Source organism: Pantoea sp. FN0305, from assembly GCF_050113845.1.
Classification (GTDB): Bacteria; Pseudomonadota; Gammaproteobacteria; order Enterobacterales; family Enterobacteriaceae; genus Mixta; species Mixta alhagi.
Genome location: NZ_JBNJSN010000001.1, coordinates 807402 through 859663 on the forward strand (window position 1 = coordinate 807402; position 52262 = coordinate 859663).

Annotated in this window: 53 protein-coding genes; 24 read left to right on the top strand and 29 right to left on the bottom strand. The window is 54.0% G+C overall.

What is annotated here, in order from left to right; translation table 11 throughout:
• The first annotated feature begins 6 nt into the window (after positions 1-6).
• From ACQE3Y_RS03710 to ACQE3Y_RS03725, 4 genes are all read left to right on the top strand, one after another.
• Positions 7-1698 carry a hypothetical protein gene (locus ACQE3Y_RS03710; RefSeq protein ID WP_426980889.1) on the top strand — a complete coding sequence of 564 codons (1692 nt, stop codon included), beginning with the start codon at positions 7-9 and terminating at the stop codon, positions 1696-1698.
• Positions 1699-2098: 400 nt separating this feature from the next.
• A complete protein-coding gene (locus ACQE3Y_RS03715) occupies positions 2099-2590 on the top strand; it encodes a hypothetical protein (RefSeq protein WP_426980890.1) in 492 nt (163 codons plus the stop codon).
• Positions 2591-2623: 33 nt separating this feature from the next.
• Positions 2624-3445 carry a hypothetical protein gene (locus ACQE3Y_RS03720; protein WP_426980891.1) on the top strand — a complete coding sequence of 274 codons (822 nt, stop codon included), beginning with the start codon at positions 2624-2626 and terminating at the stop codon, positions 3443-3445.
• 72 nt (positions 3446-3517) lie between these two features.
• Complete coding sequence (locus tag ACQE3Y_RS03725) at positions 3518-4384, top strand: hypothetical protein (protein WP_426980893.1); 867 nt, start codon at positions 3518-3520, stop codon at positions 4382-4384.
• 73 nt (positions 4385-4457) lie between these two features.
• Here ACQE3Y_RS03725 and ACQE3Y_RS03730 read toward each other — a convergent pair whose 3' ends face one another.
• The 4 genes from ACQE3Y_RS03730 to cmoA all read right to left on the bottom strand — a co-directional run bounded on the left by ACQE3Y_RS03730 (position 4458) and on the right by cmoA (position 7958).
• Positions 4458-5555 (bottom strand): glycerol dehydrogenase, encoded by a 1098-nt coding sequence (locus tag ACQE3Y_RS03730; RefSeq protein ID WP_426980895.1) that lies wholly within the window; start codon positions 5553-5555, stop codon positions 4458-4460.
• Between the two features lie 92 nt (positions 5556-5647).
• Positions 5648-6097: a DUF4385 domain-containing protein gene (locus tag ACQE3Y_RS03735; RefSeq protein ID WP_250650156.1), complete on the bottom strand. Its 450-nt coding sequence runs from the start codon at positions 6095-6097 to the stop codon at positions 5648-5650.
• Positions 6098-6252: 155 nt separating this feature from the next.
• Positions 6253-7221, bottom strand: coding sequence for a tRNA 5-methoxyuridine(34)/uridine 5-oxyacetic acid(34) synthase CmoB (gene cmoB / locus ACQE3Y_RS03740; protein WP_426980896.1), 969 nt, complete (start codon positions 7219-7221; stop codon positions 6253-6255).
• Positions 7218-7958: a carboxy-S-adenosyl-L-methionine synthase CmoA gene (cmoA, locus tag ACQE3Y_RS03745; protein ID WP_426980897.1), complete on the bottom strand. Its 741-nt coding sequence runs from the start codon at positions 7956-7958 to the stop codon at positions 7218-7220. Before cmoA ends, cmoB begins: the two co-directional genes overlap by 4 nt.
• Positions 7959-8266: 308 nt before the next feature.
• Between cmoA and ACQE3Y_RS03750 the strand changes: the two genes are divergently transcribed.
• Positions 8267-8815, top strand: coding sequence for a type IV secretion protein Rhs (locus ACQE3Y_RS03750; protein WP_426972239.1), 549 nt, complete (start codon positions 8267-8269; stop codon positions 8813-8815).
• A 2-nt stretch (positions 8816-8817) separates the two neighbouring features.
• A complete protein-coding gene (locus tag ACQE3Y_RS03755; RefSeq protein WP_426972240.1) occupies positions 8818-9222 on the top strand; it encodes a putative T6SS immunity periplasmic lipoprotein in 405 nt (134 codons plus the stop codon).
• Between the two features lie 2 nt (positions 9223-9224).
• On the opposite strand, the gene ACQE3Y_RS03760 is transcribed toward ACQE3Y_RS03755, so the two are convergent.
• On the bottom strand, positions 9225-10046 hold the full coding sequence (locus ACQE3Y_RS03760) for a DUF72 domain-containing protein (protein ID WP_426980898.1): 822 nt from the start codon (positions 10044-10046) through the stop codon (positions 9225-9227).
• Between the two features lie 108 nt (positions 10047-10154).
• The gene (locus ACQE3Y_RS03765) at positions 10155-10721 is read right to left on the bottom strand and encodes a hydrolase (RefSeq protein ID WP_250652735.1); all 567 of its coding nucleotides are present in this window, start codon (positions 10719-10721) and stop codon (positions 10155-10157) included.
• Between the two features lie 311 nt (positions 10722-11032).
• Between ACQE3Y_RS03765 and aspS the strand changes: the two genes are divergently transcribed.
• From aspS to ruvB, 6 genes are all read left to right on the top strand, one after another.
• Positions 11033-12811: an aspartate--tRNA ligase gene (aspS, locus tag ACQE3Y_RS03770; RefSeq protein WP_426972243.1), complete on the top strand. Its 1779-nt coding sequence runs from the start codon at positions 11033-11035 to the stop codon at positions 12809-12811.
• Position 12812: 1 nt separating this feature from the next.
• Positions 12813-13247, top strand: a complete 435-nt coding sequence (gene nudB / locus ACQE3Y_RS03775) for a dihydroneopterin triphosphate diphosphatase (RefSeq protein WP_426980899.1) — start codon at positions 12813-12815, stop codon at positions 13245-13247.
• Between the two features lie 186 nt (positions 13248-13433).
• Positions 13434-14177, top strand: coding sequence for a YebC/PmpR family DNA-binding transcriptional regulator (locus ACQE3Y_RS03780; protein WP_426972246.1), 744 nt, complete (start codon positions 13434-13436; stop codon positions 14175-14177).
• A gap of 37 nt (positions 14178-14214) precedes the next feature.
• Complete coding sequence (gene ruvC / locus ACQE3Y_RS03785) at positions 14215-14739, top strand: crossover junction endodeoxyribonuclease RuvC (protein WP_085071454.1); 525 nt, start codon at positions 14215-14217, stop codon at positions 14737-14739.
• A gap of 85 nt (positions 14740-14824) precedes the next feature.
• Positions 14825-15439: a Holliday junction branch migration protein RuvA gene (ruvA, locus tag ACQE3Y_RS03790; protein WP_250650150.1), complete on the top strand. Its 615-nt coding sequence runs from the start codon at positions 14825-14827 to the stop codon at positions 15437-15439.
• Positions 15440-15447: 8 nt separating this feature from the next.
• Positions 15448-16452, top strand: coding sequence for a Holliday junction branch migration DNA helicase RuvB (gene ruvB, locus ACQE3Y_RS03795; protein WP_085071456.1), 1005 nt, complete (start codon positions 15448-15450; stop codon positions 16450-16452).
• 44 nt (positions 16453-16496) lie between these two features.
• On the opposite strand, the gene znuB is transcribed toward ruvB, so the two are convergent.
• Positions 16497-17282 (bottom strand): zinc ABC transporter permease subunit ZnuB, encoded by a 786-nt coding sequence (gene znuB / locus ACQE3Y_RS03800; RefSeq protein WP_426980900.1) that lies wholly within the window; start codon positions 17280-17282, stop codon positions 16497-16499.
• On the bottom strand, positions 17282-18034 hold the full coding sequence (znuC, locus tag ACQE3Y_RS03805) for a zinc ABC transporter ATP-binding protein ZnuC (protein ID WP_426980901.1): 753 nt from the start codon (positions 18032-18034) through the stop codon (positions 17282-17284). Before znuC ends, znuB begins: the two co-directional genes overlap by 1 nt.
• 77 nt (positions 18035-18111) lie before the next feature.
• Here znuC and znuA point away from each other — a divergent pair, with 77 nt between their 5' ends.
• The 3 genes from znuA to lpxM all read left to right on the top strand — a co-directional run bounded on the left by znuA (position 18112) and on the right by lpxM (position 21548).
• Complete coding sequence (gene znuA, locus ACQE3Y_RS03810) at positions 18112-19059, top strand: zinc ABC transporter substrate-binding protein ZnuA (protein WP_426980902.1); 948 nt, start codon at positions 18112-18114, stop codon at positions 19057-19059.
• A 13-nt stretch (positions 19060-19072) separates the two neighbouring features.
• Positions 19073-20392 (top strand): murein DD-endopeptidase MepM, encoded by a 1320-nt coding sequence (gene mepM, locus ACQE3Y_RS03815; RefSeq protein ID WP_426972254.1) that lies wholly within the window; start codon positions 19073-19075, stop codon positions 20390-20392.
• 181 nt (positions 20393-20573) lie between these two features.
• A complete protein-coding gene (gene lpxM, locus ACQE3Y_RS03820) occupies positions 20574-21548 on the top strand; it encodes a lauroyl-Kdo(2)-lipid IV(A) myristoyltransferase (protein WP_426980903.1) in 975 nt (324 codons plus the stop codon).
• Positions 21549-21687: 139 nt separating this feature from the next.
• Here the strand turns inward: lpxM and ACQE3Y_RS03825 are convergent, their stop codons facing one another.
• The 6 genes from ACQE3Y_RS03825 to ACQE3Y_RS03850 all read right to left on the bottom strand — a co-directional run bounded on the left by ACQE3Y_RS03825 (position 21688) and on the right by ACQE3Y_RS03850 (position 31391).
• Positions 21688-22920 (bottom strand): MFS transporter, encoded by a 1233-nt coding sequence (locus tag ACQE3Y_RS03825; RefSeq protein WP_426972257.1) that lies wholly within the window; start codon positions 22918-22920, stop codon positions 21688-21690.
• An 82-nt stretch (positions 22921-23002) separates the two neighbouring features.
• Positions 23003-25360, bottom strand: coding sequence for a GNAT family N-acetyltransferase (locus ACQE3Y_RS03830; RefSeq protein WP_426980905.1), 2358 nt, complete (start codon positions 25358-25360; stop codon positions 23003-23005).
• 1 nt (position 25361) lies between these two features.
• Entirely contained in the window at positions 25362-26654 is a 1293-nt protein-coding gene (locus ACQE3Y_RS03835) for a lysine N(6)-hydroxylase/L-ornithine N(5)-oxygenase family protein (RefSeq protein WP_426980906.1), read from the bottom strand.
• Positions 26655-26664: 10 nt separating this feature from the next.
• Positions 26665-28221 (bottom strand): pyridoxal phosphate-dependent decarboxylase family protein, encoded by a 1557-nt coding sequence (locus ACQE3Y_RS03840; RefSeq protein WP_426980908.1) that lies wholly within the window; start codon positions 28219-28221, stop codon positions 26665-26667.
• Between the two features lie 536 nt (positions 28222-28757).
• Positions 28758-30200 carry a pyruvate kinase gene (gene pyk, locus ACQE3Y_RS03845; RefSeq protein WP_085071466.1) on the bottom strand — a complete coding sequence of 481 codons (1443 nt, stop codon included), beginning with the start codon at positions 30198-30200 and terminating at the stop codon, positions 28758-28760.
• A 318-nt stretch (positions 30201-30518) separates the two neighbouring features.
• Positions 30519-31391, bottom strand: a complete 873-nt coding sequence (locus ACQE3Y_RS03850) for a MurR/RpiR family transcriptional regulator (protein ID WP_426972262.1) — start codon at positions 31389-31391, stop codon at positions 30519-30521.
• A gap of 358 nt (positions 31392-31749) precedes the next feature.
• Between ACQE3Y_RS03850 and zwf the strand changes: the two genes are divergently transcribed.
• Positions 31750-33225, top strand: a complete 1476-nt coding sequence (gene zwf / locus ACQE3Y_RS03855) for a glucose-6-phosphate dehydrogenase (RefSeq protein WP_085071467.1) — start codon at positions 31750-31752, stop codon at positions 33223-33225.
• A gap of 210 nt (positions 33226-33435) precedes the next feature.
• A complete protein-coding gene (locus ACQE3Y_RS03860; RefSeq protein WP_426972264.1) occupies positions 33436-34074 on the top strand; it encodes a bifunctional 4-hydroxy-2-oxoglutarate aldolase/2-dehydro-3-deoxy-phosphogluconate aldolase in 639 nt (212 codons plus the stop codon).
• Positions 34075-34110: 36 nt separating this feature from the next.
• On the opposite strand, the gene purT is transcribed toward ACQE3Y_RS03860, so the two are convergent.
• Positions 34111-35289 (bottom strand): formate-dependent phosphoribosylglycinamide formyltransferase, encoded by a 1179-nt coding sequence (gene purT, locus ACQE3Y_RS03865; RefSeq protein WP_426980909.1) that lies wholly within the window; start codon positions 35287-35289, stop codon positions 34111-34113.
• Positions 35290-35429: 140 nt separating this feature from the next.
• On the opposite strand from purT, the gene ACQE3Y_RS03870 reads away from it, so the two are divergent.
• The 3 genes from ACQE3Y_RS03870 to ACQE3Y_RS03880 all read left to right on the top strand — a co-directional run bounded on the left by ACQE3Y_RS03870 (position 35430) and on the right by ACQE3Y_RS03880 (position 38969).
• A complete protein-coding gene (locus ACQE3Y_RS03870) occupies positions 35430-35771 on the top strand; it encodes a YebG family protein (protein ID WP_426972268.1) in 342 nt (113 codons plus the stop codon).
• Positions 35772-36097: 326 nt separating this feature from the next.
• Positions 36098-36769 (top strand): tellurite resistance TerB family protein, encoded by a 672-nt coding sequence (locus ACQE3Y_RS03875; RefSeq protein WP_426972269.1) that lies wholly within the window; start codon positions 36098-36100, stop codon positions 36767-36769.
• Between the two features lie 136 nt (positions 36770-36905).
• On the top strand, positions 36906-38969 hold the full coding sequence (locus ACQE3Y_RS03880; protein ID WP_426980911.1) for a prolyl oligopeptidase family serine peptidase: 2064 nt from the start codon (positions 36906-36908) through the stop codon (positions 38967-38969).
• Here the strand turns inward: ACQE3Y_RS03880 and exoX are convergent.
• Together exoX and ACQE3Y_RS03890 are read right to left on the bottom strand one after the other, a co-directional pair.
• Entirely contained in the window at positions 38966-39634 is a 669-nt protein-coding gene (exoX, locus tag ACQE3Y_RS03885) for an exodeoxyribonuclease X (protein WP_426980912.1), read from the bottom strand. The two genes, ACQE3Y_RS03880 and exoX, sit on opposite strands and share 4 nt — an antisense overlap.
• 27 nt (positions 39635-39661) lie before the next feature.
• Positions 39662-39889, bottom strand: coding sequence for a DNA polymerase III subunit theta (locus ACQE3Y_RS03890; RefSeq protein ID WP_085071474.1), 228 nt, complete (start codon positions 39887-39889; stop codon positions 39662-39664).
• A 128-nt stretch (positions 39890-40017) separates the two neighbouring features.
• On the opposite strand from ACQE3Y_RS03890, the gene yobA reads away from it, so the two are divergent.
• The 3 genes from yobA to ACQE3Y_RS03905 are packed head-to-tail and all read left to right on the top strand — an operon-like array spanning position 40018 to position 41648.
• Complete coding sequence (yobA, locus tag ACQE3Y_RS03895) at positions 40018-40395, top strand: CopC domain-containing protein YobA (protein WP_426980914.1); 378 nt, start codon at positions 40018-40020, stop codon at positions 40393-40395.
• A 2-nt stretch (positions 40396-40397) separates the two neighbouring features.
• Entirely contained in the window at positions 40398-41273 is an 876-nt protein-coding gene (copD, locus tag ACQE3Y_RS03900; RefSeq protein ID WP_426980915.1) for a copper homeostasis membrane protein CopD, read from the top strand.
• Positions 41274-41306: 33 nt separating this feature from the next.
• Positions 41307-41648, top strand: coding sequence for a YebY family protein (locus tag ACQE3Y_RS03905; RefSeq protein WP_250650134.1), 342 nt, complete (start codon positions 41307-41309; stop codon positions 41646-41648).
• Between the two features lie 358 nt (positions 41649-42006).
• On the opposite strand, the gene ACQE3Y_RS03910 is transcribed toward ACQE3Y_RS03905, so the two are convergent.
• From ACQE3Y_RS03910 to ACQE3Y_RS03960, 11 genes are all read right to left on the bottom strand, one after another.
• On the bottom strand, positions 42007-43044 hold the full coding sequence (locus ACQE3Y_RS03910; protein WP_426973050.1) for a phage integrase: 1038 nt from the start codon (positions 43042-43044) through the stop codon (positions 42007-42009).
• Between the two features lie 143 nt (positions 43045-43187).
• On the bottom strand, positions 43188-43406 hold the full coding sequence (locus ACQE3Y_RS03915; RefSeq protein ID WP_426972277.1) for an ogr/Delta-like zinc finger family protein: 219 nt from the start codon (positions 43404-43406) through the stop codon (positions 43188-43190).
• Between the two features lie 71 nt (positions 43407-43477).
• On the bottom strand, positions 43478-44671 hold the full coding sequence (locus tag ACQE3Y_RS03920) for a phage late control D family protein (protein WP_426972279.1): 1194 nt from the start codon (positions 44669-44671) through the stop codon (positions 43478-43480).
• Positions 44668-45195, bottom strand: a complete 528-nt coding sequence (locus tag ACQE3Y_RS03925; protein ID WP_426980916.1) for a phage tail protein — start codon at positions 45193-45195, stop codon at positions 44668-44670. Before ACQE3Y_RS03925 ends, ACQE3Y_RS03920 begins: the two co-directional genes overlap by 4 nt.
• A gap of 2 nt (positions 45196-45197) precedes the next feature.
• A complete protein-coding gene (locus tag ACQE3Y_RS03930; protein WP_426980918.1) occupies positions 45198-47675 on the bottom strand; it encodes a phage tail tape measure protein in 2478 nt (825 codons plus the stop codon).
• Positions 47668-47790: a GpE family phage tail protein gene (locus ACQE3Y_RS03935; protein WP_052134003.1), complete on the bottom strand. Its 123-nt coding sequence runs from the start codon at positions 47788-47790 to the stop codon at positions 47668-47670. Before ACQE3Y_RS03935 ends, ACQE3Y_RS03930 begins: the two co-directional genes overlap by 8 nt.
• Positions 47791-47804: 14 nt before the next feature.
• The gene (locus ACQE3Y_RS03940; protein ID WP_426972284.1) at positions 47805-48101 is read right to left on the bottom strand and encodes a phage tail assembly protein; all 297 of its coding nucleotides are present in this window, start codon (positions 48099-48101) and stop codon (positions 47805-47807) included.
• A gap of 59 nt (positions 48102-48160) precedes the next feature.
• Complete coding sequence (locus ACQE3Y_RS03945) at positions 48161-48673, bottom strand: phage major tail tube protein (RefSeq protein ID WP_426972286.1); 513 nt, start codon at positions 48671-48673, stop codon at positions 48161-48163.
• A gap of 12 nt (positions 48674-48685) precedes the next feature.
• The gene (locus ACQE3Y_RS03950; protein ID WP_426980919.1) at positions 48686-49855 is read right to left on the bottom strand and encodes a phage tail sheath protein; all 1170 of its coding nucleotides are present in this window, start codon (positions 49853-49855) and stop codon (positions 48686-48688) included.
• Between the two features lie 62 nt (positions 49856-49917).
• Positions 49918-50514, bottom strand: coding sequence for a recombinase family protein (locus ACQE3Y_RS03955; RefSeq protein ID WP_426973052.1), 597 nt, complete (start codon positions 50512-50514; stop codon positions 49918-49920).
• A 218-nt stretch (positions 50515-50732) separates the two neighbouring features.
• Positions 50733-51473 carry an SDR family oxidoreductase gene (locus ACQE3Y_RS03960; RefSeq protein ID WP_426972288.1) on the bottom strand — a complete coding sequence of 247 codons (741 nt, stop codon included), beginning with the start codon at positions 51471-51473 and terminating at the stop codon, positions 50733-50735.
• A gap of 201 nt (positions 51474-51674) precedes the next feature.
• Here ACQE3Y_RS03960 and ACQE3Y_RS03965 point away from each other — a divergent pair, with 201 nt between their 5' ends.
• Complete coding sequence (locus tag ACQE3Y_RS03965; protein WP_426972290.1) at positions 51675-51986, top strand: cupin; 312 nt, start codon at positions 51675-51677, stop codon at positions 51984-51986.
• On the opposite strand, the gene ACQE3Y_RS03970 is transcribed toward ACQE3Y_RS03965, so the two are convergent.
• Positions 51978-52262 (bottom strand): hypothetical protein (locus tag ACQE3Y_RS03970; RefSeq protein WP_426980921.1); only part of this gene is annotated, 285 nt, incomplete at its 5' end. The genes ACQE3Y_RS03965 and ACQE3Y_RS03970 overlap by 9 nt on opposite strands.

The following is a 52262-nucleotide window of genomic DNA, read 5'->3' on the forward strand; positions in this document are numbered from 1 at the left end:
TTCATCATGGCTTTAACTACATCTTCTCAAAAAATTGCTGCAACAAGTGCAACTGATTATACAACCGATAATACCGTCGCTTTTCAGGCGCTGCTTAATAAGGAAAGACATGTCATCGTCGATACCATTATTAATCTTTCTGCACAAGTTAAAACTGCCTTTGAAGGGCAGATTATCGAAGGAAAGGAGACGGGTGAAATCAGGCCGATAGGCACCGCTATGAGTATCCATTCGATGATTGCGTTGAAACATAAGCGTTGTCAGCTGCGTAGTCTGAAATCGACCAATCCATTATTGCTGCAAAGTAACGTTCCCGGCGATCAAGGCGGAGGTCGTCAGGGGACGGTAGATATTCAGGCGGACTTCTGCGTGATTGAAGGTTGTACCATGATTAACCAGGTTAACGCCGTTATTGCCGGTTCAATCTTTCGTGCGCATGGTTCACGTATTATCAATAATAACTTCCTGGACTGCCTGGGCGTTGGTCTGGAAGAGCGTGGTGATGCCGTCAGTATCTGGGGTTCCGGTACGGTGATTGCTCATAACTACGCCTCCTGTAAAGAAGGCACCGATGGACGCATTGCGTTTCATGCCGAAGCGCCGGTTACTTCCAACAGCGGACGCGCCCATTTTGATGCTCAGCATACTATTATGGCGAATAACCTGGCCTACGGCCCGTTCCGCCGTCACTTTGTGATGGAAGGGATTACCAACGGGACGGCGATCGGTAACATCTCTCTCGGCGGCGCGACCTGGTGGGGCGAAGCTTATATTATGTGTACCAATGTGCTGGCGGAAAATACGATTAAATATACCCGTACATCTGCCGATACGCAGGGTGCCAACTGGGCGCCGAAACGCGGGGCGATTTGCGTACAGAACTGGTCATATAACGTAAGTATCCGTTCAAATGTGGTCATGGACGAAGGCTCCGTCGGCGACGGTTTTATTCTTGATCGCTCATCAACGGTGAAAGCTGAACATCGTCTGACGCTGCAACTCTCCATGCTGAATAAAGGAGACGAAAGAAATAACGCCTTTAATTTAGTGCCGGCAGAAGATCTGCATTTGAATAACTGTTATGCCGCAGGTTTCGCCAGTGTTATTAAAGGAACCACTAGTGATTATAATACCGTCCTGTTAACGGGTTGCCGTTTAAGAACCAACGGTACCGCTACCGGTGTATTAATTCAGGGCGGTTCAGGCGGCACACTGTCAATTAACCATAGCATTATAGACGTAGGCAGTAATAATTTTGCTATGAACCTGTTCAATTTGGCGAAAATTCATATTACCAGTACCGGTTATGCCGCAGCAAAATTCGCCCTTGGTCTGCAAAACATCGGTGAAAAATTCGTTATGAGTAACTGTTATAACCTTAATTCTGATGTACCGCTCAGCCTGCGTTATACCAGAACCAGTACTACAGGCGGAGCGCCGATTGTTACGTCAGAAGGTGATGTACCGGAAATTGAATGGCTGTTTAATCAGAATGATGGCATTACCTGTGGATTCGTCTATTCTCAGGCGCAGCTTAAATCGTTGACTTCTACAGTTAATACTTTCGGCAAAGCAATGGGTAAAATCGTACTGGGTTACACCGCTGATAAGAAACTACGTTACTACTATGCTATGGGGCCTGCGGCCAACTCGCCCTGGGTCTCTTTCGATAATGCTGAGACAGTAACGCCAGCCTGATCGTCCGAGCCTTCTGCGCAATGCAGAAGGCTCTTTTAATAAGGAATGTTTAACTGTGAGCAGCGCCTGCCTGGCATCATTCACGCTGCTCTTTTTAGTTAATTGAAGACCGTTACAGACTACAGAAAATGAAATCCTCAGCTAAATGCTGACCTGCTTCTCTCTAAAAATCCTCAGAGAATTCTGCTTCTTGTGTTGATGAATTGCCTTTCTGATAAAACAACGCCTAATTAAATCAGCTCAGCATTAAGTAAAGTCTGGTCCTTAATATTATTCGGATACATAAAATTAACGTGTTTATAATTTACGGGAGATATTATTACCCTATTCTCAGCGAGCAAGTCGGAGTGCATCAGCTAAAATTCAGTTCCATTTATTTAATCAAATAGAGAGGATTGCTATGCCAGTCTCCACATCGTCGCTGAATATCAGAACCAATAGTGCCACAGATTACACCACGGATAATACGGCTGGTTTGCAGAAACTGGTTAATCAAAGGACACATATTATTATCGACACCGTTATTAATCTTTCCGGGAAAATTAAAACCGCCTTTGATGGGCAAATTATAGAGGGCACCGAAACTGGCGAAATCAGACCGATTGGCAATAGTATGGTCATTCTGTCAATGATTGTTCTGAATCATCCGCGCTGCAAGCTATTAAATTTAACCTCAACAAATCCTCTATTATTACAGAGCGACGCTGAGCCGAAAGAAGGCGGCGGACGCCAGGGTACCGTGGATATTCAGGCCGATTTTTGCGTTATTCAGGGATGTACCATGACCAATCAGGTCAATGCGGTAATTGCCGGATCTATTTATCGAGCCCATGGTTCGCGCATTCTGGAAAATAATTTTTTCGATTGTCTGGGCGTGGGACGAGAGGACTGAGGGGATGCGGTCAGTATCTGGGGTTCGGGCACGGTGATTGACGGTAATTATGCGTCCTGTAAAGAGGGCACAGATGGTCGTCTTGCTTTTCACGCCGAAGCGCCGGTAACAGCAGGCACTGACCGACCTGAGTTTGATGCGCAGCACACTATTATGACAAATAATCTGGCCTGGGGACCGTTTCGTCGGCATTTTGCTTTTGAACTTCAGCCTGCGAAAGATTTACATTTAAACAACTGCTATGCAGAAGGGTTCGCCAATAAAATTAAAGCGGTCACTGCGCCTTATAATAATATATTACTGACCGGGTGTCGGTTGGTGGGGAACGGTACCGCTACGGGAATTCTATTCCAGGGCGGTAATGGTGGATCATTATCAATTAACCACAGTATTATTGATGTTGATGGTAATGATTATGCAATGAGCCTGTTTGATCTGGCGAGGGTAAATATTACCAGCACCGGCTATGCCTCAGATAAGTATGCTGTCAGTATGCGTAATATCAGCGAAAAGTTTATTTGGAGTAATTGTTATAATCTTAAATCCTCTGAACCCTTATCTTTACGCTATGCCAAAACCAACGCATCCGGCGGCTCAACCGTGACAACTAAAGGGGATGTGCCGAAAATCGAATGGCTGTTTAACAATAACCAAGGCATTAACAGCGGCTTTGTCTATTCGCAGGCACAGCTTGCGTCCTCCGCCTCCGCCGTAAATGTTATTGGTAAATCCTCAGGCAAGATTGTACTGAGCTATGATGTAAGTAAGCAGCTACGTTACTACTATGCCACGGGTGAAGAGGCAAAAGCGCCATGGGCCATGCAGGAAAGCACGCGTTCAGTTACGCCTGCCTGACCTGATGCTACCGCCGTCTACGGCGGAGGCCTTGATGCTGGTATCCCCATGGCATTACCACAGGAATTAATAATGAAGTCTGGATACCTGGCACTGACTACCGGCATTTGCAGCCTGAGTTTTTGCACCCTGAGCCTGGCGGCAGAAACCTGCCGCGCCATTCCTGAAGCGATAAAACAGAGCAACAGCGTCATTCTGCTGGGCGGCACGGCAAAAGGGCCGGTTAAACAGGTGGTGATGGGCGAGTTCGGCAAAAATGTCAATTCGCAAAAGCGCGTATTGGGCCAGTTCGACCGTTGCGGTCAGCTTGTCGTCGCGGATATCAGCTACGATAAAAACGATCAAAATATTGTTCTGGCTATGGAGCAGCATATTTTTCGCGTTAATCACGGCTGGCTGGCGGAATACCAAATCTCAGTGAAAGTGCAAAAAGAGAATGCCCTGGTTGAGGTAAATAACAAGCAGGGCAATATCAGTTATATGGTGGGAACCAAAGGCAATATCATCAGCGCCAGCGATAGTTTTATGCTGATGGGGAAGAAAGGTTTCACCGAGACAACGTACAGCTATGATCCTCAAATGCGTTTAAGCACCAGCACATCACGTGGCTCGGATAGGCTCACCAACGGTGAATATCGCTATCGCTGGAACAAAGCGGGATTGCTGCTGGGCAGCAGATCGGCGCAAAGCCAGGAGAGTTACACTTACGATGCGCAACAGCGTGAACTGGGAATGCGGATGATTAATACCACCAGCAACGGCACCATTACCACGCTGGATGAGTGCCAGAGCTGGGATAAAACCGGTAACTGCACGCTGAGCTATTCCCATGAAACCGAAATTGCCGGGCAGGAAACCCTGCAGCGTCAGCTGGGGACGGCGTATCGCTTTGAGTACTGGGATAGTGAGGCAGAGAAGGGTGGAGAGGAAAAGCGCTAAACGCTTTTTCGCACGGTGAGAGCCTGAACAGAGGCGTCCGTTGACGCCTCTGTTATTTAACGCCGTAACGTCACTATTTCACGCTTTGACTGAACGCATCTACCGCCAGAATAGCATTGGCGACCGCTTCCGGCGTCAGTGCCGGATTAAGGTTTTTCAACGTGTCGCCTTCGCTGTTTGCCAGCGCGCCAATTCTAACCATATTTTCCCAGCTTTCATTTTCCAGGTGCATCTCTGCCAGCGTAGTCGGCATGTTTATGGCGCGGTAAAAGCGGATATATCGGGCGATCTCCTCATCGGGCCGCTGTTCCAGTACCATCTGCGTGAGCGTGCCATACGCCACTTTTTCACCATGCGTCAGATGATGAATATCGCCTTCGATAGCGGTAAAGCCGTTATGAATCGCATGCGCGCCCGCCAGTCCGGCATTTTCAAAGCCCAGCCCCGAAAGCAGCGTATTGGCTTCCACCACTGCTTCAACCGCAGGCGTTACGCGCTTTTGCGCCACGGCGGTCCAGGCGCTGTAGCCCCAGGTCAGCAGCGTCTCTTCACAGGCGCGGGCGATCGCCATTCCGGCAATGGTGGGATCGCCATTCACCATCGATTTACCGTGTGAGCGCAGCACCGCCTGCGCTTCAACGTAGGTCGCCAGGCCATCAGCAATGCCGGAAGCAAACAGCCGCACCGGCGCCTGAGCGCAGACCCAGGTATCCACCAGCACCAGGTCGGGGTTTTTACTGTAAAAGCGATAACTTTCGAAGACGCCGCTATCGGAATAGATAACGGAGAGCGCGCTACAGGGCGCATCGGTCGAGGCGGCGGTCGGCACAATCGCCACCGGCGATTGCAGCTCATCCGCCACCGCTTTGGCCGTGTCCAGGGTTTTGCCGCCGCCCAGACCAACCACGACCACAGAGCCCTGTTGGCGTGCGGCATTTGCCAGGCGGGTAATCTCACTGCCGGAAGCCTCACCATTGAACTTTTCATAGTGCTGCTGGATATCGCTCTGTTTCAGCGTATTTTGCACCTGTTCGCCAACCAGTCCCCAGACAATATCGTCAGCGATCAGAAATGCGCTGTCACCTAATTCTTTCAGCCAGGTTCCCAGTTCAGTCAGTACGCCAGCGCCCTGAACATATTTGCGTGGGGAGGAAAAAACAAACTTACTCATTCCCGTTCTCCTTTTAGCTATTGATTTAACGTGTTAGCTAAAGCCTGGCAGGTTTCCGGGAATGGGTTTGTTAAAGAGTGGGAAAAGGGAAATTATCCATAGCGCTGCTGGTGGGCTTTTTTGCGTCGCAGGTAATCTTCATCCGCACGAATTTTATCCCAGTATCCTTTGAAAATGGTGGCCGATTCGACTTTCTCTGCGTCCAGCTGTTGCGGCAGCACCTGCCGCTGCGCATCATATTTTTTACCGCCGGGATGATTGGCATAGCGTCGCGCGCGGGTAAAACCCATCTGAATAAATTTACGCGCCATATCCATACCAACAAAATCGTCCTGCTGTCGATAGGCTTCAAACAGCGCCATAATTTTTTCTGCTGACTCGCGCGCAATGGCTGGGGTACGAAAGCGCCAGTGCGGTAAAATTTCCGATTTGTAAGGCTCGACAAGCAGTACGCCCTGTTCGCCCCGGCCTACCTGATACAGTTCCGGGTGCTGGCGAAAATCGATGGCTTTAAAATCCTGCTGATAATCAAACTCTCTCATTGGCCCTCCTGTAATCGCTGCGTTAAGTTTAGTGTTCAACGCGCAAATCTGCTTTTCTGCGGCGGAGCCGTTGGGTAGGAGGGGAGTGAATAAAGCATTGGGAAGGGCGCTGGGGCGTTAAAAAAGGGCATCCCGGGATGCCCCTGACTTTCCTGTTACGGCTTGCGTGCTACCAGCACGGCACGCAAAGGAGCGGGGTAACCCTCCACGGTTTTGCTGCTGTCCTGGGGATCGAGAAAGTCCGTCAGCGATTCGGTAATCATCCAGTCGGTGCGTCGCTGTTCGTCGGTGGTGGTGCGGGAATAGTCCACGATGCGCACATCAACAAAACCGCATTTTTCCAGCCAGCGCGCCAGTGCCTCCGCCGACGGAATAAACCAGACGTTGCGCATTTGCGCATAGCGTTCGCCCGGCACCAGCACATCATGCTCGTCGCCTTCAATTACCAGGGTTTCCAGCACCAGTTCGCCGCCGCTTACCAGCTGATTTTTCAACTGGTAGAGATGATCCAGCGGGGAGCGCCGATGATAGAGCACTCCCATGGAAAAAACGGTATCAAAAGCCTTCAGTTCCGGCAGCTGTTCAATACCGACCGGCAGCAGATGCGCGCGCTGATCGTTGCCAAGCAGCTTACGTACCGCTTCAAACTGGCAGAGAAACAGCTGAGTGGGATCGATGCCCACCACCAGATTTGCGCCCGCGCCAATCATGCGCCACATGTGATAACCGCTGCCGCAGCCGACATCCAGCACGGTGCGATCGGTGAGCGGGGAGATGTGCGGTAGCACGCGATCCCATTTCCAGTCGGAGCGCCACTCGGTATCAATATGGGTGCCGTAAAGTGAATAAGGACCTTTGCGCCACGGCATCAGGGTGCGCAGCAGTTTTTCGATGCCCTGACGCTGGCGCTCGCTAAGCGCATCGCTGTCGGCGGTAACGCTGTGCTGTAAATCGAGATGCTGCGGCGTGAGCTGCGGCAGGTTATCTACCGCTTTGGTCCAGTTGCGGAAATGGCCGTGCAGATTTTCACGCTGCCAGGCTGCCAGCTGCGCCGGCAGCACTTCAAGCCAGCTGGCCAGCGGGCCCTGCGCGATGCGCTGATAAAAGTTGCCGAAGTCGATCATGCCGTACCTGCTTTTAACGCCACCAGAGAGCCAAAGTTAAAGCACTGGAACCAGAGTTCGCTGTGTTGAAAACCGGCCTGGCGCAGGCGCGCCTTATGTGTTTCAACCGAGTCGGTCAGCATCACGTTTTCCAGCATGCTGCGCTTCTGGCTGATTTCCAGTTCACTGTAGCCATTGGCACGCTTGAAGTCGTGATGCATGTTAAATAACAGTTCGCCCACTTCCGCATTTTCAAAGCTGAATTTTTCTGACAGCACCAGCGCGCCGCCAGGATTCAGGCCCTGGAAGATGCGTGCCAGTAGCGCCAGACGATCGTCAGGTGCCAGGAACTGCAGGGTAAAGTTCAGCACCACCATTGAGGCGTTTTCAATATTGATACCGCGAATGTCAGCTTCGATAACCTCAACCGGCGTGCTGGCGCGGAAGGCATCGATATGACGACGGCAGCGTTCAACCATTGCCGGAGAGTTATCAACCGCAATAATTTTGCAGCCTTCCGCCTGTACCGAACGGCGCACGGAAAGCGTGGCGGCGCCAAGCGAACAGCCCAAATCGTAAACCCGGGTATGGGGCTTAACGAAGCGTTCGGCCAGCATGCCGATCATAGAGATGATATTGGAATAACCCGGCACCGAGCGCTGGATCATATCCGGGAAAACTTCAGCTACGCGCTCATCAAACGTCCAGTCGCCCAGTTTATCAATAGGCGCGGAGAACAGCGTATCTCGATTAGACATAGGGGTAAATCCGGTCAACTACGGAAAGGGCGTTATTTTGGCAGAAAGCGCGGCGCGCTGCATCTTTTGTCGCGCGAACCGCAGCGGCTGCGACAACCGTTGAGTCGTGAAGGCGCCGCGCGCTTAGCAAGAACGGTCTCAAAAAACGGTGAATATGGCGTTGGGCACAGATTGTTTTTTGTTCGCTGTTATGTTCTGTCGCTGCTGGCGCGTTTACACCTTCTGCTTATACCCTGACGTATGGCGGGTAGCTTAAGGAAACGCAGAACGGCCAGAACGGATATTTCAGGCTAAAGGAAACGGCAACGATGGACAGGGTTAAAGAAGGAACGCTGCGTTTATTAACGCTGGAAGAGATCGCGCTGGCACATTCCATTTTTGGCGGATCGATAGATTACGCACGCGTATGGATTCATTGCGACAGCTATTTGCCTTTTGGTTTGCAGAGAAGGGATACAGCAATGTCGCCTAATGGGGAAATTTGGTTCAGAGAAGAACTCTATGAACCCAACTTTGGCTCAATCTATACGCCTGCATCATCAAAGCATCTTTTTATTCATGAAATGATGCATGTTTGGCAATACCAACAGAGAATGTGGGTTCGGGCAAGAGGATTATTTAGCTGGGCTGCTGACTATACGTATCAGCTTGATGGTAAACCACTGTTACAATATTCACTTGAGCAGCAGGCTCAAATCGTTGCCGATTATTTTGTACTTTATACTTTTGGTTATAGGGTATGGAATATGTTCAGGCAACAAACTTATCCCGTTGTTACTCATCAAGGCAGTATTGATCGCTTAAGGTTACTTTCGCAATATCAAAAAACCATTTATTCAGCTGTGAAAAAAGGCTAACTATGCGCGCTATAAAAGCATTATTAATCATTACAGCAGTCACGATGTTAACTGCTTGCGAAGGAAAAACGCTTTACCTTTATCGGGCAAAGGTAACAACAATAAATGATAAAGTTTGTGTGTTAATTGATGCGAAAGATAATGAGAATTTAAACCTCATTGAAATCAATTCTTCTGATAGCGCGCAAAATACTTTCAGAAAATTTTATTCAATGGATGATAAAGCGATACCGCTTTCTCGTAACCAGTGCGTTCCCTTGTTTGATTATCCCTTTAAAGAGGGTCTGGCTTACGGCGTTTCGATCGCTACCTTTATTAAACCCGTAGCAAAAATGGACGGTAGAAAGTTTATCGCCACTTTCACACTCTACCGCGTCGATGGCAAACTGATGGCGACCCGGATATAAAATCAGAACAGCGCCGCCTGCTGCGGCCAGTCCGGGGATTCACCCACCTGCGGTAACGCCTGCTGCAGGCGCGGCCACAGCGTTTGCACCAGATCCAGCACCTCGCCGATATCGGGCGTATGAATAAACAGCCACGGCGTTCCCTTTTCCTGCCAGCCAGGCAGCTTGTTTAGCCAGTCCTCGAACCATATCTGATTTTCCTGCGGGGATTCGCTGCCGATAAAGCGCACCATCGGGTCGCTGGCGGTCATGATAGCGTGTGGCGGCACCTTTGGTTTTTTCGCTTTGGCATCCAGCGTGGCGGGCGTAACGGCACCAGAAGCGTGAACCGGGCGGCTGTCAAGGATCACGCGATTCACGCTGCGCTGATGCAGGCCGCGATTCAGTGCACGCTCCGCTTCGCCTTTGGCGAAAAAAGCCGGGTGACGCACTTCAACGCCATAGCGGAACCCGGCAGGCAAACCATCAAGAAATGCCCACAGCGCCGCCAGCGAATCGGGACCAAAGGTGGCAGGCAGCTGCAGCCAGTACTGACCAATGCGGGCGCTAAGCGGATCCAGCGTGCGGAAAAAAGTATCCAGCAGATCGTCGCAGTCGCGCAGGGCAGCCTGATGGCTGATAGTGGCGGGAAATTTAAAACAGAAACGAAAATCATCGCTGGTCATATCATGCCAGCGCAACACCACCTCTGCTTTTGGCAGCGCATAGAGCGTGGTATTGCCTTCAACGCAGTTAAAATAGCGGGCATAGTCAGCCAGCGTTTCCAGCCCATAGCGTTTCCAGTGCGGATGTTGCCACTGCGGCAAACCCAGACGAAGTGTCATAATGCTCCCGTATCAAAGTGTCCCCGGCAAACTGGCTCGCTCTGCAAACGCGAAAAGCGGATCACCCGCCGGGGCTTCACGGGCGGACAGGGGAGTGTCCACCACAGGTTACAGCGCGGCGATAATCTCATCGCTACGACGTATTTTTGCGATACGCGGGAAAATCCATTCCAGACTGCTGTTATGCTGCTCTACGCTGCCAGCGCTGCAAATATCCTCGGCAATGACCAGGTTAAAGCCCAGCTCCCAGGCGTTGCGCGCGGTAGATTCTACGCCAATATTGGTGGAAATGCCGCCCAGGACGATAGTATCGATGCCGCGACGACGCAGCTGCAACTCCAGATCGGTGCCGTAAAAGGCACCCCACTGGCGCTTAACCACTTCAATATCACCAGACGCAACGCCCAGCGCCGTAGGGTAGTTCCACCAGTTTTCCGGCAGCGCGCCGTGCATCAGCGCAGAATCGACTTCCTGCTTCGGCGCATCGGCAAAATCAGGCGACCAGCCAACACGCACCAGCACCACCGGCGCGTTTACGGCGCGGAATTTTTCCGCCAGCCTGGCCGCACCTGCCACCACCTGCTGCGCGCTGTGCGGGCCGCCGGCAAAAGGCAGGATACCTTCCTGCAAATCGATTAAAACCAGCGCGGTTGATTCAGGATTGAGTTTCATAATGTTCTCCGCGAACAGACAAAAGCGTAAGCCTACGTGACTTGCTGGCGTGCGGGCGAGCAGAAAAATGTCGTTAATTCATGAATTTTGTGAATTTCTGTGTGCGCGGCGCTAACATGAGCCGGCAGGGGATAACAAATGCACACACATTCTGCGCTGCGCGCCGTTCCCCCTTATCGTGCCTCGCTTTTTACATTATAATGCCTGCCTTTTTGCGGCAGCGTCTGCCTGAGGGTTATCCGCCGGATAACCAACTCCAGAACGATACATCAGCGCTGCCCATGCTGCAGCGGCGAAGTTAAAAGGATAGCGTTATGCGTACAGAATATTGCGGACAGATCAATCCGTCTCATGTTGGCCAGCAAGTGACTCTCTGCGGTTGGGTTAACCGTCGCCGCGATCTCGGGAGCCTGATCTTTATTGATATGCGCGACCGTGAAGGCATCGTCCAGGTCTTTTTCGACCCGGATCGTCAGGAGGCGTTCAATCTGGCGTCTGAGCTGCGTAACGAGTTCTGCATTCAGGTGACCGGCGTGGTCCGCGCCCGTGACGAACGCAATAAAAACCCCGATATGGCCACCGGCGAAGTAGAAGTTTTCGCCACCGACCTCACCATCATCAACCGCGCCGAGCCGCTGCCGCTGGATTTTAACCAGGTCAATACAGAAGAAGCGCGTCTGAAATATCGCTATCTCGACCTGCGTCGCCCTGAAATGGCGCAGCGCCTGAAGGCGCGTGCCAAAATCACCAGCCTGGTGCGTCGCTTTATGGACGATAACGGCTTCCTTGATATTGAAACGCCGATGCTGACCAAGGCCACGCCGGAAGGCGCGCGTGACTATCTGGTGCCGAGCCGCGTACATAAAGGCAAATTCTACGCGCTGCCGCAGTCTCCCCAGCTGTTCAAACAGCTGCTGATGATGTCCGGCTTCGATCGTTACTATCAGATTGTTAAATGCTTCCGTGACGAAGATCTGCGTGCTGACCGTCAGCCTGAATTTACGCAAATCGACGTGGAAACTTCCTTTATGACCGCGCCGCAAGTGCGTGAAGTGATGGAGCGTCTGGCGCGCCAGCTATGGCTGGAAGTGAAGGGCGTCGATCTGGGCGAGTTCCCGCAGATGACTTTTGCTGAAGCGATGCGTCGTTACGGTTCCGACAAGCCGGACCTGCGTAACCCGATGGAGCTGGTGGATGTCGCCGATCTGGTTAAAGAGGTTGAGTTCAAGGTCTTCTCTGGTCCGGCCAACGACGCCAAAGGCCGCGTAGCGGCGCTGCGTGTACCGGGCGGTGCGCAGCTTAGCCGTAAGCAGATTGATGAGTACGGCAAGTTTATTGAAATTTACGGCGCGAAAGGGCTGGCTTATATCAAAGTTAACCAGCGCGCGCAGGGCCTGGAAGGCATTCAAAGCCCGGTAGCGAAATTCCTTAACGCTGAAATCGTGGAAGCGATCCTGGAACGTACCGGCGCGCAGGATGGCGATATGGTGTTCTTTGGTGCTGATAAAGCGGGCGTGGTGGCTGATGCGATGGGTGCGCTGCGCCTGAAACTGGGTCGCGATCTGAACATCACCGACCTCAGCGCCTGGAAACCGTTGTGGGTTATTGACTTCCCGATGTTTGAAGACAACGGCGAAGGCGGCCTGACGGCAATGCATCACCCGTTTACCGCGCCGCGCGATATGACGCCGGAGCAGCTGAAAGCCGCACCGGAAACCGCCATCGCCAACGCTTACGATATGGTGATTAACGGTTACGAAGTGGGCGGCGGATCGGTACGTATCCACAACGGTCAGATGCAGCAAACCGTATTTGGCATTCTGGGTATTACCGAAACCGAGCAGCGCGAGAAGTTCGGCTTCCTGCTGGATGCGCTGAAGTTCGGTACGCCGCCGCACGCAGGCCTGGCATTTGGTCTTGACCGCCTGGTGATGCTGCTGACCGGCACCGATAATATTCGTGACGTTATCGCTTTCCCGAAAACCACCGCTGCAGCCTGTCTGATGACCGAGGCGCCAAGCTTCGCTAACCCAGCGTCGCTGGAGGAGCTGAGCATTCAGGTGGTGAAAAAGGAAAAGCCAGAGAGCCTGTAAGATGACGTTTAAGCATCCTGTCTCGGTACTGGTGGTGATTTTCGCGCAGGATACCGGGCGGGTGCTGATGCTACAGCGGCGCGACGATCCTGCGTTCTGGCAGTCGGTCACCGGCAGCCTGGAGGCGGGAGAAGCGCCTGTCGAGGCGGCGCGGCGCGAGGTGTGGGAAGAGCTGGGCATTGACGTGGTGGCTGAAGGGCTGACGCTTGAAGATTGCCAGCGGCAAATTGAATTCGAAATTTTTCCGCACTTTCGTCATCGCTATGCGCCGCACGTTACGCATAATATTGAGCACTGGTTTCGGCTGGCCTTGCCGGGCGAACGCAGCATTATGTTAAGCGAACATCTGGCCTTGCAGTGGCTGGATACAGCCACTGCCGCCCGTCTAACCAAGTCCTGGAGTAATCGCCAGGCGATAGAAGAATTCGTCGGCTAACCGCTGCCGACAGCCGCGCAGCGCACCGCAATGTGCGTGCTGTTTATCAGCAATAGCGCGCTGAAGCTGTCAGTCAGTCTGGACTGATGCAAAATCAACAGCGTCAGACATAAGGTGCGTTGTTTCCCTGCAGAGGGAACCGGCCTTGAGGCGTCTGACCGGTGTCAAACTGGAGAGAGCAGAGTTATGGCAGGTCATAGTAAATGGGCCAACACCAAACACCGCAAAGCGGCACAGGATGCCAAGCGCGGTAAAATTTTTACCAAAATCATTCGCGAGCTGGTGACGGCGGCGAAGCTGGGCGGCGGCGATCCCGCTTCCAACCCGCGCCTGCGTGCGGCCATGGATAAAGCGCTGTCTAATAATATGACGCGTGACACCATGGATCGCGCTATCGCTCGCGGCGTAGGCGGCGACGATAACAGCAACATGGAAACCATTATTTATGAAGGCTATGGCCCGGGCGGCACGGCGGTTATGGTTGAATGCCTGAGCGATAACCGTAACCGTACCGTATCTGAAGTGCGTCACGCCTTTACCAAATGCGGCGGCAACCTCGGTACCGATGGTTCCGTTGCCTATCTGTTCACCAAAAAAGGCGTGATCTCTTATGCGCCGGGCCTGGATGAAGATACGGTAATGGATGCGGCGCTGGAAGCGGGTGCGGATGACGTAGTGACCTATGAAGATGGCGCGATTGACGTCTTCACGCCGTGGGAAACCTTCGGAGAAGTGAAGGATGCGCTGGATGCGGCGGGTCTGAAAGCGGAAAACGCAGAAGTGACGATGATCCCTTCTACCAAAGCGGATATGGATATTGAAACGGCTCCGAAACTGATGCGTCTGATCGATATGCTGGAAGACTGTGACGACGTGCAGGAAGTTTATCACAACGGTGAAATGACCGACGAGGTGGCGGCAACCCTGTAATGGTTGTTGCCCTTCACCAACCTGACGGAGCAGCCTGATGGCGATTATTCTGGGCATTGACCCGGGTTCACGTATTACCGGCTACGGCGTGATCCGGCAGGTTGGGCGACAGTTGACCTACCTTGGCAGCGGCTGTATTCGCACCGGCGTTGACGATCTGCCCTCCCGTTTGAAGCTGATTTACGCGGGCGTGACGGAGATCATCACGCAGTTTCAACCTGACTTTTTTGCCATTGAACAGGTGTTTATGGCGAAAAACGCTGATTCAGCCCTTAAGCTGGGTCAGGCGCGCGGCGCGGCTATCGTGGCGGCGGTCAATCAGGATCTGCCGGTATTTGAATACGCGGCACGTCAGGTGAAACAAACGGTGGTCGGCATCGGCAGCGCAGAAAAAAGCCAGGTGCAGCATATGGTGCGCACCTTGCTGAAGCTGGCGGCTAACCCGCAGGCGGATGCCGCCGATGCGTTGGCGATTGCGATCACTCACTGTCACGTTAGTCAGAATGCCAACAGGCTAAGCGATACGCGTCTGACCCTGACGCGCGGCAGATTGCGTTCGTAACCCATTATCAGGCTGGATATTCATCCAGCCTTTTTTATGTTATAACTCTGACACTTTCTCTCTCCCTGAATCAAAGGAAGCTACTGTGATAGGTCGTCTGCGAGGCATCATTCTGGAAAAACAACCGCCGCTGGTATTAATTGAAGCGAACGGAGTGGGATATGAGGTCCACATGCCAATGACCTGCTTCTATGAGCTACCGGAGCTGAATCAGGAAGCCACTATTTTTACGCAGTTTATTGTGCGTGAAGATGCCCAGCTGCTGTATGGCTTTACCAGCAAGCAGGAGCGCGCGCTGTTTCGTGAGCTGATTAAAGTCAATGGCGTAGGGCCGAAGCTGGCGCTGGCGATCCTTTCCGGGATGTCGGCACAGCAGTTTGTGACCGCAGTAGAGCGTGAAGAAGTCGCGACGCTGGTTAAGCTGCCCGGCGTCGGTAAGAAAACCGCCGAGCGGCTGGTAGTGGAAATGAAAGATCGCTTTAAAGGCATGCACGGCGATCTGTTTGGCGGCGACGCAACCTTTACGCTTACCAGCGAGAATGCCGCCATCGACAGCAACGATGCCGAGGCCGAAGCGGTTGCCGCGCTGGTGGCGTTGGGGTATAAACCGCAGGAAGCCAGCCGGATGGTTAGCAAAGTGGGCCGCCCGGACGCTGACTGTGAAACCCTGATTCGTGAAGCGCTGCGTGCTGCGCTCTGAGGTAAACCATGATTGAAGCCGATCGCCTGGTCTCACCTGGCAATGTGAGCGAAGAAGAAATTATCGATCGCGCGATCCGTCCGCGCCTGCTGGATGAATATGTGGGTCAGCCGCAGGTGCGCGAACAGATGGAGATCTTTATCAAGGCGGCCAAAATGCGCGGCGACGCGCTGGATCACCTGCTGATTTTTGGCCCGCCAGGCCTGGGTAAAACCACGCTGGCGAACATTGTTGCCAATGAGATGGGCGTGAACCTGCGCACCACCTCTGGTCCGGTACTGGAAAAAGCGGGCGACCTGGCGGCGATGCTGACCAACCTTGAACCGCACGATGTGCTTTTCATCGATGAAATTCATCGTCTGTCGCCGGTGGTGGAAGAGGTGCTTTATCCGGCGATGGAAGATTATCAGCTGGATATTATGATCGGGGAAGGCCCGGCGGCGCGCTCAATCAAGCTTGATCTGCCGCCGTTCACCCTGATCGGCGCCACCACGCGCGCAGGTTCGTTAACCTCGCCGCTGCGCGATCGTTTCGGCATTGTGCAGCGCCTGGAGTTCTATCAGGTAAAAGATTTGCAGCACATCGTGGCTCGCAGCGCCGCCTGTCTGGGGCTGGATCTGAGCCCGGAAGGCGCGCTGGAAGTGGCGCGACGTGCACGCGGCACGCCGCGTATCGCTAACCGGTTGCTGCGCCGCGTACGCGATTTTGCCGAAGTGCGCGCCGAAGGCGTGATGGATGGCGATGTCGCGGCGAAGGCGCTGGATATGTTGAATGTCGACCACGAAGGCTTCGACTATATGGACCGCAAGCTGTTATTAGCCATTATCGATAAGTTTACCGGCGGGCCGGTAGGGCTGGATAACCTGGCGGCGGCCATTGGCGAGGAGCGTGAAACCATTGAGGATGTGCTGGAGCCTTACCTGATTCAGCAGGGCTTTATTCAGCGTACGCCGCGTGGACGCATCGCCACACAGCACGCCTTTAAGCATTTCGGCATGACCCGCGAAGTATAAAAAACGCCAGCGCTAAGCTGGCGTTTTCGTCTGGTTAATCGCTATCAGGCCGGCACTTTTTTCATCTGGCTGATAATAAACAGCACTGCGGCACAAAGCACCACCGAAGGGCCGGCGGGCGTATCGTAAAAGGCCGAGAAGGTAAGGCCGCCGGTCACGGCAACAATGCCTGTACCGATAGCAATAAATGCCATCTGCTCCGGCGAGCGGGCAAAGCGGCGAGCGGTGGCGGCGGGGATCACCAGCAGCGAAGTGATAATCAGCGCCCCGACAAATTTCATCGCCACGCCGATGGTTAAAGCGGTAACCAGCATCAGCAGCATGCGCGTGCGCGCGATATTGACACCATCCACCTGCGCCAGCTCCGGGCTAATAGTCATGGAGAGCAAAGGTCGCCATTGCCAGGCGAGCGCCGCCAGCACCAGCGCCACGCCGCCGCCGATTATCCATAAATCCTCCGGCGTCACTGCCAGCAGATCGCCAAACAGATAAGCCATCAGATCCACGCGTACATTCGACATCAGGCTCACCACCACCAGCCCCAGCGACAGAGCGCTGTGCGCCATAATGCCCAGCAGTGTATCAATAGCCAGATGGGGACGACGCTCCAGCCAGACCAGACCCAGCGCCAGCAATAGCGTGACCGTAATTACCGCGTAAAAAGGATTAACGTTCAGCAACAGGCCAAAGGCCACGCCCAGTAACGAGGCGTGCGCCAGCGTATCGCCAAAATAGGACATTCGACGCCAGACCACAAATGACCCCAGTGGACCGGCCGCCAGCGCCAGCATTACGCCGCCCAACCAGCCGGGAAGTAACAGTTCAAGCATTATTTTTCCTGTCCTTTACGCAAAACTATCCGTCCCTGTAAATCGTGACGATGATTATGATGATGCCGGTAGATCGCCAGCTGCTCTGCGCCGCGTGGGCCAAACATAGCGATAAATTCAGGATGGCGCGACACCACTTCCGGCGTGCCGGAACAGCAAATATGGTGATTCAGGCAGAGCACTTCATCTGTTTTTGCCATAACCAGATGCAGATCGTGCGAGACCATCAGCACGGCGCAGTTCAGTTCAAGGCGCAGCTGGTTAATAAGATCGTACAGCGCAACCTGACCGTTAACGTCAACGCCCTGGGTGGGTTCGTCCAGCACCAGCAGATGTGGTTGATTAAGCAGGGCGCGCGCCAGCAGTACGCGCTGGGTTTCACCACCCGACAGCTTTTGCAGCGCGGCATGCTGCAGGTGACCGGCCTGCACGCGCTTGAGCGCAGGCAGAATATCCGCTTTGCGCGTGTCCGGACGCAGCCGCAGAAAACGCTCTACGGTCAGCGGCAGCGTTGGGTCAAGATGCAATTTTTGCGGAACATAGCCAATACGTAGCGGATTATTGCGTTTCAGCGTGCCGCTATCCGGCGCGATCAATCCAAGCACGACGCGAACTAAGGTGGACTTACCGGCGCCGTTAGGGCCAAGGAGCGTCAGGATCCGTCCTGGTTCCAGCGCTAAAGAGATATTGGACAATACCTGACGCTGGCCAAAACTGACTGAGATATTTTCCAGACTAATCAGTGAGGTCATAGTTATTAATGCTTGCAGAAGTTATCGGATGTTATAATATCACAATCCATCACTCAGTCACGATGGATTGACGCATTATGTTACAGAATAAAAAAGCCCTTTTTCCTCTGCTATTTTCCCTTGGTTTTGCCGCTGCGTTTAGCGCACCTGCCAGCGCAGCGGTTATCGCTTCGATTAAACCGCTGGGCTTTATCGCCTCCGCGATCGCCGATGGCGTAACCCCGGTAGAAGTTTTACTGCCCGATGGCGCTTCCGAACATGATTACGCTTTGCGTCCTTCTGACGTTAAACGCTTGCAGAGCGCGGATCTGGTGGTGTGGATTGGTCCTGATATGGAAGCCTTTATCAGTAAAACCGCCAGCGCATTTCCTGCGGAAAAGAATCTGGAAATTGCCCAGTTGCCCACAGTAAAACCGTTGCTGATTACCGGCGCGGAAGAGGATGATGAGCATCATGAACATGATGAAGCACATCATGACGCAGCGCATGAACATCATGATCATGGACAATATAATATGCATCTGTGGATGTCGCCGGAAATAGCGCGCCAATCTGCGGTTGCAATCCATGAAAAATTATTGGAACTTATGCCGCAGCGCAAAGACAAACTTGACGCTAACCTGCAGCAATTTGAGGCAGATTTAGCGAAAAGCGATACGCAAATTGCGCATCAGCTGGCGCCGCTTAAAGGAAAAGGATATTTCGTTTTTCATGATGCTTATAGCTACTTTGAAAAGCACTACGGTCTCACGCCACTTGGCCATTTTACCGTTAATCCTGAAATCCAGCCGGGCGCGCAGCGTTTACATCAAATTCGAACACAGTTGGTTGAGCAAAAAGCGACCTGCGTTTTTGCTGAGCCACAATTCAGGCCGGCCGTAATCGATGCCGTTGCCAGAGGAACTCAGGTGCGTAAAGGTACGCTCGATCCGCTGGGAATGGGCATCAGCTTAGCAAAAGACAGTTATGTGAAATTCCTCTCACAGCTGTCGAGCCAGTATGAAAGCTGCCTGAAAGGAGCATGAGGAATCCCTAAAAGTGCAACAGATAGCCCGCTCTGTCGCTCTGGCATTTAATAATCTGCCGCGTCCCCACCGCGTTATGCTTGGGTCGCTGACCGTTGTTACTCTGGCCGTCGCTGTCTGGCGGCCTTTTGTTTATCACCCGGGTGAAACATCGCCCATCGTAAAAACCATTGAAATTGACAAAAACCAGCTGCGTACGCTGCTGCCTGAAGCCAGCGAGCCGCTCGATCAGCCTGCGCCGGAAGATGACCTGCCGCAGGATGAGATCGATCAGGACGTAACGGCGGAAAGCGGCACTCATGACTATGTGGTTTCCAGCGGCGACACCCTGAGCAGCGTGCTGAACCAGTACGGTATCGATATGGGTGAAATCAACCAGCTGGTTAAAACCGATAGCGATCTGCGTAATCTTCAGGTGGGGCAGCAAATCTCCTGGACGCTAACCGATGAAGGCCAGCTGCAACGCCTGACGTGGGAGATGTCGCGGCGCGAAACCCGCACCTACGATCGCATCGGTAACGGTTTTAAGATGTCCAGCGAGCTGCAAAAAGGCGAATGGAAAAACAGCGTGCTGACCGGCGAAGTCAAAGGCAGCTTTGTCAGCAGCGCTCAGCGCGCCGGGCTGACCAGCGCGGAGATCAGCGGCGTGATCAAAGCGCTGCAATGGCAAATGGATTTCCGCAAACTGCGCGCGGGCGATAAATTCAGCGTACTGATGTCGCGCGAAGTAATGGATGGCAAAAATGAACAGAGCCAGCTGCTGGGCGTGCGTTTACGCACCGGCGGCAAGGATTACTACGCCATCCGTGCCGAAGATGGCAAATTCTATGACCGCAGCGGCTCTGGCCTGGCGCGCGGCTTTATGCGTTTCCCAACGGTAAAACAGTACCGTGTCTCCTCTAACTTTAACCCGCGCCGTCTGAATCCGGTGACAGGCCGTGTCGCACCGCATAAAGGGGTGGATTTTGCCGTGCCGGTCGGCACGCCGGTACTGGCCGTGGGTGACGGTGAAGTGGTACAGGCGAAACGCAGTTCCGGCGCGGGCAACTATGTTGCTATCCGCCACGGCCGTCAGTATATGACGCGCTATATGCATATGAAAAAGCTGCTGGTGAAGCCAGGCGATAAGGTCAAACGTGGCGATCGCATCGGTCTCTCCGGCAACACGGGTCGTTCAACCGGTCCGCACCTGCACTATGAAATCTGGATCAATAACCAGGCCGTAAACCCGCTGACGGCGAAGCTGCCGCGCACCGAAGGGCTTACCGGCAAGGATCGTTCCGCATTTCTGGCGCAGGCAAGAGAAGTACTGCCGCAGCTCAAACTCAATTAAGCGTCAGCACTCTCTTATCAGCGGAGCGCACGGTAAAACGTGCGTCTCCGCTTGCTCTCTTTTCCCCCACGGGTGCGTTGGTTTCGTATTATTTAGGGTTGGTTTAACGACAACCTGCGGTAAGCGTTGCAAATTTACCTGCCGACACTATCATTAGCCGGTTATTGATAGAGGCGAGTGCATGGAAACCAGCAAGAAAAAAAATACAGAATTTATTCCCGTCTTCGATAAATCCTTCCTGTTACCCAAATACTGGGGAGCCTGGTTAGGTATCGGTGCGTTTGGCGTAATGGCAATGCTGCCTGCAGCGCTACGCGATCCTATCCTTGGCGCGGCGGGCCGCCTTGCTGGACGTTTTGCAAAAAGCGCGCGCCGTCGTGCGCAAATCAACCTGCTGTATTGCATGCCAGAGCGGTCGGAAGCGGAGCGTGAAGCGATCATTGATGACATGTTTGCCACCGCTCCGCAGTCAATGGCGATGATGGCCGAACTGGCGCTGCGTAATCCGGATCGCGTCCGTCAGCGTGTTCACTGGCACGGCCGGGAAATTATCGATGAGATGCTGGCAGAGAAGCAAAATGTTATTTTTCTGGTGCCGCACGGCTGGGCAATTGATATTCCTGCCATGCTGCTGGCTTCAGAAGGTCAGATGATAGCGGCGATGTTTCACAATCAAAGCAATCCGCTGAACGACTATATCTGGAACCGGGTGCGGCGTCGTTTTGGCGGCCGTATGCACGCCAGGAACGATGGTATAAAGCCCTTTATTAACTCGGTGCGTCAGGGGTATTGGGGATATTATCTGCCCGATCAGGATCATGGCGCAGAGCAAAGTGAATTCGTTGATTTCTTTGCCACTTATAAAGCGACGTTGCCTGCGGTGGGGCGGCTGATGAAAGTATGCCGCGCGCGCGTGGTGCCGCTGTTCCCGGTCTATAATGCCAAAAATCATCAGCTGGATATCTATATCCGCGCGCCAATGGACGATCTGCTTGATGCAGACAACCCAACGCTGGCGCGCCGCATGAATGAAGAAGTTGAGTATTTTGTGCGTCCGCATCCGGAGCAGTACACCTGGATATTAAAACTGCTTAAAACGCGGCGTGAAGGGGAGATCGAACCCTATAAGCGCAAAGAGCTGTTTCCGCGTAAATAGCAAAACGATAAGCACCCGCCGGTTGCATAAAGCAAAGGCAGGGCAGAAGTGACCACCGTCCCGCGCCTTCATGGCGCGGGATTTGCGTTCAGGCAGCCGGTAAGAGCCGTCTGAAGCGCATGGAGATGCATACCTCTGCTCAGAGCGGATTTACCGTACTGCGTCGCTTGCGCTCGCGCAGAAAAGCGGTTACCAGCACCAGCCACAGCAGGCCGCTCGCCAGATTGATTAGACTAAACCAGGCGCTGCCGCCATGAAAATAGCCGAATTTTGTCAGCTCAATACCCAACGCAAAAGCAATAATACTTACCATCCCTAACATGGCGGCCACGCTGCCTTTGCCTGCAGTGCTGGAAAAAAGCGTTAAACGATACAGCCCGGCGTTTACCATGCCTGCGCCGTAGGCGTACAGGCTCAGTCCGGCGGTCAGCCACAGATAGCTGTGGTTATCGATCAGGCTGGCTAACGCGGCGATAGTCAGTCCGGCCAGAATCGGCCATGCGCCAAAGCGTAACGGGCTCTCAATTGGCAGGCGGCTGGAAAGGCGGCTCAAGGTCAGGTTACCGGCGATCATCGCCAGAAAAACCGGCAGCTGCAGCAGGGCGTAATCCATGCGCGACAGCCCCTCATCCTGAATCAGAATGACCGGCGACAGCGCTACCCAGGCGAGGATAGGAATAAACACCAGCCCGATCGCCAGCGAGCCGCTCATGATTTGTCGATCGCGTGCCAGCGCCAGATAGCTGCGCGCCAGATTTTTCAGGCTAATGGAAACGGTACGATCGCCTGCCGTTTCCGGCATGGCGCGCCAAAGGCCAATCAGCGCCAGCGCCGCGATAACAGCAAACAGCCAGAACATGGTGCGCCAGTCACCTACGGTTAAAAAGGCTGCACCCGCCAGCGGACCAGCCAGCGGCGCCAGCAGCGCGACATTGGCCATCAGCGCCATAATCCGCACGCTGCGCGCCTCGTCAAACGCTTCCTGAATCGCCGCATAGCCTACCGCGCCGATAAAGCAGAGGCTGATGCCCTGCAAGAAACGCAGCACGATAAATTGCTCAATGGATGAAATCCAGTGCATCAGCGCGCAGCAGATAATAAAAAACAGTACGCCAGCCAGCATCACCGGACGCCGGCCATATTTATCTGATAACGGGCCAAGCAGCCATTGCAGAACAATGCCGCCGATCAGATAAGCCGTCAGGGAAGCGGAAACCCATTCGGCTCCAACATTGAATTCGTTGGTGACCAGCAGCATGCCGGGCTGGATCATGTCGTGCGCAATATAGGTAGCAAACTCAAACAGCACCAGCGAAAGCGGAAAAAGTAAATGCCTGAAGGTCAGGTTGAAAACCGGGGTGTATGCGGCCATGCAGGTATGCTCCAGAAAGATAAAAACGCGACCGCAAATGCGGCCGCGTCAGTATAACGATCAAAATTATATTAAAAATGAATTATTCCTGATGCGCGAACGCGGCAATCGGGTTAATCAGCTCCCCGGCAAACTTCAGGTTCTCTGCCGGATCGGCCAGATTAATCATCTGCTGATTATTCGCCAGCTGCAGGCGATTCAGACAGGAAAGCGCGAAGGTGGGCGCAAACAGATTATAGCGGGCAAATTTAGGTGCCAGCTGCGGATGCGCCTGCTGATAATCATGAACGCACTGCGCCACGCGCTGCCAGAAACGTGCTTCGGGCAGCGTCCCGCTGTCATCCAGAATAGCAGAGACGAAGCGGAAAATGCAGTCAAACACATCGGTAAAGATCGAAAGTATTTTCAGGTTTTCCGGTACCTCCACCGCCAGGCGTTGTGCCTTCTCCGGCAGCACCGCATCCGGGTTCAGCACCGCGATCTCCTCGCCAATATCCTTCATATAGGCGGCGATCGGCACATTATCTTCCAGCAGCAGGATCAGGTTTTCGCCGTGCGGCATAAAGACGATGTCATGTTGGTAGAAACAGTGCAGCAGCGGGCTTAGGTAGCAGGTCAGATAGCGATCGATCCAGGCTTCCGCCGCCAGGCCGGAATCAGCAATCAATGCAGGCAGCAACGGCTGCTGATGCTGATCGATATGCAGCAGTGAAGCCATGGTCATCAGACGCTGGTCAGGCTTCAGGTTCGCCACCGGATTATCGCGCCACAGCGCGGCAAACATCTTTTTCCAGGCGGAGTCGCCCTGAATGGCGCGCTCATAGTAACGGTTATGATAGCCAATCGCCGCTACCTCGCGCAGCAGACGGAAGTCGCACTGCTGTAGCCAGCGATCCTGGCCCACTACGCTTTCCAGCCACTGATTTACCGCTGGCGTGGTGGCCATATAGTAAGGCGACAGTCCGCGCATAAAGCCCATATTTAATACTGAGAGCGCGGTTTTGACATAACGTTTGTTGGGCTGGCTGCGGTTGAAGAAAGTGCGGATCGACTGCTGCGCCTGATAGTGATCTTCGCTTTCTCCCAGCCAGATAATATCGCGTGCGGCGATATCGGGTGCAAAAACCGTCAGCAGCTTATTCTGCCACTGCCAGGGATGGACCGGCATAAACAGATAATCCTGCGCATCCACGCCCAGCGCTCGCAGACGAGTATTAAACCCGGCGATGGTGGTTTCTCCGAGCTCCTCCTGCATTAACTGCTGATAGCTCAGCGAATCCAGGCTGGAGAAGTGCGCATTGCGGGTATGCACCGCAACCCAGACCAGGCGCACTGGCGTGGCCGCTTCCGGCGCGTAGGCGAGATAGTCACGCGCATCAAAACCGATGCGGCCATTATTGGCAACAAAGCAGGGGTGGCCTTCGGTCATTGACGCTTCCACCGTCTGGAAATCTGCTTTTACCAGCGCCGCGCTGTCCGGGTTGCCCTTTTGTAACTTATAGACGCTGCTACACAGCGTACTGGTGATCTCTTCCATATAGATCGCCAGCATGGCGGCAGGGATAGCAATCTGCTGCTTAAACTCAATAATAAACTGCAGCGCATCCAGCGGCCGCGGCTCGCCATTTTCACGCTTTTCCAGTGAGTCTGCATCAATTTGCCAGTGATCGAGCGCCAGACGGCGGGCGTGGAAAGTGTATACCGCTTCGCCGCCCGGCACCGCCAGCTGATAGCTACCGTTGGCGTCAGGCTGGGGTGAAATCAGTTTTTCATGGGCAAACTCAGCAATCGCCTTGCGCAGCAGCAGGCGGTTAGCCAGCGCCCAGTTGTCGCCGCTCAGGTGGTGTCCGTTGATCAAGGTTGGGTGTGTTGTCATCTGTAATTGTTCCTGCAGTTGCGCTTGCTGATAATCTTCGCGCTGGCAAAAGGCGAGCCAGGCGGTTTTATGGCCCATTTCGATGGTGTGCTGATAGCGGAAGCCGGCCCGTTTGTTCAGACGATGAATTTTCTCGTTACGCACGTCTGGCTCGACCACCACCCGCCGCACCTGCGGCAGGCTGAAAAGGTAATCCATTACCGTGCTGAATACCTGCCAGCTAAACTGCGGCAGCGGTTTTTCCGCAGGTGCAATCAGAATATGCATTCCATAATCGTCAGGGCGAGCCGGATAATATTTGCCCACCTCATCCTGTTCGGCGCGGTAAAACTCCATCAGGAAAACTGGCCGGTCATTGCAAAGGCCGATCATTGCCGCCTGCGGATCGTGGGCGGTCAGCTGCTGGTAAAAGTTAGCGACCTGTTCCAGCGTGTGGTTTTGCATACCCCAGAAGCGCGCGTAGCTTTGCGTCACCCAGCGATGGATAAGCGGCGCGTCTTCTGCGTTCATTGGGCGCAGGGCAAATTCACCGGCGGGTCGTTTGCAGCGATATAAAAAACTCATCTTAACGCTCCGTCTCTGCCGGAAAGGTCTGGAAGGCGATCCGTTTTTCAACCGGGTAGATCTCCCGTCCGGCGATTTCACGGATCAGCACCGAGTTGCGATAGCAGGCCATGCCGAGGTCGGGCGTGACAAATCCATGGGTATGCAACTCGGCATTTTGTACAAACACCGCGTTATGGCGATCGATGCTGTAATTGCGCTGCACATCGTAGCGTCCCTGCTCATCCCAGCGCAGCCGGTGAGAGATGCCTTCAATAAACTGCGGCGGCCGGTAGTGATAGCCGGTCGCCATCACCAGACCCTCGGTACGGCGCGTATAGTGCTCATCCTGCTCGCGCTGATGCAGCGACAGCTCCAGCTGGTTATCCGGCAGGCGACGCAGTCCGGTTAGCGCTGAATTGGTAAACAGCCGCACCTTCAGGTCGCCATCCAACTGCTTGATATACATCAGATCGTAAATGTCATTTATCAGGCTGCTGTTGATACCTTTGAACAGGTTTTTATGACCGGCATTCAGCTGGTCACGTTTAGCCGGGGGCAGGGCGTGAAAATAGTCGATCCATTCTGGCGAGGTCATTTCCAGCGTCAGTTTGGTATATTCCAGCGGATAGAAGCGCGGCGCGCGCGTTATCCAGTTGAGCTGATAGTCGTGGCTGTCGATATCGCTTAACAGATCGTAAAAAATCTCTGCCGCGCTCTGACCGCTGCCGAGCACGGTTATTGAGCGCTGCGCCTGCAGCTGCTGCTTATTCACCAGATAGTCGCTGGAGTGCACAATCCGATCGCGCAGCGGACGGCTGCATTCCGGCAGCCAGGCGACCGGGCCGGTACCCAACACCAGTTTACGCGTGAGCCAGCTATGACGTTCGCCGCTGCGGGTATCAAGGGTCTGAAGCTGATAGCATTCGCGGCCCTCATCGTAGCTGACATAGTCAACGCGCGTATTCCAGCGCAGGTTATTCAGCTGTGAGCAGGCCCACTGACAGTACTGGTTGTACTCCTTACGCATCAGAAAGAAGCTTTCCCGGATATAGAAGCTGTAAAGCTTGCCCTTTTGCTTCATATAGTTCAGCAGGCTAAACGGGCTGGTGGGATCGGCCAGCGTCACCAGATCGGCCATAAACGGGGTTTGCAGGTGGGCGCTTTCCAGCATCATGCCGGTGTGCCAGTCAAAGCCAGGATTCTGGTCGAGAAACAGACCGTTAATCTCCTCCAGCGGCGATGTCAGACAGGCGAGGCTCAGATTAAACGGACCGATGCCAATGCCGATAAAGTTATAAACGGTGTCGTTCATCATTATGTCCTTACTGATTTGCAGCGTTTAACGGCGTATTGCGTGACAGTTCGCGTCCGTAATGGCTAATTAACGCAATAACGTCTTCCATATCGGCGACGCGGGTCGTGGGGTTAAGCAGGGTAAATTTCAGATACTGGCGTCCGTTGACTTTAGTGCCGGCCACCACCGCATTGCCGGAGCGGAACAGCGCTTTGCGGATCTGCGCGTTGATCTCATCTGTTGTGTCATCGCTCAGGCCGGGACGGGGAATATAGCGGAATACCTGAGTGGTCAGCTCCGGCGCATGCAGCACTTCGATGGCGGGATGCGCCTGCAGCAGGCGATGCGTTTGCTGTGCGAGGGCCAGTATGCTGTCAAAGGCAGCACCCAACTGCTGCGCGCCCATAATACGCAGCGTCATCCACATCTTTAGCGCATCAAAGCGGCGCGTGGTCTGAATACTTTTATTTACCAGGTTGGGCGTACCTTCCTGCTGCGCGCTCAGCGGATTGAGATAGTCGGCATGTACCGTAACGTGGCTGAGGTGTTGGCTTTCACGGACAAAGAAAGCGCCGCAGCTCACCGTCTGGAAGAAAGATTTATGATAATCCACGGTAACCGAATCAGCGTGCTCAATGCCAGCCAGGCGCGAGCGATGCTGTGACGACACCAGCAGGCCACAGCCGTAGGCAGCATCCACATGCATCCAGAGCTGGTAGTGACGGCAGATATCGCTAATCGCCTGTAGCGGATCGATGCTGCCGAAATCGGTGGTGCCTGCTGTGGCCACCACGGCAATCGGGATCAGCCCATCCTGCCGACATTGCTGGATAGCCTGTTCAAGTTTGACGGCATCCATACGGTAATGCTCATCGTGGTCAATGGCGATCACCGCATCATAGCCAAGGCCCAGAATGGCAGTTGATTTCTGAATACTGAAATGGCTCATTTTCGAGGTAAAAATACGCCATTTACCTGCCTCAGGCGGCAAACCGCGCTGTTTGATCAGATGTTCCGGGCGTTGACGCACGCACCAGCTGTCGCGCGCCAGTAGCATGGCCATCAGGTTAGACTGCGTACCGCCGCTGGTGAAAATACCGTCCGAACCGGCTGGCAGACCGATGCGCTGCAGCGTCCAGTCAATAACCTTCTGCTCAATCAGCGTACCGCCAGCGCTTTGATCCCAGGTATCTACCGAGCTGTTAACCGCGCTCATAACCTGTTCGGCCAACAGAGAAGGCAGAACGATTGGGCAGTTCAGGTGGGCTACATATTTAGGATGATGAAACCAAACCGCATCACGCAGATAGACTTCCGCCAGTTCGGCAAGCGCCGCCTGTGAATCGCCCAGCGGCTGCTCCAAATCGATATTACGTAAGGCTGGTGCCAGCTCGTGCGGCAGGATGCCGCTGAACGGCTTCTCAGTCTGCTGGATCTGATGCCGAATTAAAGTCAGCGCGCTTAAAGTCTGCTGCGCATATTGCTCCAGCTGAGCCTCGTTAAAGAAAAATTCGCTACCGCTAATGCCTGAATAGTCGCAATGGTCTGCGGCGGTCTGTTGTGTTATTGCGGAAACTAAAGCCATTTCCTGACCCTTTTTCTGGACGTAGGAACCCGTACCGCCAGTAAAAAAACTGACGGCCCTGTACGCCTGATGTTTTACGACATCAGTTAAAATTTTTTAATGTTTTTCGGGTGGGAATAATTTACCCGCAATAAAATAAAAACAGAGGAGCTACCGTCTGAAGCAGATAAACCTCCTTTTTATGCGGTTATCGCGCTATTTTGTTAATGTAATGCTGCGCATGAGAATGAAAATGTGATTATAAATAGCAATCATTATCATTCAATATAATTTTGATGACAGTGAAGCTATAAGTAGCATTAATGTTTAAAGTGTGATGTAGATCACGTTTATTCGGGTTTAACGTGCTGGGTACGTGTGAGGATATTCAGATAACCGGGCGTAAACAGACGGATATCCACGGCGCGGTGAGCAGGAAAACAGGAGCATACAAATCAGGGAGATGGCGAGCGGGGCGCTGCGTAGCAGGTGCTGTCGTGGTCGGTGAGAACAGGGAGCTGAGGGAAAAGCTGCCGCTTCTGCGGCAGCTTACGGAATTACTCGACGCGCAGGATACGGCTGGTATTGGTGGTGCCGGTAGTGGCCATTACGTCGCCCTGGGTCACGATAACCAGGTCGCCAGAAACCAGGAACCCTTTGTCGCGCAGCAGATTAATCGCATCATGCGCTGCCGCCACGCCATCATTATTACTGTCAAAGTAAACAGGCGTGACGCCGCGATAGAGCGCCGTCAGGTTGAGCGTGCGTTCATGACGCGACATAGCGAAAATAGGCAGGCCGGAGGTGATGCGCGAGGTCATCAGGGCGGTGCGTCCCGATTCCGTCATGGTGATAATCGCCGTTACGCCCTGCAGATGGTTGGCAGCGTACATCGCCGACATAGCGATCGCTTCCTCCACGTTATCGAACTGCACTTCCAGACGATGTTTCGACACGTTGATGCTGGGAACTTTTTCCGCGCCCAGGCAGACTTTCGCCATCGCGCTCACGGTTTCAGCCGGATACTGACCCGCCGCGGTTTCAGCCGAGAGCATTACCGCATCCGTCCCGTCCAGCACCGCATTGGCGACATCCATTACTTCGGCACGCGTCGGCATTGGATTGGTGATCATTGACTCCATCATCTGCGTGGCGGTAATCACCGCCCGATTCAGCTGACGGGCACGCCGGATAAGCGCTTTCTGAATACCGACCAGTTCCGGATCGCCAATTTCCACGCCCAGGTCGCCACGGGCCACCATCACCACGTCGGAGGCAAGAATGATATCGTCCATCGCTTCCTGGCTGGAAACGGCTTCGGCGCGTTCAACCTTGGCGACAATTTTTGCATCGCTGCCCGCGTCCTGCGCCAGACGACGTGCAATATTAAGATCTTCACCGCAGCGCGGGAAAGAGACCGCCAGATAATCAACGCCGATCTTCGCGGCGGTAAGAATGTCCGCTTTATCTTTTTCAGTAAGTGCCTCAGCAGAGAGACCGCCGCCCAGTTTGTTAATCCCTTTATTATTGGAGAGCGGGCCGCCGACGGTAACTTCGGTAAAGACTTTGTTCTCGCGCACTTCCAGCACTTTCAGCTGTACGCGGCCATCATCCAGCAGCAGCACATCACCCGGCACCACATCTTCCGGCAAGCCTTTATAATCAATGCCGACTTTTTCCTTGTCGCCTTCACCTTTTCCCAAACTGGCGTCAAGCAGAAACCGGTCGCCTACGCTGAGAAAAATTTTCCCTTCTTTAAAAGTCGAAACGCGAATTTTCGGCCCCTGCAGATCGCCGAGAATGGCGACGTGGCGTCCCAGTTTGGCAGCAATTTCACGCACTTTATCTGCGCGCAGCTGATGATCCTCTGGTGTGCCGTGGGAGAAGTTCAAGCGGACTACGTTAGCGCCGGCGGCAATGATCTTCTCCAGATTATTATCGCGGTCAGTAGCGGGGCCTAAAGTAGTAACGATCTTGGTTCTTCTGAGACGTCGAGTCATGGGTTTTCCTTAAGGTGTAAAAACCTGAGTGATGCGTAGAGTAAGTATGCGTGTTCTTTTTATGATTATTGATATAACGGCGAATTCATATTCCTTCCTGTTACGCCCGAGTGCATTGCAGGCGCTGTGCTAAAGAGCTTTTACTTTCTCGTCAAATACAATACTGACACCGGATGCTAAAGTCACTCTTCACGCGCAGTGAAGGAAAAGTTCGTTGATAACAGACAAGATTTATCGCTTCGTGGCAGCAGACAAGGACATGAAAAGCAGACGCCGACGGCGGTAAAAAAACGCATCGGTCAGCGTAACAGCGCCTGCTTAACGTTGAATGGGGAAAGGGTCGATCTCTTTATCCAGCCGTGACGGCTTTAACGCTTCTTTCACGCGTTTGAGATTATCGCGGAAGCTGGCACCATGATGTAGCGTAAAGCCGGTCGCCAGCACGTCAATCAGCATGAGCTGGGCCATACGCGACACCATCGGCATATAAATATCGGTATCTTCTGCCACATCCAGCGCCAGCAGCAGCGAGGCCTCCTGCGCCAGCGGGGAACCGGAAGCGGTAATGGCCAGCACCACCGCGCCGTTTTCGCGCGCCAGCTGAGCCAGCTCCGGCAGCGATTTCGTGCGCCCGGTGTGGGAAATCAGCACCACCACATCGCCCACGCCACTGTTAATACAGCTCATACGCTGCATAACCACATCGTCTGAATAGAACACCGGTACGTTAAAGCGGAAAAACTTATTCATGGCGTCGTGCGCTACCACGGCTGACGCGCCCAGCCCGAAAAAGCCGATCTTTTTCGCCGTGGTCAGCACCTCGACGGCGCGCTGGATCGCCCGCATATCCAGGCGTTGACGCACCTGCTCCAGACCCGCCAGCGCTGACTGAAAAATCTTGTCGCTGTAAATTTCTACCGCATCATGCTCATCAATGTTACGGCTGACCCACGGCGTGCCGGTCGCCAGGCTTTGCGCCAGCTGCAGTTTAAAATCGGGAAAGCCTTTGGTTTGCAGGCGATGGCAAAAACGGTTTACCGTAGGATCGCTGACTTCGGCGGCGGCGGCCAGCAGCGCGATACTGGAGTGGATAGCCATTTCAGGCGCGGCGAGCACCACTGCCGCAACTTTGCGTTCGGATTTACTGAGAAAGGGAAGCTGCGACTGAATTCTCTCCAACATATTATTCATGCGGTAACGCTCATCACTTTTGTCAATTTCATATACAGGTGCATCCGATAGCTGTTTATTGCGAATATACCGCGCTATAGCCGCAGCATGGCAGCGCAGGTAAAACCTGACCTGATGTTTTTTGCCAGAATATGAGCTGTGTCTGATTTCATTGCACAAAAGCCATAGTATTTACAGGGAAACACGCCGCGTAAAAGCCGTCAGGCGTTGTTAAAATAAGCGTTTATGGCAAAAGAAGCGGGTGCTGGTTTACCCGCATCGCGCAAACACAGTACATTGTGCTGGAATAAAATTACAATAAGAGCTGGGTCACTGAGGATTATCCGGGCCCGACTCATCCTGCAACGAGGAGATAAGAATGGCGGTAACACAAACAGCCCAGGCATGCGATCTGGTTATTTTCGGTGCTAAAGGCGACCTGGCGCGCCGTAAACTGCTGCCTTCCCTGTACCAGCTGGAAAAGGCAGGGCAGATTCATGAGCAGAGCCGTATTATCGGCGTTGGACGCGCGGAATGGGATAAAGCGGAATACACCAAAGTTGTACGCGAAGCGCTGGAAACGTTCATGAAAGAAAAAATCGACGAAGCGCTGTGGGATCGCCTCAGCAGCCGCCTCGATTTCTGTAATCTGGATGTTAACGATACCTCGCATTTCCCGCGCCTGGGCAAAATGTTGGATCAACAGAACCGCGTAACCATTAACTACTTTGCCATGCCGCCCAGCACCTTCGGCGCTATCTGTAAAGGGCTGGGGATGGCGAAGCTGAATGCCAAACCCGCGCGCGTTGTCATGGAAAAACCGCTCGGCACCTCGCTGGAAACCTCGCAGGAAATCAACGATCAGGTTGGTGAGTATTTTGAAGAGTGCCAGGTATTCCGTATCGACCACTATCTGGGTAAAGAAACGGTGCTTAACCTGCTGGCGCTGCGCTTCGCTAACTCCCTGTTTGCCAATAACTGGGATAACCGCACCATTGATCATGTACAGATCACTGTAGCGGAAGAGGTGGGGATTGAAGGCCGCTGGGGCTATTTTGATAAAGCGGGTCAGATGCGCGATATGATCCAAAACCATCTGCTGCAGATCCTCACCATGATTGCCATGTCGCCACCATCCGATCTCAGCGCTGACAGCATCCGTGACGAAAAAGTCAAAGTGCTGCGCTCGCTGCGCCGTATCGATCACAGCAACGTGCGCGACAAAACGGTACGTGGTCAGTACACCGCCGGGTTTGTGCAGGGCAAAAAAGTGCCGGGCTATCTGGAAGAAGAGGGCGCTAACAAAACCAGCAATACGGAAACCTTCGTATCGATTCGCGTTGATATCGACAACTGGCGCTGGGCTGGCGTGCCGTTCTATCTGCGCACCGGTAAACGTCTGCCAACCAAATGTTCGGAAGTGGTGGTCTATTTCAAAAATCCGGAAATGAACCTGTTCAAGGATTCCTGGCAAGAGCTGCCGCAGAACAAACTGACAATTCGCCTGCAGCCGGATGAAGGGGTGGATATCGAAATCCTGAATAAGGTTCCAGGTCTCGATCATAAACATAACCTGCAAACCACCAAACTGGATCTGAGCTATTCAGAAACCTTTAACCAGTCCCATCTGGCGGATGCCTATGAACGTTTGCTGCTGGAAACCATGCGTGGCATTCAGGCGCTGTTTGTGCGCCGTGATGAGGTAGAGGCCGCGTGGAAATGGGTCGATTCCATTATTGATGCCTGGGCAGCGGATAACGATGCGCCTAAGCCTTATCAGGCTGGCACCTGGGGGCCGGTTGCTTCTGTCGCAATGATTACGCGCGATGGTCGTTCGTGGAACGAATTCGAATAAGCCGCTTCCTGCTAAGCCCGCGTAATGCGGGCTTTTTTTTTGCGTTAAGAATTGTCAGGTAAAAATGAACCGCAGTTTCAAAAATTGATTAAGCGCGTGGACGTCAGCGGTAAAAATCAGGTATGGTAGTTGCCGTTTCCTTTGCTGCGCGGATACGCGCCATTATTGCCAGTGGTCGGAGAGTTCGCTGGCCTCACAGGAGAAAGTGCGATGAAAAACTGGAAAACGAGTGCCGAAGCGATCCTGACCACGGGACCGGTGGTGCCGGTTATCGTAGTGAATAAACTGGAACATGCGGTGCCGATGGCGAAAGCGCTGGTGGCGGGTGGCGTTCGCGTACTGGAAGTCACGTTGCGCACGCCGGTGGCGATGGATGCCATTAAAGCCATTATTCAGGAAGTGCCGGACGCTATCGTCGGCGCCGGAACGGTGATTAATCCCCAGCAGCTGGCGGAAGTCACAGCGGCAGGCGTCCAGTTTGTTATCAGCCCGGGCATTACCGAACCGCTGCTGCAGGCAGCCACAGAAGGCACCGTTCCGTTAATTCCGGGTATCAGCACCGTTTCTGAATTGATGACCGGGATGCAGTATGGGCTGCGCGAATTTAAATTTTTCCCGGCAGAAGCCAACGGCGGCGTAAAAGCCTTACAGGCGATCGGCGGGCCTTTCCCACAGGTGCGTTTCTGCCCAACCGGCGGTATCTCGCCAGCCAACTATCGTAATTACCTGGCGCTGAAAAGCGTACTCTGTATCGGCGGCTCCTGGCTGGTGCCGAACGATGCGCTGGAAGCGGGTGACTATCAGCGTATTACCGAGCTGGCGCGTGAAGCAGTAGCTGGCGCTCGCTAAACACAATGGCTCTCCCACTGCGGGAGAGCCGTTTCCTCAACCGCTTACCCTGACCGTCGCCGCTGCCGCAACCGCACGACTAACCGCTTCCTCAACGCTTTCCGCAGTGGCCAGCGCTACGCCCATCCGCCGTTTGCCGTCGATGTCCGGTTTAGCAAACAGCCGCAGCTGTTGACCGGCACCTAATGCTTTTTCCACGTTGCTATAGCTGACATTGTTGCTCTGCAGCTCCGGTAAAATAACCGCTGACGCGGCGGGGCCGTACTGACGAATCGCCCCAATCGGCAGGCCTAAAAAGGCACGTACATGCAGGGCAAACTCGGAGAGATCCTGTGAAATCAGCGTTACCATGCCGGTATCATGCGGGCGCGGCGAAACTTCGCTAAAGATCACCTCATCGCCGCAGACAAAGAGCTCAACGCCAAATAGCCCAAAGCCACCCAGCGCCTTAACCACTTTTTCAGCGATCTGCTGAGCGCGTGCTAATGCCAGCGGGCTCATCTGCTGCGGCTGCCAGGATTCACGATAATCGCCATCTTCCTGACGATGGCCGACAGGCGCGCAGAAGTGGATGCCATCCACGGCGCTTACGGTAAGCAGGGTAATTTCAAAATCAAATGTTACCACGCCTTCAATAATGACTTTTCCCGCTCCGGCGCGACCGCCCTGTTGCGCGTAGTCCCACGCTTTTTCCAGCTGTGACGCATCGCGAATAAAACGTTGGCCTTTGCCGGAAGAGCTCATGACCGGTTTAATGATGCAGGGAAAACCCATCTCTTCTGCTGCGGCGATAAAGGCGGTTTTACTGTCGGCAAAGCGATAGCTGGAGGTAGGCAGGCCCAGCGTTTCAGCTGCCAGACGGCGAATACCTTCACGATTCATGGTCAGACGCGCCGCCTGAGCGGCTGGCACTACGCGCTGTCCCTGCTGCTCCAGCTCAATCAGCATATCGGTGGCGATAGCTTCAATTTCCGGTACCACAAAGTCGGGGCGCTCCTGGTTAATCAGCGCTTTCAGCGCTTCGCCATCCAGTATATTAATGACATGGCTGCGGTGGGCCACATGCATGGCCGGCGCATCGGCATAACGATCAACAGCGATCACCTCAACGCCCAGGCGCTGACATTCGATTGCCACTTCCTTGCCCAGTTCACCTGAACCCAACAGCATCACGCGCGTCGCACTCGGACGCAGCGCAGTTCCAAGAATCGTCATAGTACTTACCTGAAAAGTGAAGAGTTAAAAACGCGCGCAGTATATACGAAAACGTTTGCGTTGGCAGCTGCATGGAAAACTTGATCTCACTGTTTGGCCTGTTATACTGTATAAAAATACAGTATAACCCGAGGTGAGTCATGGCTGTTGAAACCAAATTTGTTGTGGTCAGAAAAGGTGAAGAAAAAATGACATTTGCCAGTAAAAAAGAAGCAGACGCATACGACAAAATGCTCGATATGGCAGAAGCTTTTACTGACTGGCTGATACAAAGTGAGCTGCCGCTGGAGGAAGCGCAACTGGAAAACCTGGGGCTGTTCCTGGCAGAACAAAAAGATGCCGTTCAGCACATTTTGCGTACCAGCAAGCTGCCGGAAGCGCAGCCAGCGCTAAAAGCCGCGAAAGCTACCGCAGCGGAAACGGATGCCGGTAAGGCGCAGGACGAAACGGCAAAAAAAGTACGCGCGGTGAAGGCCGCCTGATTGACCGGCCTGATTAACATTGCAGCCTGTTGAATATCAGCCACACTTTCCTGATAACGATCTTAAGCAGAGTGGGGTGAGCGCTCCCGTCTCATCCCGTGCTGTTTTATACAGGACAGGCAGGGTGATGTAGCGATGTAGCCCCACAGCTTCGATGGCGCGTTTTCGCTCTACCACGGGCGATCTTTGGCGCAAGCAGGCCCGCTGCTAATCACCTGACGCTGCTGCGGAAATATCCGGCGCGGCGTTTTCTGCTATTTGCTCTCGCTTACGCTTCTTGACGTCCGGTGCTTCACACTAAGGCACACATCAAAAAAGGAGAGATTATGAGTAACTGGCTGCAGCAGGTGCAAAAAATGTTAAGCAATACGGCAATTGGCAACGCGGGCGCAAAAGCGCAGGGCGGCAGCGAAGGGTTAAGTAAAATGCTGGCGCCTGGCGCGCTCGGTGGCCTGGCCGGAATGCTCATTTCCAATAAATCTTCCCGTAATCTGTTAAGCAAATATGGCAAAAACGCGCTGGTGATCGGCGGCAGCGCGGCGGCAGGCGTCCTGCTGTGGAACAAATACAAGCAGCGAGTGCGTGAAGCCCATCAGGGTGAGCCTGAGTTTGGTCAGCAGGTGACGCCAGTGGATCAGCGTGCAGAACGATTAATCACCGCGCTGGTGTTTGCTGCAAAAAGCGACGGACATATTGATGGCGAGGAACGTAAAGCCATTGAACAAAATATCCATCAGGCAGGGTACGGCGAGCAGGCGGAGGCGCTGATTCAGCAAGCGATCAACCGTCCACTGGACCCGCACTGGCTGGCGCAGGGAATAAAAAACGAGGAAGAGGCGCTGGAACTCTATTTCCTGAGCTGTGCGGCTATTGATGTCGATCACTTTATGGAGCGCAGCTACCTGAAAGAGCTGGGCGATGCGCTGAAGATCCCTGTGGACGTGCGCGAAGATATTGAAAAAGATATTCGCGCCGAAAAAGAAAAACTGCCTTCCTGATCGCCGCAGTTAAGGCCTGTCGCAGCCTGGCGACGGGCTGCCACTTCTTTCTCACCTGCTTTTTACCGCTGCCGCTTGGCAATCATGGTCTTAACTGCCAACCTTAGTGTATGTCTGTCTGAAAACAGTAACCGTTATGATGCCACCGAAAGCGAAAAAAGTTCCTCACGAAATGACGCTGCATGATGATATGCGCGTCGATAATTACTACTGGCTACGCGACGATCAGCGTGAAGATCCAGAGGTACTGGATTATCTGCACGCTGAAAACAGCTATGGTCATAAAGTGATGCAGACCCAAAAGGCGTTGCAGGATCGCCTGCTGAAAGAGATGGTCGGACGTATTTCGCCGCAGGATTACTCGGTTCCTTACGTGAAAAACGGCTATCGTTATCAAAGCCGTTATGAGGCCGGTAACGAATACGCTATCTATTATCGCCAGCCAGCGGAGACCGAAACGCCGGAGGAGTGGGAAGTGCTGCTGGATGCCAACCGGCGCGCCGCTCACAGCGAATTTTATACCATGGGCTCGCTTGATATCAGTCCTGATAACCGCATTATGGCGCTGGCAGAAGACTTCCTGTCGCGCCGTCAGTTCGGTATCCGTTTCCGTAATCTGGAAACCGGCAACTGGTATCCCGAAGTGCTGGAAAATGTCTCTTCCAGTTTTGCCTGGGTTAACGATTCAAAAACGCTCTATTATGTGCGCAAAGATAAGCAGACGCTGCTGCCGTATCAGGTGTGGCGTCATAATGTCGGCACGCCGCAGCAGGATGATGAGCTGGTCTATGAGGAGAGTGACGACACCTTTTACCTCAGCGTGCATAAAACCACTTCGGAACATTTTGTTCTTATTGCGCTGCACAGCACCACTACAACCGAAATCCATCTGCTGGATGCTGAATATGCCGATGCGCGCCCCCGTGTTTTTGTGCCGCGCCGCAAAGGTCATGAATACACGCTCGATCATTACGATCATCATTTCTGGCTGCGCTCGAATCGTGAAGGCAAGAACTTCGGCCTGTATCGTACCAGCTATCTGGATGAATCACGATGGGAAACCATTATCGCGCCGCGCGATCATGTGGTGATGCAGGATTTTCAGCTGTTTCGTGACTGGCTGGTGGTTGAGGAGCGCCAGCGTGGGCTGTCCAGCCTGCGGCAGATCTGCTGGCGTACCGGCGAAACCTTTGGGATCGCCTTTGACGATCCCGCCTATGTGACCTGGCTGGCCTATAACGCTTCGCCGGAGACCAGCAAGCTGCGCTACGGCTATTCATCCATGACTACCCCGAGCACGCTGTTTGAACTGGATATGGATACCGGCGAACGGCGCGTATTAAAACAGACGCAGATTAACGGCTTTGACTCCGCTAACTATAAGAGTGAGCACTTATGGATCAAAGCGCGGGACGGCGTGGAAGTGCCGGTTTCGCTGGTCTATCACCGCCAGCATTACCAGCCGGGGAAAAACCCAATGCTGGTGTATGGATATGGCTCTTACGGCACCATTATGGATGCCGATTTCAGTTCCAGCCGCCTCAGCCTGCTGGATCGCGGCTTTATCTATGCATTGGTTCATGTGCGCGGCGGCGGTGAACTGGGGCAGCAGTGGTATGACGACGGGCGTTTACTCAACAAGATGAACACCTTTCATGACTTTCTCGACGTAACCGATGCGCTGGTTCAACAGGGCTATGGCGATCCACAGCGGCTCTATGCAATGGGTGGCAGCGCGGGCGGTCTGCTGATGGGAACGGTGATAAATTTACAACCTGAGCGTTTTCATGGCGTCGTGGCGCAGGTGCCGTTTGTGGATGTGGTCACCACCATGCTGGATGAGTCGATTCCGCTTACCACCGGCGAGTATGACGAATGGGGCAACCCTGACGATCCAGAGTATTATCACTACATGAAACAATACAGCCCATACGATAACGTCACCGCTCAGCACTATCCGCATATGCTGGTAACCACGGGCCTGCATGATTCTCAGGTACAGTATTGGGAGCCGGCCAAATGGGTTGCTAAGCTGCGCGAGCAGAAGACCGATGAAAATCTGCTGCTGCTCTGTACCGATATGGATTCCGGCCACGGCGGGAAATCGGGACGTTTTAAATCTTATGAAGGTGTCTCGCTGGAATTTGCTTTCATTATTGGCCTGGCGCAGGGCACGCTGCACGGCAGCAGCGGCTATTAATCATCCTGATTAACCTGCTTCTGCAATGCATTGCGCAGGGCAGGTTTAAGATCCGGGATGGCCTCCAACATCCAGCGCAGATAGCCCGGATCGCGTTTAGCTACGTCAGCAACAGGACGCCCGCGATATTTACCGAACGGCATCACGTCCACTTCCGCTGCGGTTTGCTGCATGCGCGTAGCCATATGCGCCGCATCCCAGCCGGAGGTTTCCATAATGCGTATCAGCAGCGCGGCGGTGACATAACAGTCATAGAGCGCCCGGTGTGCGTGCAGGTCTGCTGGCGGCGTAACATCCAGCCGCAGGTGCTGACGCAACGCCTGATTTCCATAGGTTAAACCGGGCCACAGCTGGCGAGCCAGCTTCATGGTACAGATCCATTCGCCATGCATTTCCGGCAGCATGCGCCGATCGAAGCTGGCATTGTGCGCCACATAATAGGCGCTACCCTGATAGCGGCTGATTAAGGCTTCAATTGGCGGCTTATCCGCTACCATGGCTTCACTGATGCGATGTACGGCCATCGCCTGACGGCTAATAGGCCGGTCCGGACGCACCAGATCGCTCATGGGATTAACGATCTGGCCGTCAATCACATCGACGGAAGCAATTTCAACGATACCGCCCTGTAAACCACAGGTTTCAGTATCAATCACGCGGAGCATAAAGCCTCTTAGCGCTGACGCGCACTGTTATTTCTTCGGTTCCCATGGCAGGCGGGAAAGGTTAATCGAGGTTTGTCGATGATGCATCAGACGCTGGCGGAACCAGTCGCGTAGCGCTTCTGGCTGCTCACGCTCAACGATTTCCGCTACCACCGGCATATTGTAACGCTCTTTGAAGGCGACGCCAGCGGCAGCCAGGTCGACATTCACTTTATCTTTTTCTTCCTGCGTTAATGTTGCCAGGTTGTTAGACATTTTTTGCTCCTGTGTATAAGCGCCGCAGGGCTTATATTGAATCGCCGTTAATGCCTCGACAGGCTTAAGTACGGGAGGTATGCTGCGGCCTCGTTGGTGACAACCACGATAGTTTACAGGATGAAATCATGTTGAAAACCCGCTTCTCTGCTTTACCTGGTGCAGCCGCCCTGGTACTGTCAGTTGCCTTTTCTCCGGCTGCGCTGGCCCATGCCCATCTGAAATCGCAATATCCCGCCGCGAATGCCAATGTAGAAGCCTCGCCGCAGGCGCTGACCCTGACATTCTCTGAAGATATTGAGCCTGCTTTCAGCGGCGTTGATATTGTTGCCGCTGACCGGCAGACGATGCCGGTAGCTGAAGTGGAGCGTGCGCCTAAACAACATAATCAGCTGATTGTGCCACTGGAGAAACCGCTGTCCAGTGGGAGCTATCAGGTAAACTGGCATGTACTGTCGGTAGATGGTCACCGAACCAAAGGAAGTTACACTTTCAGCGTGAAATAGTGATGACGCTGGATACGCTGTATATATTTTGCCGCTGGGTTCACTTCAGCGCCTTGCTGCTGTTAACCGGCAGCGCCTTTTATAGTGCGCTACTGGCACCGCGTCGCTATCAGCCTGTGCTAAGCCAGCGTTTGATGCCGCTGTTGACTCTCTGCGTTATCCTGACGCTATTGAGCGCGCTGGCGATCCTGGCGGCCCAAACCGGCCTGATGAGCGGAGACTGGCGCAATATTGCCCGGGCGAATATCTGGTGGGCGGTCATGCAGACGGGTTTTGGTCATGCCTGGTGCGTACAGCTGCTGGGGGCGTTGCTGGCTGGCCTTGCTCTGGCAACCGGCGGCAGCACGCGCCAGCGTTTACTGCTGCTGTGTGGTTTGCTACAGCTCTGCGGCCTGGCGCTGGTTGGACATGTGGCTATGCTGGATGGCTGGCCCGGCGCGTTACAGCGTGTTAATCAGGCAATTCATCTTACCGGCGCAGCCTTCTGGGCTGGTGGCCTGCTGCCGTTATTAGGGTTGATGCGTGATGCACAATTGCCGCAGCAGCGTAGCGCTGCAATCCAGACCATGATGCGCTTTTCGCGCTATGGGCATTTGGCGGTGGCGCTGACTTTGCTAAGCGGCATCGTTAACACGGCTTTTATCGTTGGCTGGCCCTGGCCTGCAAATAATGATTACCGGCTATGGCTGACCATTAAAATTGGGCTGGTGGCGCTGATGTTATGCACCGCGCTGTTTAATCGCTACTGGCTGGTCCCGCGTTTTTCCATGCCGGGCAGCAGGGCACAGTTATGGTTTGTGCGCGCAACGCAGCTGGAAATAGCAACAGCGGGACTGGTGGTAATATCAGTCAGCATCTTTGCCACGCTACAACCGTAATGAATAAGTTAAGTAAGACAATAAGGTAACCCCATGAAAAAAATCCTCGGATTAATACTGGCGATGGGATGCTGCACCAGTGCGCTGGCAGCGTCAGAAATTATCACCGTAAGTCGTTTTGAAATTGGCAAGGACAAATGGCCTTTTACGCGTGAAGAAGTGATGCTCACCTGTACGAAAGGGCATGCGCTGTTTGCTATCAACCCCAGCACCCTGATGCAGTATCCGCTCAATGATGAAGCGGCAAAGAACGTGACCTCAGGCAAAGCCACGGCTCAGCCTATTTCGGTGATTCAGGCCGACGATCCGCAGCACCCAGGGCAAAAAGCCAGCCTGCAGCCTATTATTGAGCGTGCAGAGAAGCTGTGTAGATAAACCCTCAGGCGCGGTATCGCCGCGCTAATTTCCTGTAGCTAATTTTGGTGCTAAAAGACAGCACCCGGGCTGCTTTTTGCCGTTGTTCTCACAGACTTAAACTCTTCTTTGCAGCCTGTTTGCATCTGACTGGACATTACTCACGACTGTTCTACGCTTTATAAGGTAAGGCGACATCGCCTGCATTAATGCCAACTTTTAGCGCACGGCTCTTACAAGAGCCATTTCCCTGGACCGAATATAGGAATCGTATTCGGTCTTTTTTTGTTTTCTATTTAAAAACAGTGGTTTATATAAAAATCATCAACTTAACATATCCCCTGTTCTACCCAATACCCCCTCTGTTGACCCCTTGTAGTCAGTTTGTGGACGCAGTTTTTATTTTCTGCAGCGGATTTAAATAAATGGCATCTTCCAGATGGTCTGGTGCGAAATGCGCATAACGCATAGTAACTCTAATATCTGAATGGCCGAGAATACGCTGCAACACCAGAATATTACCGCCCCCCATCATAAAGTGACTGGCGAAAGTGTGACGTAATACATGGCTCATCTGACCTTCCGGTAATTCTATTTTTGCGATCTTTAGCACCCGGTAAAACTGCCGGTAGCATTCATCAAAAGGCTCACCTTCACGCGCCAGTAGTTCTTCATATAACTCTTTACTAATGGGAACTGTGCGGTTCTTTTTCCCTTTAGTTTTTACAAAAGTAATTTTATAAGGTGAGAGTTGTGAAGCGCGCAGGCTGGCCGCCTCATTCCAGCGGCAACCGGTGCTAAGACAGATTTTAACGATAAGGGTGAGATCGTGATTAGCATGACCACGACAGGCGCGCATCACTCGTGTGATTTGCTCATCGGTAAGCCAGGCCATTTCCTTTTCTGGTACTTCAAACTCACGGATGTTTTTAAGCGGGTTAGGGTAGTTAATCTCACCCAGTCTTTCCAGCTCGTTGAATACCGCACGCAAAAAAGCATGCTCACAGTTAACTGTACCGATAGATACCTTTAGCGACTTGGCGCTGGTCTTATAGCCATTCTCGATTTCACCACGTAAGCGGCGGTCACGGTAATGCGCCCAGTCTTTTGCGGTTAGCGTTTTTGCAACCGGATCACCAAGCCCCCGGCAGATAATGCTCAGCTTTCCCAGACGGCCTTTTTTGTCATTTAATGAGCAGCCGTGCAGCTTATACCAGAGGTCAATTAACTCACTAAGCCGCCGGTTATCTTCTTTGCCGCCCATCCAGGGTTTATCTTCTATCTCAGACAGCGTGAACTTTTCATAGGCTATCGCTTCACCGCGTGTAGTGAAGGTTTTACGTACGCGTTTGCTACCACGACCATTAAGATAGAAGTCGCACTGCCATTTGCCGTTCGGTAATTTCTTTGGTCCCATAACTCTCATACATACAGCTTTTTGCATAAAAGTACTGTATATATAAACAGTTATCAATGTTTGTTTGCAGGCTATCAAACATAAAAAAACCTGCCGGAGCAGGTTAGTATTGAATCGGTAGGCCGGGTGAGGGGAGAGCAGTATCAGTGCAGTAGGGAAGGCTGGTTATGGAATTGGCTGTGTAAATTCACTTTATTAACCACGCCTGGCGAAACGATCACGCTTGCGACGGTTTCATGCGTCTTGAACGTACAGCTGCAATTAATATTCTGGCATTGGTGATAACGTTCTTTCGTTTCACGTGATATGTATCGGCTGCTTTTGGCATGAGCAGCGGTCTGGCAGAGCGGGCAATGCATCATGAGGAACCTACCTTAAACAAGCGAAGCAAGAGGTCTGTTTGCATTTTAATAATTAAACTTGCTTTTGCAAACTAAAGTTTGCTTTGTTTAAACTGACTTTCGCTGTTGTCGTCGCTTTCCGCTTCATATTCCACATCAGACAGCATTACCTCAAAATCCAGCGTGGTGGTGTAGCCGCTTCCGTTCAGGCTGTGCGTGACCTTGCTGATAAGCCACGGCTGCGCATCAATCACCGATTTAAAGCCGCTCACCCTGACCGGCGTCTCCGGGAACACATCCGCCCGGCCCGTTGCCAGTGTCAGCGAGAACTCGGCAACACCGCGTTGCAGCTTCTCCCATTTGGCTTTCGCTGCACCCATCGCGGCCTTTTTAGTGGCGTAGACGGTGGTCAGCGTAAAAACATTATCCTCACTGCCCGCCAGATATTCCCCCTTGCGCGCCTCCGGCTCCTTGGCGGTCGCGGCTTTCGTTTTCTCCGCAGACGGATGCTCCGGCGTGTGCGGCTTTTCTTCTTTGGGTTTGCGCTTCAGCTTTACCTTTTTCGGCTTCGGGTCTTTCGTGTGCAGCCAGCTGGCCACCACGCCGGTATAGGCACCGCGATCGGCAATGCTGAAGCTGTGCCGGTCGCCGTCCTGGCGGGTCAGGGTCAGCTGCGGGATCGGTTTGCCGCTGACGGTAACCCCGGCACCGGGCCGGATAAACAGCAGGCGTCCTGCCTTGATGGCCGCCACCGCGCCATGCAGCGAGGCCAGCCGCGTCAGAAATTTGGCGTCTGTCTCCTGCGTCTGGTCGATATGGCGCACCGCAACACCTGTAAATTCAGCCGCCACAGCAGGGGCCAGCTTGTTGCGCCCGGCTATTTCTTTCAGCACAGCGCCCAGCGTGGTGTCATGCCAGGATGTTTCACGGCGTGAGTTCAGCGTGCCGCGAAAGTCGGCGCTGCGGGCCCGAATGGTCAGCGTATCCGGTGCGCCGTGATGCTCCACCTCATCCACGGTAAACTCGCCCTTGTCCGTCAGCGGCTGACCCTGCCAGCCGAGAAACAGCTTTACCACTGCACCGCGTACCGGCAGTGCCAGCTGGCCGTCGGCGTCGTCCAGCTCAATGTCCAGCTGGTCGGCCTCAAAGCCCCGGTTATCGGTGAGCGTCAGCGACAGCAGCCTGTCGCGCAGGTTCGCGGTCACGTCCTTTGCGTTCACCGTCAGCCTGAAGTCAGGGGAAAGGCGTGCGCCTGCCTGCACCGGCAGGCTGCTGATACCTGTCATGATAAAAGCCCTCCGGCGGAAGAAATCACGCTGCCGGCCACTGACTTAAAGCTGTCCGCGAACGATGAAAGCTGCCCCGGCAGGTTACCCGCGCCGCTTATCAGCCCGTCAGCCTGTTTTTTCAGATCGCCGAACATCGCCGTTAAGGACTCATCAACGCGCAACAGGCTCAGGGTAAAGGTAATTTTTCGGGCGCTGCCGTCGCTGTAAAACTCGCTGTGCGTGGTGGCAACGCTTTCCGTCACGTACATGCCGTAAATTTTACCGTTACCGCCTATCAGCGGCCACGCCCGGCCCTCGTCGGCCATCGCTTTCAGCGTCAGCAGCGACACCGCGCCGCCGGTGATTTCCGGGCGCAGCTCGCCGCTCAGCGTAATTTTTTCATCACCCGGCCCGATAAACTGCGCAGCAGCCCGTTGCCCGACGCGGCTGTTTGTCGGCCAGCGGTAATCAGTGCTGTGTTGCAGTTCGCTGTAAGGCAGCGTCTGGCGCATGAACGGCAGCATGCCGTAAATCATCATCATGGTTAATCCTCCCAGCCCATTCTGCTGCGCTGTTGCGCTTTCGCTCTGTTCTGCTCGCGGGCGCTGTTCTGCGCCATCAGGGCCAGCGCATCGTCTTTAGTCATGCCTTCGTGCATGTTCAGCACATAATTGCTGTTGTAGGTATTCTGCTGCGTTGCCCCCTTTGCAGCGGGTGCCGTTACTGGCTTATACGGCGCACCTCCGGTTGCGAGGTTGTACTGCCAATCGCCGGTACTGATACCCGCGCCGCCCGTAGCCACCGCATCATGCTCCGGCATCTTGTCTTTCAGCCCGGAGGATTTCTTGTCGATAACGCCCAGTTTTTCCAGCACCCAGTCAATACCGCCTTTCAGCTGATTCAGCATATCGGACGGAAATTTCAGGGCATCGGCCAGCATGGTGCCAAACTTTTTACCCATATCCCCGGCAGACGCCAGCTCTGCCTGTGTGGACTTCACCGGCTCCAGCAACCGGCCGAACCAGTTCCACAGCTCTTTTACCTTGCCGGTGAACCAGTCAAACACCGGCTTCAGCGGCGCGAACGCCGCGCTTATCGGCCCCATTGCCGCCGTAAAGCCTTCGGCCACGCCGGATATAAAGGCGCTTATCGGCTCCCAGTATTTACGGATCATCAGCGCACCGGCCACGATGGCGGCCACCACAGCCACGACAGGCAGCGTGATAGCACCCAGCGCTGCGGTAATCGCACCGCCTGCAATCGTGAAGCCCGCACTGAGCAGCCCGGCACCTGCTATCAGGGCATTAATACCCGCCATCACCGGCCAGACAACCAGCCCCACGCCGCCCAGCACCGCCGCCAGCCCGGCGACCGCCCCGGCTGCCAGCACCAGATTGGAGGTCAGCGCAGGATTGGTCTTTATCCAGGCGTTTAATTGTGTGAGCCAGCCCGTTGCGCTCTGCGTCAGGGTGCGCAGGTGACCATCCATTCGGGTAAAGACGTTAAACCGCAGCCCCGAAAACGCGCCCTGAAGTTTCGCTACGTCACCCGATAAATTATCGCGCAGGGTTTTACCCATGTTACCGGCTGCGCCGCTGACGTCGCCGAGCTGGTTTTTAACCCCCGCCAGCGCGCCGAGAAAGGCCGGTATCTGGTCAACCGATAAATCCTCAACCGGCGTGCCAAACAGGGCTATCGCCGCATTTGCCCGTTCCGCCGGGTCTTTGATGGCAAGCAGCCCCTTAGCCGTCTTCTGCATCGCCCCCCGGGCTTTATCGCCGCCGGTGGCAATATCGCGGGACATTTTTTCGGCATTAAGGCCAATCTGCTTATACGCGGCGACGCTGTTTTTCGACATATCCGAGCCGCGAATGCTGAATTCCTTGATGGCATCGCCGGTCTTATCAAGGGCAAATTTGCCCTGTTTCGACATATCAACCAGCAGTGACATCGCCTCCGCGCCGGTGAATCCCATGTTGCGGAAGTGGGTCGAATACTCGTGAAGAATTTCAGGCAGTTCGCCGCGCATTTCGGTGGATACGCGTTGCATACCTGAGACGATCAAATCCATTGCCTCGTCGCTGCTGCCCGCGAGGTTGTTTTTCATCATGATTGCGGCAATCTGGATGCTTTCCGCCGTATCGGTGCCAAAGGTGGTCTTCATGTCCAGCGCCTTGCGGGTGATGCGGTCTAACTCAGCCTCGCCCACGTCGCCCAGCGTGCCGAGTGTGCTGCGTACCGCTGACACTGCCTCGGTGATTTCAGCAATATCCCCGCTCACCCCAGATGCATTAATGCGCTGAATGGCTGCGGTGTACTGCCTGCCTTTCTCGGCATCCTCCCCCTGACGGGCCGCAATCATCGCACCGCTTTGCTGTGACTGAATTTCGGGTGCCATTAACCGGCTACCGGCATACAGTGCAGCGGTTCCCGCTCCGAGCGAAGCGGCGCTGACATTACGCACGCCCGCCGCCGCGCTTTTGCCCCGCTCGTACCGCTGGCTTATCGCGTTCAGCCGCTCCTGTTGCTGGCTCACACGGGCTAACGCTTCGCGCTGGCGGTTAATGGTTGCGGTCGTTTCCGCAATGCTGTTGCGCAGCGTGCGCCCGGCAGCGGATAAATTCCGCGTATCGATGCCGGACTGTTGCAGCTCGGCGCGCTGGCGCTGGACGGACTGGCGCAGGGAGTTATATTTTTCCTGCATTGCCGCCGCGCTGCGCCTGGCATTTTCAAAGGCTTTGACCTGCGCCGCCGTCGGGCTGGCGGAGCTGCGCATCTGCACACCCAGCGCGGCGGCTTCCGCTTTGGCTTTTTTCAGCGCCTCGCCGGTCACGGCCAGTAGCGCGCTGACATTACGAAAGCTTTCAATGCGGTGCGCCTGCGCGTTCAGCGCCTTCAGCTCATCCTGTGAGCCACGGATATCGCCCGCCAGCGTTTTGCTGGCGGCCTGCACCGCTTTAAAGGGACGCGTCGCCTGGTCTACCGCTTTCAGCAGCACCTGCAGTTTGAGGTTGTTACTCATCTGGGGATACTCCACTGCGCATCAGGGCTTTGTGCCGCCAGTCCAGTAACTCGGCCAGCGGCATGTCGTACATTTCAGACGGGGGCCAGTGAAAGATGACCGCAACGTCGGCCATCAGGTCATTCACGGTCAGGCTTCGGGGCCAGTCGGGTCGGCCGACTTCGGCAACAAAAAACCGATCACTTTCCCGCCCAGCGCAATCAGGTCAACCGGATCGAGGTTCAGGCATTCCGCTTTCGTCAGTGCCGGCACGGTGATGCGCGGCAGCACGGTCAGCAGGGCGTCAACGTCCGAGCCGCACAGGTCAGCCAGGCGCACGCCGCGCAGCGCGCCCGCGTTGGGTTTAAACAGCTCCACCTGGCTGATTTCGGTTTCGCCACGCTTCAGCGGAGTTTCCAGGATGATCATGTTTTCGTTCTGTTCCATTTTCGTTACTCGCAATAGTCAGGTTTATTGAGTGCCAGCGCCGGGCGCTGGCGTCAGGGTTACATCAGGCCGAGGTTTTTGCGGCGCTGCTCCAGCAGGTCGGTGCCGTTCACCTTTTCAATCATGTTGATGGTGTCGATTTCCATCAGCTCTTTGCCGTCCCACGTCAGGTGGAAATAGGTGTTTTTGGTGGTGATTTTGGTTTCGGTATCTTCGCCCTGTTTGGCCTCGCCAAAATCAAACGCCTGATGCCTGCCGCGTACCTCAATCTCCACCGCGATTTCCTCGCCGGTGTCGTCGCGCTGGTAGGAGCCGGTAAAACGCAGCGGGACGGCCGCGCTGGCGCCCCACTGTTTCAGTACCAGATCGTCTATGCCGCCAATCGTCCACTCCATATCCAGCGCATCGTCGTCCAGCCCGTTGTCCACGAACGCGGCGCCGTTCATGCCGCCGCCACGGTAGGCGTCCAGCTTGCGTGACAGCTTCGGCAGGGTGACGGCGGTCACCACGCCCTGATAGCTGTTTGAATCGTTGAAAAGGTTCAGCCCTTTTAATTTGCGGGGTAATGCCATTTATCCAGCTCCTCAGCTGTTAACGGATGCGGCGAAGTTCGCCAGGTAGCTGTCGGTGATGCGCTGGCGCAGGGTTAAATCTTCCAGCGGTGGCACCGGCGTGTAGTCGTAATCAATAAAGAGCTTGCCCGCCTTCAGGGTGTCTTTATCGTTGGCCGTGTCGTCATACCAGCACGACGCGCCCAGCAGGTAACCGGCGCTGACCAGCTCGCGGAATTTGGCATTGATGCCCGCGATAATGTCGCGCACCAGTACCGGCGTCAGCGGCTTGTCGTTGGCCCACATATGCGCCTCGGCCATCGTGTCGGCAATTACCTGCGCCGTACGGGTGTAGTTTTCAAACGCAAACAGCGGATCGTCGCTACAGGTACGGTTACCCCAGAAGCGGAAGCCATCTTTACGGATCAGGGTGGTAACGCATGCCTCGTTGAGCAGATCGGCATCGGTGCCGGTCTGCTGCAAATCCCAGAAGACCGAGGCGGAAATGCCGGTCACGCCGTTGACGCCGACGTTGGACAGGGTTTTGTGCCAGCCGGTTTCGGTGTCGATTTTGGTTCGCAGGCCCAGCGCACGGGCGGTGGCATACGCGGTTTCGGACTGGTTGGCGGTGGTGTTCCAGGCGATAAAGTCCGGCCAGATAACCATCAGCTCGCGCTGGCTGAAGTTTTCTCGGTACGCCATCGCCTCGGAAATGGTTTTGCAGCCCCACGCCGACACATAGGCAAAGGCGCGCAGCTGCTGCGCGATGCCGGCCAGCGCGGTCGAGACTTCCAGCGCATCGAGACCCGGCACGCCGAGAATGCGCGGCTTGACGCCGAGCTGCGTCTGCGCGCTCAGCAGCGCTTTCATGCCGGTATAGCGGCCGTTCTCATCGGTGGTGCCGATAATGTTCGAGGTGGTTTCCGCCGGGGTGGCACCTTCTGCCACGCGCACCACGACGGTGACGGGTTTTGCCTGGTCGGCAATGGCCTGCAGTGCGGCCGACAGGGTGCCTTTTTTACCGGCCTTGCCGATGGCCGACAGGACATTGGTGATCAGCACCGGCTCATTGAGCGGGAAGGCCGCGGCATCGGCATCTTCTGCCGTGCAGACCATCCCCACGATTGCCGTGGATACGGTGGAAATGGTGCGCGTGCCGTCGTTGATTTCGACGACGCGGACACCGTGATGATAATCAGACATCTGATGCACTCCGTGTTATGGGTGCGCTCAGATTGTCAGCTCAGGCTGGCAGGTGCATGCTTTCATGGTTTGCTGGCCGGTGACCGGACAGAATCACGCAGGCGCTGCTGTTTTACGGCAGGGATATAGCGATAAAGCGTCTTTACAGATACCTCCAGCACCAGGGCAATCTGATGCAGCGTGGCGCCGTTCGTCAGCATCCTTTCAGCCCGGCTGACCACTTCAGGCGTCATTATCCGCCGCCTGCCACCGATGCGGCCTTTTTCCCGTGCCGCTGCCAGTCCTGCACGGGTACGCTCAACAATCAGCTCGCGCTCCATTTCCGCCAGCGCCCCCATGACATGAAAAAAGAAGCGGCCCATTGGCGTACTGGTATCAATGCTGTCGGTCAGGCTGCGGAAGTTTATGCCTTTTTCGCGCAGTTCCTCAGTCAGCATAACCAGATGGCGCATGCTGCGGCCAAGACGATCCAACTTCCACACCACCAATGTGTCGCCTTCCTGCAGACAGCGCAGTGCCTTTTTCAGTCCCGGCCTTTCTGCCTTTTTTCCGCTTATTCTGTCTTCAAAAATCAGTTCACAATTTGCACTTTGCAGCGCGTTACGCTGCAAATCGGTGTTCTGTTCATTTGTTGACACCCTGATGTAGCCAATGAGCATGGTAAACCCCGCGTAAAAGACGTGGAGTTTGCCAGCCATGCACTTTTCGGGGCCAGGAGTTTCTTTTTGTTTTGGGTTGGTACGCCGAAAGGAGCCAAATCCAGCAGGCTCCAGCCGTGAGAATGATAGAGATCTTGCTACTAAAATGTGTCCGCTTTGAGCGAAAAGCGGACGTTACTGGATTAATTTCAGTTACTTTCGTGGACCTTGGTAAACGATCAGTAATGTACCAGCCCGCCGTCTACAGCATACTGGCTGCCGGTAACATAGGATGCATCATCGGAAAGAAGGAAAAGTGCAACTGCAGCAGCCTCTTCTGCTGTTCCTGCGCGACCCAAAGGAACCTGGCTTACCACAAAATCTTCAAACTGCTGACGCGACTCCTCTGGCATAAAGTGCCTGAAGTTGGTTTCAATCGGACCTGGCACCAAAGTGTTGGCGCGGATACCGCGTTCAGCCAGCGCAGATGCCCAGCTTTTAACCATAGCGATAACGGCGCCTTTCGTCGCTGCATACAGGCTTGTCATCGCCGCACCTTCATATACAGAGGAGGAAGAAGTAACCAGAACGGAAGCGCCTGAGTTAAGTGATTTAGAGAGAGCTGCCAGCTGTAGCATCGGACCGCGCACATTAGCGTTCATCATGCGATTAAAAGAATCTGCCGTTACAGATTCCGGGGAGCCTACCTCTGCGAAGCCGGCATTAAGCCATAATCCATCAAGTGATCCCCAGCCGCTAATAGCTTCTTCCAGCGCATTTATGTCAGCTTCGCTTGCAGCATCGCTTTTCACAATAAGCGATGCCACAGGAAGCAGGCTACGTGCATGTTTCAGCCTTTCTTCATTAAGCCCCGTAATGGCTACATGGCCGCCTTCAGTGACAATGCGCTGAGCGCCTGCCAGCCCCATGCCACTGGTACCGCCCGTGATCAGTATACGTTTACCCTTAAATCTTCCCATGCTTACTCCCTTTACTTGGCTTCGGAATCAGCATTTACCTTACGTAAACAAAACACTATTCGTCATCTGTTTCATTACGCAACGATGGATACAGTTGGATTGCTGCTTGAACGTCTGCTTCTGGCACAAAGCGAACTTATTGCAAAAGACCATAATCTAAGCTTTTAATAATGTTTGATTAATGATTTTTTAGGAGAAAACATGAATTTTTATTGCAGCAAGGAATTTACAGGCTCAAAAGCTTGGGAGTCTCAACACATTGCTAACTTCCAGGGCGTCAGCGTAAAACTTCACTGGACCGATCAACCTTACAAGTGGCATATCAATGACGGGCAAGAAGTTTTTGCTGTGATGGATGGCTGTGTTGAAATGCAGTACAAAGAAGAGGGTGAAGTTAAAAGTAAGATAATGCGTACCGGCGATATTTTTCATGCAAGTGAAGGAACAGAGCATGTCGCTCATCCACAAGGCGTAGCTCGCGTCCTTGTTATTGAAAAAGAAGGATCAATCTAATGCTGTTTTTTTCATCATTCCGTTGGCAATGAAAACCTGACGGGCAAATTCCACGCCCGCCTCTAGTAACAGAGAGAGGGTTGCCAACGTCAGCTTCTGGCACATAGCGGACTGAGGACGCCAAGACATTGCTATTTGTCTCTCTAACGTTGGTTTGGGAGAAGCAAAGTATGTGGTAAGTCGGGGCGCTAACGCGAATGGCTCATGGGCCATCTGGTCAGATGGGGCGATAGAACTTTTCGGCGTCAGTCCTACGATTGTTGATGGACTGTCAAC

Excerpts from the sequence above, each read along its gene's own strand:
- ACQE3Y_RS03850 (WP_426972262.1), bottom strand. The coding sequence starts at position 31,391 with ATGAATAATATGTTGGAGAGAATTCAGTCGCAGCTTCCCTTTCTCAGT.
- ruvB (WP_085071456.1), top strand. The coding sequence starts at position 15,448 with ATGATTGAAGCCGATCGCCTGGTCTCACCTGGCAATGTGAGCGAAGAA.
- ACQE3Y_RS03965 (WP_426972290.1), top strand. The coding sequence starts at position 51,675 with ATGAATTTTTATTGCAGCAAGGAATTTACAGGCTCAAAAGCTTGGGAG.
- ACQE3Y_RS03925 (WP_426980916.1), bottom strand. The coding sequence starts at position 45,195 with ATGATGATGATTTACGGCATGCTGCCGTTCATGCGCCAGACGCTGCCT.
- cmoB (WP_426980896.1), bottom strand. The coding sequence starts at position 7,221 with ATGATCGACTTCGGCAACTTTTATCAGCGCATCGCGCAGGGCCCGCTG.
- ACQE3Y_RS03735 (WP_250650156.1), bottom strand. The coding sequence starts at position 6,097 with ATGAGAGAGTTTGATTATCAGCAGGATTTTAAAGCCATCGATTTTCGC.
- yobA (WP_426980914.1), top strand. The coding sequence starts at position 40,018 with ATGTTGAAAACCCGCTTCTCTGCTTTACCTGGTGCAGCCGCCCTGGTA.
- ACQE3Y_RS03915 (WP_426972277.1), bottom strand. The coding sequence starts at position 43,406 with ATGATGCATTGCCCGCTCTGCCAGACCGCTGCTCATGCCAAAAGCAGC.
- ACQE3Y_RS03710 (WP_426980889.1), top strand. The coding sequence starts at position 7 with ATGGCTTTAACTACATCTTCTCAAAAAATTGCTGCAACAAGTGCAACT.
- ACQE3Y_RS03755 (WP_426972240.1), top strand. The coding sequence starts at position 8,818 with ATGCGCGCTATAAAAGCATTATTAATCATTACAGCAGTCACGATGTTA.
- ACQE3Y_RS03750 (WP_426972239.1), top strand. The coding sequence starts at position 8,267 with ATGGACAGGGTTAAAGAAGGAACGCTGCGTTTATTAACGCTGGAAGAG.
- ACQE3Y_RS03840 (WP_426980908.1), bottom strand. The coding sequence starts at position 28,221 with ATGGCTTTAGTTTCCGCAATAACACAACAGACCGCCGCAGACCATTGC.
- ACQE3Y_RS03780 (WP_426972246.1), top strand. The coding sequence starts at position 13,434 with ATGGCAGGTCATAGTAAATGGGCCAACACCAAACACCGCAAAGCGGCA.
- lpxM (WP_426980903.1), top strand. The coding sequence starts at position 20,574 with ATGGAAACCAGCAAGAAAAAAAATACAGAATTTATTCCCGTCTTCGAT.
- aspS (WP_426972243.1), top strand. The coding sequence starts at position 11,033 with ATGCGTACAGAATATTGCGGACAGATCAATCCGTCTCATGTTGGCCAG.
- ACQE3Y_RS03880 (WP_426980911.1), top strand. The coding sequence starts at position 36,906 with ATGATGCCACCGAAAGCGAAAAAAGTTCCTCACGAAATGACGCTGCAT.
- ACQE3Y_RS03905 (WP_250650134.1), top strand. The coding sequence starts at position 41,307 with ATGAAAAAAATCCTCGGATTAATACTGGCGATGGGATGCTGCACCAGT.
- ACQE3Y_RS03940 (WP_426972284.1), bottom strand. The coding sequence starts at position 48,101 with ATGGAACAGAACGAAAACATGATCATCCTGGAAACTCCGCTGAAGCGT.
- pyk (WP_085071466.1), bottom strand. The coding sequence starts at position 30,200 with ATGACTCGACGTCTCAGAAGAACCAAGATCGTTACTACTTTAGGCCCC.
- ACQE3Y_RS03910 (WP_426973050.1), bottom strand. The coding sequence starts at position 43,044 with ATGGGACCAAAGAAATTACCGAACGGCAAATGGCAGTGCGACTTCTAT.
- znuB (WP_426980900.1), bottom strand. The coding sequence starts at position 17,282 with ATGCTTGAACTGTTACTTCCCGGCTGGTTGGGCGGCGTAATGCTGGCG.
- zwf (WP_085071467.1), top strand. The coding sequence starts at position 31,750 with ATGGCGGTAACACAAACAGCCCAGGCATGCGATCTGGTTATTTTCGGT.
- ACQE3Y_RS03825 (WP_426972257.1), bottom strand. The coding sequence starts at position 22,920 with ATGGCCGCATACACCCCGGTTTTCAACCTGACCTTCAGGCATTTACTT.
- ACQE3Y_RS03875 (WP_426972269.1), top strand. The coding sequence starts at position 36,098 with ATGAGTAACTGGCTGCAGCAGGTGCAAAAAATGTTAAGCAATACGGCA.
- ACQE3Y_RS03950 (WP_426980919.1), bottom strand. The coding sequence starts at position 49,855 with ATGTCTGATTATCATCACGGTGTCCGCGTCGTCGAAATCAACGACGGC.
- ruvC (WP_085071454.1), top strand. The coding sequence starts at position 14,215 with ATGGCGATTATTCTGGGCATTGACCCGGGTTCACGTATTACCGGCTAC.
- ACQE3Y_RS03890 (WP_085071474.1), bottom strand. The coding sequence starts at position 39,889 with ATGTCTAACAACCTGGCAACATTAACGCAGGAAGAAAAAGATAAAGTG.
- ACQE3Y_RS03870 (WP_426972268.1), top strand. The coding sequence starts at position 35,430 with ATGGCTGTTGAAACCAAATTTGTTGTGGTCAGAAAAGGTGAAGAAAAA.
- ACQE3Y_RS03730 (WP_426980895.1), bottom strand. The coding sequence starts at position 5,555 with ATGAGTAAGTTTGTTTTTTCCTCCCCACGCAAATATGTTCAGGGCGCT.
- copD (WP_426980915.1), top strand. The coding sequence starts at position 40,398 with ATGACGCTGGATACGCTGTATATATTTTGCCGCTGGGTTCACTTCAGC.
- ACQE3Y_RS03930 (WP_426980918.1), bottom strand. The coding sequence starts at position 47,675 with ATGAGTAACAACCTCAAACTGCAGGTGCTGCTGAAAGCGGTAGACCAG.
- znuC (WP_426980901.1), bottom strand. The coding sequence starts at position 18,034 with ATGACCTCACTGATTAGTCTGGAAAATATCTCAGTCAGTTTTGGCCAG.
- ACQE3Y_RS03955 (WP_426973052.1), bottom strand. The coding sequence starts at position 50,514 with ATGCTCATTGGCTACATCAGGGTGTCAACAAATGAACAGAACACCGAT.
- cmoA (WP_426980897.1), bottom strand. The coding sequence starts at position 7,958 with ATGTCTAATCGAGATACGCTGTTCTCCGCGCCTATTGATAAACTGGGC.
- ACQE3Y_RS03715 (WP_426980890.1), top strand. The coding sequence starts at position 2,099 with ATGCCAGTCTCCACATCGTCGCTGAATATCAGAACCAATAGTGCCACA.
- ACQE3Y_RS03760 (WP_426980898.1), bottom strand. The coding sequence starts at position 10,046 with ATGACACTTCGTCTGGGTTTGCCGCAGTGGCAACATCCGCACTGGAAA.
- ACQE3Y_RS03935 (WP_052134003.1), bottom strand. The coding sequence starts at position 47,790 with ATGGCCGACGTTGCGGTCATCTTTCACTGGCCCCCGTCTGAAATGTAC.
- ACQE3Y_RS03835 (WP_426980906.1), bottom strand. The coding sequence starts at position 26,654 with ATGAACGACACCGTTTATAACTTTATCGGCATTGGCATCGGTCCGTTT.
- purT (WP_426980909.1), bottom strand. The coding sequence starts at position 35,289 with ATGACGATTCTTGGAACTGCGCTGCGTCCGAGTGCGACGCGCGTGATG.
- ACQE3Y_RS03860 (WP_426972264.1), top strand. The coding sequence starts at position 33,436 with ATGAAAAACTGGAAAACGAGTGCCGAAGCGATCCTGACCACGGGACCG.
- ACQE3Y_RS03830 (WP_426980905.1), bottom strand. The coding sequence starts at position 25,360 with ATGAGTTTTTTATATCGCTGCAAACGACCCGCCGGTGAATTTGCCCTG.
- znuA (WP_426980902.1), top strand. The coding sequence starts at position 18,112 with ATGTTACAGAATAAAAAAGCCCTTTTTCCTCTGCTATTTTCCCTTGGT.
- ACQE3Y_RS03920 (WP_426972279.1), bottom strand. The coding sequence starts at position 44,671 with ATGACAGGTATCAGCAGCCTGCCGGTGCAGGCAGGCGCACGCCTTTCC.
- exoX (WP_426980912.1), bottom strand. The coding sequence starts at position 39,634 with ATGCTCCGCGTGATTGATACTGAAACCTGTGGTTTACAGGGCGGTATC.
- ACQE3Y_RS03725 (WP_426980893.1), top strand. The coding sequence starts at position 3,518 with ATGAAGTCTGGATACCTGGCACTGACTACCGGCATTTGCAGCCTGAGT.
- ACQE3Y_RS03960 (WP_426972288.1), bottom strand. The coding sequence starts at position 51,473 with ATGGGAAGATTTAAGGGTAAACGTATACTGATCACGGGCGGTACCAGT.
- ACQE3Y_RS03945 (WP_426972286.1), bottom strand. The coding sequence starts at position 48,673 with ATGGCATTACCCCGCAAATTAAAAGGGCTGAACCTTTTCAACGATTCA.
- nudB (WP_426980899.1), top strand. The coding sequence starts at position 12,813 with ATGACGTTTAAGCATCCTGTCTCGGTACTGGTGGTGATTTTCGCGCAG.